Raw genomic sequence first — 54,240 nt, forward strand, 5'->3', positions numbered from 1 at the left:
GGAGGGAGCCGGCGGAAAATCCGAGCGGCCGAGGCTGAAGCGGACGCTTTCGATCGGCAGGCCAAGCGTCTCGGCAGCGACCTGCGTCATCGACGTATAGGTCCCCGGCCCCATGTCGCTCGCCGCCACCTCGATTTCTGCAGTGCCGTCGGGAAGCAGGCGTGCGAGCGCGCTCGAGGGAGCGTGAAACGCCGGGTAACTCGCGGACGCGACACCCATGCCGATCAAGAGCCGCCCATCGCGCATCGAGCGCGGTTTCGGATCCCGCTTCGACCAGCCGAAGCGCTCGGCACCGGCATCGTAGCACTTCATCAGCGACCGGCTGGAAAACGGCTTGCCTGCGGCCTCGTCGATCTCGGGCTCGTTTAGGCGGCGCAGTTCGATCGGGTCGAGCCCGAGCTTGTAGGACAGCTCGTCCATGGCGCATTCGAGCGCGAAGACGCCACTCGCCTCGCCCGGGCCACGCATATAGGTCGGCGTGCCGGTGTCCAGCTTCACAAGGCGATAGCTGGTGCGCACATCGGCGCATGAATAGAGGAAACCGGAGACCGAGGTCAGCGCCTCGATGAACTCCTCGTAGCGGCTCGTCTCTCCGAAGCCCTCATGGATCAGGCTCTTGAGCTTGCCGTCTTTCGCAGCCCCGAGCGCGATGCGCTGGAGCGTGCGCGGACGGTGGCCGGTGATGTAGAACATCTGCTTGCGGGTCAGGACCAGCTTGACCGGCCGACCCACCTCACGCGCCGCGACGGCCGCGAGCGTGACATGCGGCCAGGTCCTGAGGCTCGTGCCGAAGGCGCCGCCGACGAAAGGACAGATCACCTGCACATTCTCCACCGGCAGGCCGAAGATCGCCGCGATCTCGGCCTGTTCGTTGATGACATACTGGCTCTTGCTCCAGAGCGTCAGCCGGTCGCCGTCCCAGGCCGCGATGGTCGCGTGCGGCTCCATCGGATTGTGGTTTTCCCGCGCGATGTCGTAGCTCTCGTCGACTTTCACCTCCGCGCTCTCAAGCGCGGCGTCCGCATCGCCCCGCGCAGCGTCGGCGAGCGTCCGCGCGCCCTCTCTGGTGGCCGCCTCCGGGACAACGGCAGCCGCGATCAGGCCCGTCGGATCGACCGTCGGCCGCTCGGCCGCGTAAGCAACATCAAGTGCCGCGGCGGCGCGTTCGGCATGGTCGAGCGAGTCCGCGACGACGATCGCCACCGGCTGGCCCCAGAAGCGCACCTGATCGTCCTGCAACACATGCAGTCGTTCGCCGATGGCGGGATCGATCACCCCCTTGTGCTCGCCATAGGCAAGGCGCGGCGCATTGAGATGGCTGATGACCGCGATTACGCCCGGCATGCCGGAGACGGCGTCCGCGCCGATCTCCGTGATGCGGCCAAGACCGGCCGTGGCGCTGACGATCACCGCATAGGCCTGGCCCTTCTGGTTGAAATCGGCCGCGTAGCGCGCGCCGCCGGTTACCTTGGCGCGGCCGTCGATGCGGGGAAGCGGTTGTCCGATGACGTTCGTCATGCCATTTCTCCGACCATTTCGAGCGTACGGACGATCGTCCGCTGCAGGAGTTCGACCTTGTAGTGATTGCCGGTAGCCGGCCGTGCGCCGTCGGCCGCCAGCCGCGCAGCCGCCTCGAAGACTGGGCGGGAGGGCTCCTTGCCGATCAGTTCCGCCTCCGAGGCGCGCATCCGCCACGGGCGGGTCCCGACCCCGCCGCAGGCGATCCGGGCCGAGCGGATCACGCCGCCCTCCGTCTCCATGGCAACGGCCGCCGAGACCAGGGCGAACTCGTAGGACTCGCGGTCACGCACCTTGAGGTATCGTGCGCGACGGCTGTGGGGACCGCTGGGGACGCGCACATCGAGGATCAGTTCGCCCGGCTCGAGCGTGTGTTCGAGATGCGGCGTATCGCCCGGCAGCCGGAAAAGCTCCTCGACGGGAAAGGTGCGCTCGCCTTCCGGTCCGCGCACGCGCATCGTCGCATCGAGCGCAATCAGCGCGACCGCAACATCCGACGGGTGGGTGGCGATGCAATGATCGCTGACGCCGAGGATGGCGTGACCTCCGTTGAGCCCATCGATCGCGGAGCAGCCCGAGCCCGGCTCGCGCTTGTTGCATGGTGCATCGAGCATGCGGAAGTAAGGACAGCGCACGCGCTGCAGGAGGTTTCCGCCGATCGAGGCGACGTTGCGCAACTGCGGCGATGCGCCTTCGATCAGGGATTCGGCGACGAGCGGCTGCAGACGCAAGGTGTCGGGATGGGCGGCGATCTCCGTCATCCGGGCAAGCGCCCCGATGACGAGATCGGAGCCTTCGACGCGAATGCCTCCGAGCGGAAGCGCGTTGATGTCGACGAGCCGTTCGGGACGCTCCACCTCCTCCCGCATGAGGTCGATGAGCGTTGTCCCGCCGGCGATATAGCGTGCGCCCGCGGCCGCGGCGGCGATCGCCTCCTGCTCGCTGCGGGCCTTTTCGTAACCGAATGGGAGCATGGTCAGGTCCTCCCGGCGGCATCAGCGACAGCGGCGACGATGCCCGGATATGCCCCGCACCGACAGATGTTGCCGCTCATCCAGAATCGGATCTCCTCCGGCAAATGGGCGTGGCCCTCGGCGATGCAGCCGACGCCGGACATGATCTGCCCGGAGGTGCAGAAGCCGCACTGGAGTCCGTCGTGCTCGATGAAGGCGGCCTGCAGCGGATGGAGCTCGTCGCCCTTCGACAGCCCCTCGATCGTCGTGATCGCGGCGCCGTCATGCATCACCGCGAGCGTCAGACAGGAATTGATCCGCTTGCCATCGACCAGGATGGTGCATGCTCCGCAGGCGCCCTGGTTGCAGCCCTTCTTCGTGCCAGTAAGGTCGAGCGTTTCGCGAAGGACGTCGAGCAGCGACTGGCGTCGATCGAGCTCCAGTTCGCGCAAATGTCCGTTGACTGTCAGTCTAATGCGCGCTGGCGTCACGCTCGTGCCCTCCTGGTTTGTGGGTGCGGTGGTCGACGACGCGGCCTCTGCCGTGCCGGGTGGAATGGCCGCTAGCGTCGCGGCCCCTGCGGCCATCTGCAGAACGTCGCGTCGGGAAAATTCGTAATGGACGGTCTCTGCGCCGCCCGATAATCGCGCTTCCCCGCTTTCGGGTGTGTCATCTTCGGACATGGTAACGCAGACTCCTTGCTGGGGAACGGCGTGTTCGCTTTCGGCCGATTAATCGATTTACGGGAGTGCGCGCACAAGCTTATGCAGGCGCGCCGAGCGCGCCAGCGCCTCTGTTGCTGCATTTTGTACGAAAGTGCTATGTTCTTGTGGGGCGTCTCAAGAACAAAACAACACCGAACCTCGACCAGAAATTTCTCTTATTGGGAGTTCGCGTATGGCCGGCGGAGCTTATGGCGAGCGGTTGGGCGAGGCTGTCGGGGCCGAAGCGCCGCCGAGCATTCTTGTGCAGCGACTGCAAAGGACAGACTTCGCCGCCACCCGCGTCAGTTGGGGGAAGAGGGAAAGCGGGCGCCTGGGCCGGATCGAACGGGAGGACGGCTATCTTGTCTGTCTGCAACTGCTCGATCTTGAGCCCCACCCCTACTGGGTGGAGGGTCGCCCGGTCACGATTGCGCCGATCAGAGGCGGGCAATTCACGCTGCTGGACCTGAATTGCGAGCACTCTTCCGTCCTCACCGACCCTATCGATTGCCTGGCGATCTATATATCGCGCCAGTCGCTCGACAGGATCGCCGAGGAACGCGGCGTTTCGCGGACGAGCACGATCGGCATTGCCCCGGGCGTTCCCCTCGACGACGTCGTCGTCCGGAGTCTCGGAACCAGCCTGCTGCCGTCACTTGAGGCACCCGAGCAGGCCAGTCAGCTTTTCCTCGATCATGTCGGCATGGCCCTGCTCGGCCATCTGGGCAGCGCCTACGGCGATATGCCGGGCGGGCGCAGGCCAAAGCGCGGTGGTCTCGCGCCCTGGCAGGAGCGGCGCGCCAAGGAGATCCTCATGGCGCATCTCGACGGCGACATCGCGCTCGAGGAACTCGCCCATGAATGCGGTCTCTCACGCAGCCATTTTGCCCGCGCCTTCAAGGAAACGACCGGCGCCCCGCCGCATCGATGGCTGCTGGCCCGTCGTATCGAGCGCGCCCAGGACCTGCTCTTGAACACGAGCCTGTCGATCACGGAGATCGCCAACAGCTGCGGCTTCGCCGACCAGAGCCACTTCACCCGGGTGTTCGCCAAAATGGTCGAGACGGGCCCCGGCGAATGGCGGCGATGCAGGCGGTGGTAGCAGGCGGTGGTAGCAGGCAGGGCCGGCTACCGCGCAGCCTTCGCGGGCGACCGTATCACGGCGCAGTCGACATGCACCCTGCCTCAGTTCGCGGCGAAGCAGTAGAAAAGGCCGTCGCCGCCGGTGCTCTTGAACGCCTCCACCGTGCAGCCGCCGCGCGTCTTGTGCGAGGAATTCCAGGACTTTGCCGGCGCGGACTCATCGAGACCTGCGCGGTCGCTGTGGCCGACCATTGCCGCCCCTTCGGCTGCGCCCATAGTCCAGTTGCCGCAGGTGTCAGCCGCAGCCGTACCGTCCGGGTTGGAGCCGGTCAGCATGTCGTGGCGATTCGGCGTGTCGCCGCGGCCGTTGATGACCTCGCCCTTCTCGTTGAGGGCCGTCTGCTTGGTCAGGTTGTTCTTGTCGCTGTGGAGCGACGCGACATCATCGGCGATCTTCTCGCCTTTGGCGTTGTACCATGGGCCGCTTCCGATGCGGTCCTTGGCGTTTTCCGCATCGGTGGAAAGATAGGCTTTCCAGGTCTTGCCGGTCGAACCGGTAGCCGTCGCGAGCTGGGCGCAATAGGCATCCGCCCCGGCAAGGCCGCCGAGATCGCCGCCCTTGCCGGGATTGGCGCTGGTGACGAAGAAGCTCATGCTTGTGTCCTGAGCGTGGGCGGACACGACCGAACAGGCCAAGGCGGCCGCGACAAGTGCAACTGCGCGTTTCATGGTCTCCTCCCTGATGTGGGCTTCAAACCCGCGACCAAGAGCGTATGGTGGCAAAGATAGGAGTAAAATCAAAACCTTGTGATGCGCGCTAAAGAAGCGTGCTGTCCATGACGAAGGAGCGGCCCCGATGGCGATGGCCACCAACGGTTCAAATTTCTTTCATGCGGTTGTGTGACAGTCGCAAGACACCGCGGTCCACGGTGAGACGCCGGAGAGATACCATGAAAAACTCAGAAGACGCCGCAGGCCCGGATTGGCTGGAAGCAGAACTGGCGGACACGCTCGACGAGGACTACGAGCTCGAGCTTTCCGAGCCAGCCCTTTCCGAAGAGATCCGCAAGGTCTACCGCAAGGCACACCCACCGTCGATCCCGCGCATCGAATACTTCCGCGCGCTGCTCAAGCTGCAGGCAGAGCTGATCAAGCTGCAGGATTGGGTCGCCTATCACAAGGAGAAGGTCGTCGTGATCTTCGAGGGGCGTGACTCCGCCGGCAAGGGCGGCGTGATCAAGCGCATCACCCAGCGTCTCAACCCGCGCATCGTGAAGGTCGTGGCGCTGCCGGCCCCTTCTGATCGAGAAAAGACGCAATGGTATTTCCAGCGTTACGTGCCGCATCTGCCGGCCGGCGGCGAGATCGTGCTCTTCGACCGGTCCTGGTACAACCGTTCCGGGGTCGAGCGCGTCATGGGTTTCGCCACCGAAGACCAAGTCGAACAATTCTTCCACGATGTGCCGGAGTTCGAGCGCATGCTTGTGCGCTCCGGCGTCCGGCTGGTCAAATACTGGTTCTCGATTACCGACGAGGAACAGCAGATGCGGTTCCTCGTGCGCATCCACGACCCGCTGAAGCAGTGGAAGCTGTCGCCCATGGACCTGCAGTCGCGGGTGCGATGGGAAGCCTACACCAAGGCCAAGGAAGAGACCTTCGCCCGCACCAACATCCCGGAAGCGCCGTGGTACATCGTCGAGGGCAACGACAAGAAACGCGCCCGGCTCAACTGCATCGACCACCTGCTCCACCAGATCCCCTACGAGGACGTGCCCCACGAGGACATCACCCTGCCCGAGCGTGTCTTCAATCCCGACTACGAGCGCAAAGTATTGCCGCCGGAGCTCTACGTTCCGTCAAAATACTAACAAGCAGCGACGCCCGCGCGTCTATGGACGCGCGGGGTGCTGTAGGCGGGCACGGCTGTCGGGGTGCCGCCGTGTCTTCTTATTGCTGCGCCGGTGCAGAATTCGGCTGCGCCGGGGCCGAGGTCTGGATCTTTTCCTGAACCTTCTTGGCCAAGGCCGGGTCGTTCTGGGCGGCAGTCAGAATGGACGTGTATTCCTCGACCGAGATTCCCTGAGAAGCTTCGACGGCCTGGACCATCTGCTGGCTGGCTTCGTTCTTCAGCTTCTCCTTGGCGGCCTGATCCGGGGTCGCTTCGATCTTGGCCGAATATTCCTGCCGGACCTTGTCGACTTGCAGATAAGCAACGGCAAAGGCCTCGATTTTCTGATCGCTTACGGCCGCGCCGCCGCTATCGGGCTGGCCTTGCATCGGCTGCGTCTGTTGCGGCTGCGTCTGTTGCGCTTGAGCCACTTCCAACGCGAACGCCGGGCTGTAGGTCATCATGCCGAAGACCGCAGCGGTCAACGTTGCAACGGCTTTATAACGAGTGATCATGTTCATTCCTCTGTAACGTGCATGACTTGATCGGCAGCAGTACCGCCTGACAGCGCCGCGCGTCTTCCCAGACGCATAAAGGTCGCTGCAACACTTGAATCGCTGCATGGTCTCGTCCTTGAAGCCGAATACGACTTCAGGACCCATGCAGCCGTCGCTCGTTCCTCGCGTAAAAACGCGATGACGAGCTGGTTACGATGGACCGCTTAAGAGTGCTCGATGGGGCGGTACCGGGGCGATTTGCTGACAATTGAGCGGCAGCTTTGTGGTGATCGACGCATGCGACACACAAGCACAGCGTGCACCTGCGCAATACACACCTCAAGCTACGGGGCTGAGGATCTATTGATGGCCCTGCCCCGGCAATTCAACTGAGAAGTGGGTGGGACCGCCGTGCGCGCAGTTCCACTGGCCCGCAACCGTCGGCCGCTCCTCACCCACCGCGCGATCCGCGCTTGGCGATGCTGCGCGGCTCGGTTTCCGACGCCTCTTCTACTTCGGCGGGAGGCTCGGGCTCTGCCCCGAGCGAGGGCTCGGCCTCGGTCGGCACCTCTTCCTCCGGCGTCGTATCCTCGATCTTCAGCGGGAATGGCGAGCCGATGCCCTCATCGCGGAAGCGCTCGTAGATCGTGACGCGGATATCGTTGCGCACGTTACCCGCAGTCAGCACGTCGGCGACATAGATGCGCAGTTCGAAGGTCATGCGCTCGTCCCCGAAGGCGGTGAAGCCGACAGACGGTGCCGGGTTCTTCAGCACCGTCGGATGGGCGGCGGCGATCTCCTGCAGGAGCTCGATCACCCGGCGCGGATCGCTGGCATAGGTGACGGTGACGGTTATTTCCGAACGGCCGAGCTTGTTGCGGTGCGTCCAGTTGCCGACCGACGCATTGATGAGCAGCGAATTCGGCATCATGATCGACTGATGCTGGAAAGTCTCGATCTCTGTCGCGCGGACCGAGATGCGACGGACAAAACCTTCGGTCGTGCCGCTGACGATCCAGTCGCCCACCTTGAAGGGCCGCTCGACGAGCAGGATCAGGCCCGAGACGAAGTTCGAGACGATGTTCTGCAAGCCGAAGCCGACGCCGAGGGAGAGAGCACCGGCGACGAGCGCGAGGCTCGAGAGGTCGATGCCGGCCGCCGACAGGCCGATGAGCCCGGCAAGTCCGACGCCAACATAGCCGATGCCGGTGCGGATCGAGTTGCGCACGCCCGCGTCGACGCGGCTGCGCGCCATGACGTTGCCGTCGATCCAGCGCTGCACCCAGCGTGTGACGACGAAGCCGAGCGCGAAGAACAGGAGGCCGGCAAGCAGGCCGACGAGCGAAATGGTGATCGTGCCGATCCTGATCTCGGTCAGCACGCGATAGGTCCACGACTCGATGTCGGCGATCTTGAAGCCCCACTGCATGAGGATCAGCGGAACGAAGAACAACAGCACCAGTGCATAGATGCCGAGGCCGGCCACAAGCCCGATCTGGTCGAGCCCCACCTGCTCCAGCTGGAAGCGCCGTTCGAGATAGCGCCCTACCCTGGTTTCCGCGAAGGCGCCCTGCTTGGAGACCGACCTGCCGGTGAGAATGCCGATATACATGGTCACCAGGATCGCGCCGGTGACGATGATCTGCGTGGCGATGAAGCGGGCAAGGCCGACGTAGCCGCCGAGCGCGATGGCGACAAGGAGCGCCCCCATGAGGAGAAGCGAAATCCAGACGATGCGCGGCCAGGACCGGCCCGGCGCATCGAAGGGCTCATCGGGCCGCAACATCGGCCGGATCCAGGCCATCGACATCAGGATCAGGCCGATGATGATCGAGGCCACGAAGCTCTTGGCGACGGTCAGGATGACCGGCGAACCGAGAGACTCGCTGATGCTTCCCGCGAGGTAATCGAGGACGTTGACCACCGCCATGGCGCAGATCGAAATGAACAGCATCCGGGCGCCGCGATCCGAAACGCGCACCAGACGCCAATTCGATTGCCGCGGAGACAGCACAGCCTGCGCCAGGCTGGTGATGAAGAGCAGCACCACGACGACCGCCAGCGTGATCGCCAGTATCGGCGCAATATCCGGCCGCAACACATTGAAGTTATTGAGGAAAAAGTAGCTCGACATTGCGAAGGCGGTTGCCGACACTGTCGGGATCACCGTGGACCAGAAGGCCACCGAAAGCTTCCTGAAATAGTTCGGCTCCTCCTCGTCGCCATCGTGGCGGAGGAAGGGCGCGAAGAGACGGCGGCTGCCGGCCAGAAAGATCAGCGCCGCACAGAGCGAGAGGAAAATCGCGATGAGAAGCGGCACACGCTTGTAGTTCCAGGCAAAGGTCAGCCAACTGCCAACGCTGCGCGACAACGCCTGGGTCTCCCCGATCGTCGTCGTTACCGCCACGGCGAGTGTCGTTGCCGAGATTTCCGTGTGCTTCAGCAGCGTGTTGGAGAAGAGCGCTCGCCTAGTCGCCGTAATGCCGTTGGCGAGTTTCTTCGCCTCGACCGAGAGGTTCTCCGCCGTTCCGGTGAATGCATTTATCGCCCCGCGCTCCGCGAGCAGGCGCTGCCTCTCCTCGGTGACGATCGGTTGCTCCGGTGGCGCCCCCGCGCCGGGCGGATCGCCAAGCTCGGTGAGCCTCGCCTTGATCTCATCGAGCCGCGGGCGGGTGGCGACCGACGCGGCGATGATCTGCTGCGAAAGCTCGTCCACCTGCACCTTGAGTTCGGCAAGCAGCGCATCGTCGTCCTTGGCGCTCTCGACACGTCCGGCGAGCCGCCTGAGATCGCCTTCAGCCTTGGCAAGCTGCTGGGTCGCCTGGTCCAGGACCGGTGACTCAACGGCCGCCTGCGACGGCGGGGCCGGCTGCGCTGGCTGGCCAGGCTGGGCCTGTTGCGGCTGCTGCGCCGGCGCCGGGGCCGGCTGCGTGGCTTGTGGCGCCTGCTGGCCCGGTTGCGCCGCCTGGGGGGCTTGCTGGGCCGGCTGCGCCTGCTGGGCGCTCGCGGGCCCGCCGCCGGTGAGCGCCATGGCTCCGGTCAGGATGGCAAGGGTAACGGCGGTCAATTTTCCAACGAAATGCAAATTCGATACCCTTCGAAGCCCGGGAATGAGGACACGGAATCACGTCGAGCACTAGATCACGATGATTTCGACTTGAATCAACCGAAAACCCGATAACGTGCCCTGCCCGTAGCGGTTCCCTCTCCATCACGCCGCGTGAAGATCCGCTTTGCATGCGCAACACGGCAAAAAGATGCGTTGCCGGAAGGTATCTAAGTGTTTTTTTGCTGAATCAAGCCGCGCGCTCGCTCGCGAAGGCACACCGGCAACGATCGGCGGAAGCGGCAGAACCATGAAACACTCCTGGGCGGACGGGCGCAAAGGCGCGGCTGGTCAGTTTTCGAGGGCATAAACGCAACTCGCTGCAAGGATGGCATTTCAGGTTTCGGGAACTGGTTTTGGCTTGACTCAAACAGGTTGCAGCGTCAATTATTTGTACAATCATAGGGAGCAACGACAGCCTCTCTACGCGCGCGCCCTCCCGTAGCGTAAGGCATCAGCGAGGTCGGGCCGCTCTTTTCTTGGGCCGCCACGGAATCCATCCGCATTAAAGCTATGAAATCCAAGTCTAATGCGTATGATGGGGGCCGTTGGGGTGTTCTGTATTTCGAGGGAAATGAAATGGCAGAAACGTTGCATCCGGCGGCAGTGGATCATCTGCCTGTCTTCATCACCGCGCCGGGGCAGACGGACGTCCTGTTCAATGTGATGATCGTCTTCGTGCTGGTCCTGGTCTTCCTAGTCGGGATATTCTACCTGCGTTTGCACGCGCTTCCCGAACACATGGCACACGGTGCCAGCAAGGCGCAGCTGCAGATCATCGGCGTTTTAGCGCTGATCGCGCTCTTCACCCACAATCACCTGTTCTGGATCGCAGCGCTGATCCTTGCCATGATCGAGTTTCCGGACTTTGCCTCGCCCATCAGGTCGATGGCCCGATCGCTCGCCAGGATTGCCCGCCGCGAAGATCGGGCGGACGAACGCGCGCCACTGCCGAGCGGAGAAACGATATCCGAGCCCCCGCCAGCAGTGCCTCCACCGGAAGCGCCAAGAGGGGAAGGCCCGGAATGGGTGCCGCTCGAAGTCGCCCAGGGCGACGACAAGATCGAGCGCAGGAGGTGAGCCATGCTGGAATTTCTGATTTGCTCGATGCTCACCATCTTTCCCGACTTTCTCTTCCGTCGCTTCGTCCAGGGCAAGCGCATCGGCCGCGAGATCAATCTCTATTCGATGTGGTTCGAGCTGCGCTACGGCATCACCGCCTGCGTGATCCTCACCGTGTCGCTGATCACGATGATCTTCTACTTCCACCCCTCGACGACGAATGTCACCGCGGTGTTCCGCACCGTCACGATCCTGCCGGAGTCGAACGGTCGCGTCGCCGAAGTCTTCGTCGGCACCAACGAGAAGGTCGCGGCCGGTGCGCCGCTTTTCCGTCTCGACAATACGGAGCAGCAGGCCGCACTTGAAACCGCACGTCGGCGCGTCGCGGAAATCGAAGCCGAGACAACTGTGGCGCAGAGCGAGCTCGCCTCCGCCGACGGCCTGATCGCGCAAGCCGAGGGCGCCTATCTCCAGGCGCAGAACGAACTGCAGACGCAGGTCGAATTGAACCAGCGGAACCCCAACATCGTCGCAAGACGCGAAATCGAGCGGCTGCAGGTCGCAGCCGACGGTCGCAAGGGCGCGCTCGCCGCCGCCGTTTCGAACAAGCAGACGCCTCGCTGCTGCCGGCGCAGAAGGCAAGCGCCGAGGCAGCGCTCGCCCAGGCACAGGTGGATCTGGACAAGACGACCGTGCGCGCCGGCGTGGCCGGGACCGTGCAGCAATTCTCGCTTCGACCCGGCGACGTCGTCAATCCGATGATCCGCTCGGCCGGCATCCTCGTGCCGGAAGAACGGCGCATCGGCCTGATTGCCGGCTTCGGCCAGATCGAGTCGCAGGTGATGAAGACGGGAATGATCGCCGAGGCCACCTGCATCGGCAAACCCTTTACCATCATTCCGATGGTGGTCACCGAGGTCCAGGACGTCATCGCCGCCGGCCAGTACCGGCCGACGGACCAGCTCATCGACGTCCAGCAACTGGCACGTCCCGGCACGCTGACGACCTATCTGGAGCCGCTCTTCCAGGGCCAGTTGTTCGACATCCCGCCCGGCAGCAGCTGCATCGCCAACGCCTACACCAGCAACCACGACGCGCTGCATGAGCCCGGTATCAGCACGTGGCGTTGGGCGTACCTGCATATCATCGACACGGTCGGTCTGGTGCATGCGGCGATCCTCCGGCTCCAGGCGCTGCTCCTGCCCGTCCAGACCCTGGTGCTCACGGGCCATTGATCCGGAGGTGATGGGGATGCAACTCACCCTCCCCCGTCTACCGCTGATTGCCAACCTTGCCGGCTACCAGGCGAGCTGGCTGCGCAACGACGTTTCCGCCGGGCTCGCCATCGCGGCGGTCGGCCTTCCGAGCGCCATCGCCTATCCGGCCATCGCCGGCCTGCCGCCGGAGACCGGGCTTTATGCCAGCATCACGCCGCTTATCGCCTATGCGCTCTTCGGCCCGTCGCAGCGCCTGATCGTCGGGCCGGACGCCGCGACCATGACGGTGCTGGCCGCGGTGCTGACCACGGTCTATGCAGCGCCTGGCGTCACCGAGGACCGGGTCACCGTGGCCGCGTTGCTGGCGCTCGCCGTTGGCGCCTTGTGCCTGATCGCCCGCGCCGTGCGGCTCGGCGTGCTCGCGACTTTTCTGTCGCGTCCCATCCTGATCGGCTTTTTTGCCGGCATCTCGCTTTCGATCCTGATCGGCCAGATCGACCGGGTCACCGGCATCGACATCGAGGCCGACGGCCTGATCGCCCCCGTCCTCGAGCTTGCCAGAAAGGCCGGGTCGATCCATTGGCCGTCGCTGCTGCTTGCCGCGGCGTCTTTTGCGCTCCTGCAGGCGGCGCGTGTCATGCAGTCGCGCATTCCCGGGCCGGTGCTGGTGGTCGCGCTCGCCGTGTTGCTGTCGGCGCTGTTCGATTTCGAAAGCTATGGCATCAAGGTCGTCGGCGACATCCCCAGCGGCCTGCCATCGCTGACGTTGCCGCCGGTCTCTGGCCTCCCCTTCCAGTCACTCCTACTCGGCGCCGGCGCCATCTTTCTGGTGAGCTTCGGCTCCGGCATCATCGGCGCCCGCAGTTTCGGAGCCAAGGGCGGCTACCTCGTCGATCCTAACCGCGAACTCGAGGGCTTCGGTGCGGCGAACATCGCTGCCGGGCTCTTCGGCACCTTTCCCATCACGGCTTCGGACTCGCGCACGGCGGTGAACTTCAGCGTCGGCGGCCGGTCGCAAATCGCAAGCATCGTGGCGGCCGCGGCGCTGATGGCGGTTCTCCTGTACTTCGGCGACGTCCTGCGCATCCTGCCGATTCCGACGCTTGGTGCGGTGCTGGTGGCAACTGCGCTCAGCCTGATCGATATTTCCGCCCTCAGAGAGATCTGGCGCATCAGCCGCATCGAATTCGTCTTCGCGCTGATCGCGATGTCCGGGCCGATCAGCTTCGGCGTTCTCGAGGGCGTGGTCACGGCAATCGCCGCGACACTGGTCTACGTATTGCACAAGACCATGTTTCCGCGCGACGCCCTGCTCGGCAGGCTTGCCGGTCACGAGGGCTTCTACAAGCTCCACCGCAACCCGGCGGCACGGCCGGTGCCCGGCTTCGCCGTATTCATCGTCCAGGGCAGCCTTCTCTTCTTCAACACCGACTATGTCCGGGAGCGCCTGCGCGCCGTGATCCATGAACTGCCCGCGGACACCCGCTGGTTTGTGATGGATGCGAGCGCCATCGCCCAGATCGACAGTTCGGCAGCGGCCATGCTCGACGAGGTCCATGACGACCTGGGAAAACGCGGCATCGCGCTCGCGATCGCCGAGCTGCATTTCGAAGCACGCGAGATCCTCGACCGAGCCGGCGTGATCGCAAAGATCGGCCCAAACATGATCTTCGAGGATCTCGATGACGCGCTGGACGCATTCGAGAAAAGCAATGCGGAGAAAGCCGCGCAGTAGAGCCGTCCTCCGCTGCGCCGACGTCACAACCGTTGAAAACAAGCATGCAACCGCCAGATGGGAGAGCAGCATGGCCAAGAACGGGAAGAACGGCAAAAAGGACAAGAATAAAAACAAGGACAAGGCAACGGACAGGAAAGTCGCCGAACTCCACGAGACGGCGACGAAGTCGAGCGGCGACTATGCCAGGGAACTCTCCCGGCTTCACGTCGAACTCGCCCATCTCCAGGCCTGGGTGAAGAAGACGGGAGCCCGCGTCGTCATCGTGTTCGAGGGGCGTGACGCGGCTGGCAAGGGCGGTGTGATCAAGCGGCTTACCGAGTGCGTCAGCCCGCGCGTCTTCCGGGTCGTCGCCCTGCCCGCTCCGACCGATCGGGAGAAGACGCAGATCTACATGCAGCGCTATATCCAGCACCTGCCGGCGGCAGGCGAGGTCGTGATCTTCGACCGCTCCTGGTACAACCGCCCCGGCGTCGAGCGCGTCATGGGCTTCTGCACCGAAGAGAAGGCGCGGCGCTTCCTCGAACTTGCGCCGCGCTTCGAGGCGGCAATGATCGAGAGCGGCATCGTGCTGCTCAAATATTTCCTCGATGTCAGCGAAGAGGAACAGGAACGGCGTTTCCGCCAGCGCGTCGACGACCCGACTCGCCAGTGGAAATTAAGCCCGATGGACGTCGAATCCTATCGCCGCTGGTGGGACTATACCCGCGCCTACGACGAGATGATCCGCATGACCGATACCGACTTTGCCCCCTGGTGGATCGTGCCCTCCAACGACAAGAAGCGGGCGCGCATCAACTGCATCTCGCACATCCTCGCCTCGATCCCCTATGAGCGGGTGAAGTTCCCGGAACCCGAGTTCGGCAAGCGGCAGAAGCGCCCGAACGACTACGTCGACGACACGCATATCCGCCGGACCGTGCCGGACGTTTTCTGAACGGAAGCGCCTGCTCGCCGCATCTGCGTGCAGGCGCGCCGCCTGCGGCGCCTCAGGCCTTGTCGGGCGACCAGTCCAGGAAGAAGCCGACATCGCCCGGCATGCCGCCGGGGAAATTGATGATCATCGCCTTCAGCTTGTAGCCCTGCGGCTTGCCGAATTCCTGATAGCGCTCGTAGAACTCCTTGGCCTTGCCCTGCAGCGTTTGTGGCCAGTCGCGATCAGCGCTGTTGATCGCCCGACCGCTGTCGGTGCAGAGCGAGGACGGGAAGCTATAGACCATCGCCTCGAACTTGCCGTCCTTGACCGCATTGGCGACCAGGCGGCGAACAACGGCGATTTCCTGCTCGGTGACATGCTTCTCAAGGAAATCGGCGGCGAAATCGGCAAGCTTCTGTTCCTGCAGCGAGCGGAGCTTTCGCTCCTTCTCCATTTCCGCCATCTCCCGCTCCAGCATTTGCATGCGAAGCTGCTCGGCGCTGATCGGTGCTTCGTTCGAAGCGGCTTCTTTGTTTTCCGGCATCCTGTTGATCCTCCTCAAGTCTATGGCGAACGCTGTCGAGGGTGAATTGCGGAACATCGGGCTACAGCGAATATGCTTTCCTACTCCTGGAAGTATATCCCTCATTTAAAGAGAGATATCTCGGTCACCTTCGGTGAGAACCCGCCAAAGAAGATTGATTGTTAAAAAAGTAAATCTGTCAATCGATAAGCTATTACAATCGAGCCGCTCCCACATCACCTTGGAGATAGTGAAGGATTTTGCCGACAACGCCTATGCGTTTTCTCTCGTCTTGTTAAGGCAGCAAAGCTCACAGAAAGAATTTGCACGAATACTAGCGCCACGCAGGCATCATGACAAGCATAGCGTCGACATTGGTTCCGCATCCTTGACATCGAGCGTTGTCAGGAATACCTTGACTGTCAGGGTATTCCTGACAGGAGGATGCAGCGATGAGTGTCAATCCGGAAGTGTCGGAACCGCGTGCCTCGATGGCGGATCTGCCGCAAACAGAACCCTACTATTGCTCGTTCTGCCTGCGGCCGAGTGAGGAGGTCGAAAAGCTGGTCGCGGGCCACGGCCGCATCTTCATCTGCGACGAGTGTGTCGCGACCTGCAACGACTACATCTTGACCGGAAAATCCGATCGACCGCCCCGCGCGTCCCTGGAGAAAGCGCCGACGGAGAGGCTGCTCGCCCTTCTGAAGCCGATCGAGGAAACGGTCGAGGGCAAGAGCAACCAGCTCCAATCCGTTGTGGAAACACTGCGGTCGCGGCGCGTCAGCTGGGCCCATATCGGCCAGGCGCTGGGCATATCTCGGCAAGCGGCGTGGGAGCGGTTTTCCTAAAGCGTTCCGCTTGCAGTCATTGCTTCCAACAAAACGCTTCCAACAAAACGGTAAACGCCCCAATGCCCCGCCCGTCCGCTTATGCCGCCGGGCTTCCGGCCTGCTTGCGATATTCTTCCAGCAACCCCTCATAGGCCTCCAGAGGCGGCAGCGCCGCGTAGCTGTGAACGGCGGGCGTCGTGGCCCAGGGGAGCTTCTCGCTCGTCCAGGTTTCGATGAACGGCGTGAACCAGCCCGTATCGTCGAGCATCGTTGCGCGGACGTTGACGAACCAGTCCATGCCCTCCGGCCGCGTGAACATCCAGCTCATGCAATGCGGGCAGAAATAATGCCGGGTCGCGCCGTGCAGGCCGCCAATCACAGGCTCGCCCTTCGTCGGGGTAAATCCTTCACTCGGGATCGCAACACTCAGCGAGAAGGCGCTGCCGGTCATCCGCTGGCAGCCGGTGCAATGGCAGGCCATGGTCAGCAGCGGCGGAGCACTGACCTTGAACCGCACGCCGCCGCAGCGGCATCCCCCCTCCCAGGGCAAACTGTTCTTGTTCATGGTTTCCTCCTTGATGTGGTTCGGCAGCAGGCGCTTAAAACCCCGCGCCCGGCTGCGCAAGGTAGGCTTCCTCGGCCGGTGTCGAGACCCGGCCGAGAATGGCGTTGCGGTGCGGAAAGCGGCCGAATTGCTCGATCACCTGGCGGTGGCGGATGGCATAATCGAGATAGTCGGCGTCGCCGAGCTCGGTGAAGAGTTTTACCGCCATCGTCTGGTCGGTCAGGTTTTCCGAATGCTCGAAAGGCAAGTAGAAGAAGGCGCGCCATTCCTTCGGCACGGCGAGATCCGCGCTAGCGCCGACGGCGAGCTTCGCCTCGCGCAGCGCCAGGCAATCGGTGGCGAAAGCGAGCGGCGAGGCGCGATACATGTTGCGCGGCAACTGGTCGAAGAGGAGAACAGCCGCCAGCCAGTGTTCGGGTGTTGCCCGCCAGGCGTCGTCGAGCTTTCTCGAAAGTGCCAGATGCGAGGTCTGGAAGCATTGCATGCATTGCCGGTCGAGCTCTGCATTCGGCGTAAACCACAGGTCGTAGGAAAGCTCCGTGAACCAAAACTTCAGGACCTCTTCCGGCGTGCAGATCGCGATCTCGTCAGTCATTCACTTCCTCTCGTCAATTCCGACCATCAGATAGGGGGCGATCATGCGGTTTCCACCGCCGATCGGCAATGCTCGCACCGATGGAACGCGAAGAATTGCGGGCGGCACGGCGCGGGCGGAGCCGGCTGTGTCAACGGACGCCGGAGACTCCAGGCCGCCGACGCAGCGTGAATGACTCTTGGAGGTGGATTAAAGCGCAGGCAAATCGCTACCTGCCATCGGCGGACATGCCACGCTCACCGCCGCTGCAGCAGCGCCCGGCCGATGGGCTTCGGCGGCTCGGCGCGCAGCACCAGCGAGGTCGTCACCGCCCCGAACCTTGCGATCGAGTCAACGATCGTTTCAAGCTCTCCGGGCGACGGCACAAGCACCTTCAGCAGGAAACAATCCTCCCCGGTCAGCCGCAGCACCTCGATGATATGCGGCATCTCGGCAAACTGCTTGAGACAGGGCCGGATGTTTTCGTGCGTGGTGCGCAGCCGGATGACCGCCATCATGCCCAGTCCGAGCGCACCGGCGTCGACGCGCGCTCCATAGCCGCTGATGAAACCACGCTCCTCCAGCCGCTTGACCCGTTCGGACGTTGCCGGCTGCGAGAGCCCCACCCGTCGCCCCAGTTCCGAGATCGCAATGCGCCCATCCTCCTGCAGTGTTTCCAGGATGGCGATGTCGGTTGGATCGAGCGCGCGATGATTTTCTACCAACGTCATACGGGGCCTTCAATTCATCGGAAACCGGAGCTGTTTTCCGATAGTTCTGCATTCCGAGTGAAAAGAAAAGCCGTCATCCTCGCCCTGCACAACCGTAGGAGAAACCATGACGAACATCATCATCTTGCCGGGCATCAGCGGCTCAGGCGAGGCCCATTGGCAGACGCTCTGGGAGAAAGAAGATCCGCGAATGCAGCGGTTCCGGCCGACGAACTGGAACGAGCCCCAGCTTCCCGACTGGATTTCCGCGCTGGAGCGTTCAGTCACCGCGGCGCCCGCGCCGCCAATCCTCGTGGCGCACAGCCTCGCCTGCCTTCTCGTTGCGCACTGGCAGCAGGTTTCCACGCTGCCAATCGCCGGCGCATTCCTCGTTGCGGTGCCGGATCCACAAGGAGCCGCCTTTCCGAACGAGGCGAAGAGCTTCGCGAACCCGCCAACGGGGGCGCTTCGCTTCCCCTCCCTTATCGTGGCCAGCGCCGACGACCCTTACGGCACGCTCGACTATGCCCGCGCCCGTGCCGGCCAATGGCAAAGCCGCCTCGTCGAAATCGGCGCGTGCGGTCATATCAATGGCGAAAGCGGGTTGCGTGACTGGCCGGCAGGGCTGGATCTGCTGAGGTCGTTTGCTGCGGAATGCACGGAGATGGCGGGACGAAGGACATGACAAACCAACCGTTCGAAACTCATTGCGACGAGGCGCAGGATCCTCCTCACCGTCTCCTCATCCCTGGCCCCTTCTGCCGTCATTTCCAGCGCCATCTCCCGAGAAGGCACACGACGCCAGAAGCGAAGCTCACCCCCGCCGCTTGAGGATGGCGATAAACGCGATCCCGCCGGCAAGGCCGGTGACGACGCCGATCGGCATGTCCTCGGGCGCCATGACGATGCGGGCGACAAGGTCGGCAGCGATCAGCGCGAGCGCGCCGGCAAAGGCGGAAAGCGGGATGACGCGGACATTGTCGCTACCGGCGAAGAGGCGGACGAAATGCGGGATCATCAGCCCGACGAAGCCGATCGCGCCGGAGAATGCCACCATAACGCCGGTGAGAAGCGCGGTGATGACGAAGAGCATCAGGCGGAAGCCGCGCACCGGAATGCCGAGCGTCATCGCCGTCTCGTCGCCCATGGCGAGCGCATTGATCTCGCGCGCCCGCACGATCAGCCAGCCGAGTGAGACGGTGAGCGCCAGCGCCGGATAGATAAGATGCGGCCATTGCGCGAGGCCGAGGCCGCCGAGCATCCAGAAGATCACCGTGTGTACGGCGCGCGGATCGCCGAGGAAGATCAGGAGATTGCCGACCGCCGTCAGCGTGAAGGCGACGGCGACGCCGGAAAGCACGAGCCGATCGGCCCCGGTGCCGAGCACACGGGTGACGAGCGCCACCAGTGCGGTGGCGCCAAGCGCACCGGCGAAGGCGAAGAGCGGCACCGTCGCAAGGCCGAGGATAAGACCGGTATGGAGCAGCGCGACGATGGCACCGAGCGCCCCGCCGGCCGAGACGCCGAGCAGATGCGGATCGGCAAGCGGGTTACGCGTCACCGATTGCAACACCGCGCCGGTGACCGCAAGCCCGGCACCGACGAGCCCGGCAAGCGCCACGCGCGGCAGGCGCACGTCCCAGACGATGCTTTCGCGCCCGGCCGACCACAGGACCTCGACGCTGCCCGGCACGATCTTCGCGGCAATGATCGCCCAGACGGTCGCGACCGGAATCGGCGCCGAACCGAGCGAGACGCCGACGGTGACGGTGAGGCAAAGCACAAGCAGCGCCGCGAGGATGAAGAGTGTGGTTTTCACGAGGGGCTGGAGCTTCCGGGTTTCTCGGACTTGAAGGGACAATGCCACCTTGGCTGCAGCATCATCGTTGGAAATCATAGGGTTGCATAGCCTTCTTCATGCGGCCAAAGACGTAACGGGAGACGTCGCAGTCCGCCGCTCCCTGCCGCGACAACGTTCGGGAGCGTCGTGGTGCCGGCAGCAGGTGTGCCTCCTTTCTCCCGTCCAGCGGTTCCCGCGCACCTCATTCCTGTGCTTGTCACAGGAACGAGGTCAGTGTGGCCGCCCCTACGCAACTGACCTGGTAGGAGACCTCGACGCCACAGGCTCTCACATCGCCTCGGCATGAAAACTCTTGGCCAGCCGCCGGATCGCCTCGATATTGCGCGGGCCTGGGGTCGCCTCGACATAGTCGAGCACGACGAAGCGGTCGTTTTTCACCGCGTCCACGTTCTTGAAGGCCGGATTACTCTTCATGAAGGCGATCTTCTGCTCGGCGGTCACCTGCCCGTAATTGACGATCACCACAACTTCCGGATTGCGATCGATCACCGGCTCCCAGGAGATCTCCGTCCAGCTCTTCTCGACGTCGTCCATGATGTTGACGCCGCCGGCCGCTTCGATCATCGCGGTCGGGATGCCGTAGCGCCCGGAGGTGAAGGGCTTCTCCTCGCCGGAATCATAGACGAAGACACGCGCTGGCCGCCGCTGGGCGCCCTTGATCTCGGCAGTGATCTCGGCAAGCTCACCGCGATAGCCCGCGACCAGCGCTTCGGCGCTCTCCTCGACGCCGAAGATCCGGCCGAGGTTCAGGAGGTCGACGAACATGTCCTCCATCGTCGGCTTGCCCTTCGCCATGATGTGGATGCAGCTTTCGGTCAGCTCATAAACCTTGATGCCGAACGGCATGAGCGTTTCCGGGGTCACCTCGCCGCCGACCTTCATGCCGTAGTTCCAGCCAGCGAAGTAGAAATCGGCGTCGGCATTCAGCAGCACTTCCTTCGTCGGATATTTTTCCGCAAGCTCCGGCAGTTCCCTGACGCCCTCGCGCAAGCGCTCGTCCAGCGTCTTCCACCCCGAAACGCCGGTATAGCCGACCATCCGGTTCTGCAGCTTCAACGCCAGCATCATCTCGGTGAGATTGACGTCGTTGGAAACCGCCCGCTGCGGTGCCGCATCGAATGTGATCTCGCGGTCGCAGCTCTTGACAGTGACGGGATAAGCAAGCGCCGGGACGGCGGCGAGCACAAGCGCGCCGGCGGCAAAAAGAAGTCTCTTCATCGGGTGGCTCCTGTGGAACGGGAGGATCGCGCGGCGGGCATTGCGTCGGGCCGCGAGAGCGCGAAGGAAAAGCGGGAAACGTGGCCCGCGGCATCGGCATGCGCGGTGGCATGGACGCCGAAGGCGGCCGAAAGCGCCGCGGGCCTCAGCACGGTCTCCGGCGGGCCGAAAGCTGCAAGCCGCCCCTCCGTCAGGATCGCCACATCGGTCGCGAACTCGGCCGCGAGATTGATGTCGTGCAGCGTCGTGACGATCGTCAGCTTCAGCGTCTGCAACAGATCGAGGATTTCGAGCTGGTGGCGGATGTCGAGGTGGTTGGTCGGCTCGTCGAGGATGATGATCTTCGGTTCCTGGGCAAGCGCCCGGGCAATCAGCACGCGCTGCTTCTCGCCGCCCGAAAGCGTGGCGAACTGGCGGCGCGCAAGATGGGCAAGGTCGAGATGCTCGAGCGCATGCGCCACCCGCTCGCGGTCGCGATCGCTCCAGCCGCTGATCCCCTCGCGGCGCGGGATTCGCCCCATCATCACGACGTCGCGGACGCTGAAGGGAAAATCGCCCGGCATTTCCTGCAAGACGACGGCGATCGTCCTTGCCGCCTCACGCGCACTCATCCCCCAGAGGTTCACGCCGTCGACCTCGATACGACCGGCGACCGGCTCGACCGCCCGATAGAGGCAGCGCAGTAGTGAGGTCTTGCCGGCGCCGTTCGGGCCGATGATCGCGAGCCGGTTGCCCGGCGCGATGGAAAAGCCGATGTTGCGGACCAGCCGAAGGCCGGCGCGCGGTCCCCACTCCAGGCCTTCGACGCGCAGGCTGGCGCCTGCGCCCCGCTGCAAGCAACTGAATTCGTCGCTCATGAAAACGCCCTCCCCGTGCTCACTGCAGCCGCCCCGCGGTCTCCTCGGAAACGAGGAGCGCCGCCGGAATGCGCGCAAGGCCTTTGCCCGCCGGGCCCAAGGCGGGACGCGGAAAGGCATCAAACGCCTGACCTTCGGCACAGGCAGCGGCGAAGCTGACGAGATCGTCTATGTCTTCATCCGGCGAGATGTCGCCGAAGAGATAGGTCGCCCTGCCGGTCGCTTGGAAGGCGATCGTGCACGGCCGCGTGCAGGCCGTCATTGCCACCGTGCCGGCGATGGAGAAATCCTGGTCGAGAGGTCGGCCGAGCGCGGAAACGCTGCGGTTCAACTGCGCGAGCAGCTCGGCGCCGGGTCGGCACGGGCCTCCCGTGAAGCGGCAATCGGTGCAGAGGGTTATCTTGTGCTGTCGCAAGTCTGAATTCGCCATGGCTTGTCTCCGCCGGGCTGGGCCGGAGAGAAAATGGCGAAGATGCAAGGAGACGGTTGCCCGCCAAGCAGTAGCCAGTTCTTTTCCATCGGAACACCCCGTCCGTTGTGGTTGATCGGTTCGATGGCAGGTCTCCTGGCTCGCGGGTCGCCGCGCATCCACGTCTTCCCGGCTGTTCGCCAGTGACATGGTGTGAATGCGCTTTCCGCTCACAGTTGCGGGGGCAGCCACGGTTTCGGCCCCTCCTGGGTCGTCCTCACCGTGTTCCCTTTTCAGCCGCTTCCGGATCACGAAAGCAGCACCATCGCGCTCTTGGTGGCATGAATCGCGCCCCGAGGCAACCGGTGGACGAAGGGCGAAAGGAGATATCAACATGGGTGGGTAGCTCGTTGAGTGGCTGCGTTTCGTTACTAAATAACATTACATCACGCAAGACAGAAACGACGTCGCGAGCGCTTTGTCACAGAAATCCCGCGGCCGACGTCCTTGGGTGCCGGAGACGCTTGACAACGTGGGCCAAGCGCCCGCCTCACACCGAAAACAGGTTCTCCGCCATGAAATCCACGAAGACCCGAAGTTTGGGTGAAAGGTAGCGGCTCGAAGGCCAGAGGATCCGGAACGGTCCGGAATGTTCGACATGGTCGTCGAGCACGCTGACGAGCGTGCCGTCGCGAAGCTGGCGGCGGATGCCGACGTCCGGCAGGCAGGCGATGCCGAGCCCCTGCTCGGCCATGTAGATCAGCGGCTCGATGGTGTTGACGACCGCCGTCGTCGGCAACTCGATATCCCTCTCTCCGCGCCGGAGCGGCCAACGCTCGAACTTGCCGCTGGTCGCGTAGCGGTGCTGCAGGCACGCGTGGGATGTGAGGTCTTCCGGAGTTCGCGGCACGCCTCTTGCCGCAAAATAACCGGGCGAGCCGACGAGCATGAGCCGGAAGGTCCCAAGCGAGCGGATCATCAGCCGCGAGTCGCTGACCTCGCCGGCGCGCACGACCGCGTCGAAGCCTTCATCGATGACATCGACGAGCCGGTCGCTGAAATCGAGGTCGAGCTCGATCTCCGGATAGGCGCGCATGAAGGCCGTAAGCGCGGGCATCATCAGCATGCCGATGAGCGGCATGCTGACGCGCAGCTTGCCGCGTGGCGCGCCCTGCGTCTGGGCGATCTCCTGTTCGGCCGCCTCGACTTCCAGGAAGATGCGTCGGCAGCGTTCGAGGAAGAGCGCGCCTTCAGGCGTCAGCGTGATCGAGCGGGTGGAGCGATGGAAGAGCCGCACGCCGAGCCGTTCTTCCAACCGCGCCACCGCCTTGCCGATCGCCGATGACGATACGCCCAGTTGCCGCCCGGCGAGCGTGAAGCTGCGGGCGTCCGCCGCCTGGACGAAAGCGTTGAGAGATCCGAGACTGTCCATCCGCCAAACTCCATTTCGGACATTTTCGTCCGATGTGCTCGGAATTGTAGCGCATTTTTCCACGACTTCGAGTGGCTTACCTTCAACCAGCGCGGCAGATCGCCCTCTTCGGAAGGCCGCCTGCCGCCCATGATTTCACTGAAGGAGAAAGCCATGTCAGAGGTTTCAACGGCACCACAGCACCACGACCGTTTTGATTATTCCGCCATCATCGATCGTCCGCCGCTGCGCTGGCCGGGCGGTGCAAGGGTTGCGGTCTGGATCGTGCCCAATGTCGAGCACTTCCTGTTCGACCGTCCGTCCAGTTCGATCACGCAGTTGACCGCCGGCTTCGTGCCCGACGTGCTGAACTATTCGTGGCGCGATTTCGGCGCCCGCGTCGGCATCTGGCGGCTGATGGAGGTGATGGAGAAATACGGGATCAAGGGCACGGTGGCGCTCAATTCCGACGTCTGCGAGCAGTATCCGCGCATCATCGAGGCCGGCAAGGCGCTCGGTTGGGAATGGATGGGCCACGGCACCAACAACTCGACGATGATCAATGGCCAGCCGGAGGAAGAGGAGCGCCAGATCATAGGAACCGTGATCGAGACGATCGAGCGAAGCACCGGAAAGAAGCCGCGCGGCTGGCTGAGCCCGGGCCTCACGGAATCGCACCGCTCGCTCGACCTGCTTGCCGAAGCCGGCATCGAATATGTCGCCAACTGGGTCAACGACGAGCAGCCGTATCCGATGCGGGTGAAGAGCGGCTCGATCCTGTCGCTGCCCTATTCGGTCGAAATCAACGACTTTGCCGCCTTTCTCGAACAGGGTCAGAGCGGCGAGGCCTTTGCGCAGACGATCCGCGACCAGTTCGACGTGCTCTACGAGGACGGCGCGCAAACGGGGCGCGTGATGGCGATCTGCCTGCACCCGTTCCTGATCGGCCATCCTCACCGCAGCAAGCATTTCGCGAGCGCTCTGGCCCATATCACCTCGCGCCGCGAGGTGTGGCTGGCGACCGGCGGCGAGATCGCCGACTGGTACAGGAGGAACTATCTGAAGAACTGAGCCTGTTCCCGGACGGAACCCGCGACATACTTTCCCGGAATTAGTGCAGCGGCCAGACCAACATCAGCATCGGCACGGCGACGAGCACGATGACGATCGAAAGCGGCAGGCCGAGCCGCGGGTAGTCGCTGAAACGATAGCCGCCCGGCCCCATGACCAGCGTGTTGCACTGGTGGCCGATCGGGGTGAGGAAATCCGAGCCCGCGCCGATCGCCACCGCCATCAGGAACGCATCCGGCTTGTAGCCGAGGGCCGTCGCGAAGCTTGCGGCGATCGGCGCCATGACGAGCACGGTGGCGGCATTGTTGAGGAAGGGGGTGACCGCCATGGCGGCGATGAGGATGAGCGCAAGCGCGCCTGCGGGCGGCAGACTGGCGGCAATGCCGCTCAGCCAGCCGGCGATGAGATCCGAACCGCCAGTGGTGCGCAGCGTATCACTGACCGGGATCAGCGCGGCCAGCATGACCAGGATCGGCCCGTCGACAGCGCGGTAGACGTCGCGCAGCGGGATGACACGGAAGACGACCATGGCGAGAGCCGCCGCGAAGAAGGCGACCGGCACCGGCACGACGCCGACCGCCGTCGCCCCCATGGCGGCTGCGAGCACGAGCAGCGGCACGGTTGCGCGGCGAATGGTGCCGAGCAGGATTTCCCGCTGGGCGAGCGGCAGGCAGCCGAAATCCTGCAGGAAGGCCGGCAGGTCGCGCCGCGTCCCCTGCAGCACGACGATGTCGCCGGCCTGCAGCCGGATGCTGCCGAGGCGCTGCTTCAGCCGCTCGCCCTGGCGGCTGACGGCAAGCAGGTTGATGTTGTGATTGTTGAAGAGCGCGAGCCGCTGCGCCGACATGCCGATGAGCGGCGAGCCGCTGGCGATCACTGCCTCGATCGCTTCTATATCGGCCGGCGCCTTGCCGTTGGCGGATGCGGGCGAACGGTCGCCGGAAATCCTGAGCTTCGCCTGGGAGACGATACGGTCGAGCGCCGCCGGTCCACCTTCGAGCAGCAGGATATCGTCGGCCTCGATGATGGCGTCCGGCAGCGGTGCCAAATGCGTGCCGCGGCGGAAGATGGCGATGACGACCGCGCCGCCGTCGCCGAGCTTGACCAGGTTGACGAGCGGCTTGCCTATCATCGGCGAACCGGCCGCGACGACCGCCTCCGACGTATAGTCGGTGATCTCGATCGCCTGGTTGACGGAAACCTGCTGGCTCTTGCGCTCCGGCACCAGCCGATAGGCAAAAAGCAGAAACACCGCGCCGACGAGCGCCAACGACGCACCGACCGGGGTAAAGTCGAACATGGTGAAGCTCTCGCCGGTCAGGTCCTGCCGCATCCTCGACACGACGACATTGGGTGACGTGCCGACCTGGGTCATCAGCCCGCCGATCAGCGAGCCGAAAGCCATCGGCATCAGGAAAACCGAGGGCTGGACGCCTGACCGCCGGGCGAACTGGAAGGCGACCGGAATCATGATCGCCAGCGCTCCGATGTTCTTGATGAAGGCGGAAAGCACCGTGACGGTGACGACGAGAAGCGCGAGCTGCGACCTTACCGAGGTCAGGTCCGGCAGGAAGCGCTGGATCGCCGCATCGACAACGCCGGAGCGGGCGACGCCCGCGCTGACGATCAGGGCGCTACCGACGATGATGACGATATCGTCGCTGAAACCGGCAAAGGCGCGGTTGAATGGCACGATGCCGACCGCCACCGCAAGCATCAGCGCCGAACAGGCGATGATGTCGTAGCGGAAGCGGTCCCAGATGAAAAAAACCATCATGGCGCCGATGACGAGAAACGAAAGCGACTGTTCGGCGGTCATGAGCAATACCTGAAGCAACGCGGATCGTGCGAGAGCCTCTACTGCATTTTTCCTCCAATCGAAACCGATTGACGGAATAAAAACACGCAGCGGCGGGTCCGATCCACTACATCCTCCAAAGCGTCTATCGAACGCAATAGAGATCCCGACAAATTCGTGTCGCAGCGCCGTCCATCACCAGAAACTCAACCGAAACTCGTTGGTTCCTTTGACCGTTGTTGAAGAAAGAATAAGATGACGCAGCCAGTTTAACGTGTATCAACGGGCCTTCGCGCAACGGAGAGGGCGCAATCGCCGGAGCCAAGGAAAACGCAGCCATGCAGACCGCTCTGCACGCCATTTGCGCGGGTCTCCTGCTCGCCGCCTGCACCTCCACTGCCCCGCCGTCGGTCGGCTACTCTCGCAATCTCGAGCCCATTCCGGGCAGCATCACCTATGGCGGCCAGCCGCGTACGAAACTCACCAAGTCGCCGATCGGCAGCATCGTGCCGCACCGGTTCCGCGACAGTTTCGGCCGTCAGGTCTCCGAAACCTACGTCATCGAGCCTGACCGCTCCCTGCGTCTGATAAGCCGCCGCATCGACTATGACCTTTTGACCGACCGGTAAGAGGCTTGAGGAAATTGGGACGCAGTCCTCGCGCCGCGCCTCAAAGCATTGAGAGGATCGCCATGAAACATGCCTTGCCCGCCCTCTTTGCCGCCCTTCTGCTCGGCGCCTGCACGACCGCAACCACCCGACCGCCGTCTGTCGGCTACGGGCGCTATCTCGAGCCCATTCCCGGCAGCATCACCTATGGCGGCCAGCCGCGCACGAGGCTCACCAAGGCGCCGGTCGGCAGCATCGTGCCGCACCAGTTCTTCGACGATTTCGGCCACAAGGTCTACGAGACCTATGTGATCGAACCGGACCGCTCATTGCGGTTGGTCGGCCGCCGCATCGACTACGATATCTTCGGCGATATGGATCGTTGATTTCTCGGCACGGACAAGAGGACCGCATGATGAAAACAGCGTCTATCGCCTGCGCCGCCGCGCTCCTGCTTGCAGCCTGTACCACCACGGCACCCGAGGTGGAGCCGATTCCCGGCAGCATTACCTATGGTGGCCAGCCGCGCACGAAGCTCACCAAGGCGCCGGTCGGCAGCATCGTGCCGCACCAGTTCTTCACTGACGGCGGGCTGGCCCGGGAAACCTACGTGATCCAGCCGGACCGCTCGCTGAAGCTGATCCGCCGCCACATAGATTACGACTTCATCACGAGGCACTCCCGCTAGAGCGGGACGAGGAAAGGGGTATGCGGTCCTCCGGATCCCGCGTCTCCACTGCGCCTTAGAACGCGTTGTTTCGCGGCAGGCCGATGTTTAAGGCCTTCGGCGCTTCAACCGGGCCACATCGAGTAACGAGAAAAGACCATGAAGATCCCCCTGCCCGCGATGTCGCTTGCCATCCTGTCCACCATCCTGCTCGCTTCGAGCTTGAGCGGCTGCACCGCCACCGCCGTGACGGTCGGCTATTCGCCCTATCTCGAGCCGATACCCGGCAGCATCACCTACGGCGGCCAGCCGCGAACAAGGCTCAGGAGGGCGCCGGTCGGGAGCATCGTGCCGCATCAGTTCAACGATCGCGCGGGGCGCAGCGTCTACGAGACCTACGTGGTTGAGCCCGACGGCTCGCTGCGCCTCGTCGGCCGGCGTTACCGCTACGATTTCTTCGACTTCGACTGATTTCGCACGCCCGGCACCCCTCTCTGGAACCGCTGCCCGACGATGTGATTGCGCCCAAACGCGTCGCCGAACGCCAGGGCCACGCCGCATCCCAGAGGAAGCTCCGCCCCCGATCTTTCGGCGAAAGCCGTCTTCGCCGCCTCTTCGATGAAAGCGGGTCCGCGCCTGGCCAGGGAATGTCTGCCTCTGCTTACGAAAAGCCGGCCCGGCGGAACCAGTCCTTCACGCCCGCCAGCACGTTCGCCTGGGCCGCATCGAGCGTCGTGGCATGACGGAAATCGTCACTGCCGGTCCCGTTGCAATGCCAGATCGTCCAGGCCCAGTCTCCGCGCGCCTGGCGCTTCAGGACAAAGCCCATTTCATGGTCACCAAGTTTGGCGCAATAGGCATCCGCCCGTTTCTGCACCCATGTCAGATTGATGTCGGCGACAGTCACCATCCCCCTGGCCCTCCCCCCGGTGGAAAAGGTAACTGCAATCGCCTTGACCGCACCCATGAAATTTTAGGGAAACGGCATGTAGCCGGGGCGATATCCACAGCCATCGCGAGGCCAGCTAAGCCGCTGTTCGCGGCTTACGCTGGTTTCCAGGAAGACACAACCTGGACTATTGTTTTTCCGCGTTTTGCCGCAACCGCAGCACACGGCGCACCGGTCGCCGACGCGGCGGTATTCCTCCGAGTCGGCGACCCGGCACGCAACCGGATAACCAAGCCACCGGCATCACGATCTACCCGCCCCTGAGCAGCACAAGCATCCGCTTCGCCGCGTCCGCAAAGGTCACCCCGAGCGCAGCGCCACCGATGCCGATGACGCCGAGTGCGCCCATCCCCATCAGCTTCCATTTCCGCACATCCTCGGTCACCGGTTTCATGTCGGCGATGTCTTCCTTGGTCAGCGACATCGCGCCTTCGAGCGTGCCCACCCGCTCGAAGAGTTCGTCCATGCGGCGGATCGTCGAGGCGAGGCTTGCGTCCGCCCGGTCCTCAGCGCGCCGGAAATCCTCGCGCAGGTTCTTCACTTCGGCGATCAGCGTTCCGAGCTGCTGGTGAACGCCCGCATCAATCATCCCTGCCCCGCTCCATGTCTCTCGCATCATGTCTCTCGCATTCGGCCTTCGTCCACACGGCCGCGGCGCAAAGGCCGACCACGGTGCGGTCTATTCGGCTTTGGTCAGCAGGCGTTGCGCCGCGGGCGCCGGCAAGATCAGTGCCGACGACGCGTCTCAGGCCCGTCACATCGCCCGGCCCCGAAATCCCACACCCCGCCAGAACCAAGGCAGGCATCATAAGCGCGACGCTTCGCGTCAGCGCGGTCTGCTGCTTCATTGTTTTGCCTTTCGATTGCATGTCTCACTGTTTGCGCCCCCTCCTCGCGGATGGCGAGCACGGCCCAAAAGACGGCAGCAAGCACGAGACCGCCGCCAAGCATCTTTCCCCAGACCATCATCACTTGAGACCCAGCGCCTCACGCACGACCGGCATCGAGGAGATTGCGTAGACGGCGAAGCCTACGATCACCGTGAGGATCGCGAGTTGCACCCGCCAGTCGAGCGTCACGAGATTCAATTCCTTCAAGGCGGTGGCGACGCTGCCGCCGGCCGTCAGCAGCCAGGTCCAGAAGCGCCCCGATCTCGCGACGGCCTTGCGCGTCGAAGCTGGGCGCGATGCCGCCACCGGCACGGCTTCCTGCGTGACTGGCGCGGTCGAGGCTTCAGGCTTCGAGGGCCGTCGCGCCACGGCCAACACCTCCCGCAGCACGGCTTCGACCTTCTCTGGCCTGACCAGTGCCTCGTTGAGCCCATCACCGGCGTAATAGGATTGCCCGCGCTTCACTTCATGCTCATTGCCCCTGGTGTCGGCCAGCACCGGAAGCGACGCCCACTCCTGCGCCAGCCGTTTGCCGTAACCGGTGTCCCGGCTCCACGTTGTGGTCTTGGCCCTGATCTGTGATCGCCTATCCATGGACGCGCAACGGGAGTTTCTCCATGGAGACTACATGGGAGGTTCTCACGACCAGAAAGTCTGGACGTGAGGTGCATCGGCATTGGCCCGATGAAGTCAAGGCACAGATCGTTTCGGAGAGCCTTCGACCAGGCGCGATGGTGAATGAGGTCGCAGAGCGCCACGGCTTGAAGCCGAACCATCTCTCCACCTGGCGGACCATGGCGCGGCAGGGCAAGCTCGTTCTACCTGCACCCGAGGATGCGGTCGAATTCGCGGCCGTGATCGTTGATCCAACAGTTTCGGAGCCGCCGATCAAGAAGGCCAGCCGTCCCGAGATCATCGTCGGCTCTGTCACCATCCGTCTGGAAGAAGGCGCGTCCGTCGCCCGGATCGCCGCTGTAGCGCGTGCCTGCGCAGGTCCCGCATGATCTTTCCATCGAACCGCGTGCGGATCATGGTGGCGACCAAGCCTGTCGACTTCCGCAAAGGCCATGATGGATTGGCAGCGCTGGTAAAGAACGAGCTGCACAAGGACCCATTTACAGGGACAGTCTTCGTATTCCGGTCGCGGAAGGCAGACCGGCTGAAGCTGATCTACTGGGATGGCAGCGGTCTGGTGATGGCCTACAAGCGGCTGGAGGACCACACGTTCACTTGGCCAAGTATCCGGGACGGCCTGATAACCTTGGGACATGCCCAATTCGAGGCACTGTTTGCGGGGCTCGACTGGCGTCGGGTTCGTGCTGTTCAGGCAAGAGCGCCGACCGCAATCGAATAGGTGCGACACGATGACTCGGCTGGCAAATTCCGACGGTTAACCGAGACGGAATTTGATAACCTCCCACCATGTTGGAAGCGGTCGATCTGCCGGACGATATTGCTGCCCTGAAGGCGATGCTGATTGCGGCGCAGGCGCGTGAAGTCCGCAAGGATGAGCGGATCGAACGGCTGGAGAAGCTGGTCGCCGCCTTCAAGCAGACAGCCTTTGGCCGCAAATCCGAGAAGGCTGATCCCGAGCAATTCGATCTTGCGCTGGAAGACCTGGAAACGGCCATTGCGGCCGTCCATGCCGAAGACGATGCCGATGGCCCTTTGGGTAAACCGCACCCCAAACCACGCGCCGCCAATCGCGGCTCTCTTCCCGCCCACCTTCCTCGTATCGAGGAGATCATTGAGCCGGGAAGCTTAATCTGCCCCTGTGGTGGCGGCCTGCATTGCATCGGCGAGGACGTGTCCGAGCGGCTGGATGTCATCCCGACGCAGTTCCGTGTTATCGTCACCCGTCGTCCCAAATATGCCTGCCGTGCCTGCACCGACGGCGTAATTCAGGCTCCAGCACCTGCCCGACTGATTCACGCCGGGTTGCCGACCGAAGCGACTATCGCGCATGTGCTTGTGTCGAAGTACGCCGATCACCTGCCGCTCTACCGCCAAGCCCAGATAATGAGCCGACAGGGTATCGATCTTGACCGTTCCACGCTCGCCGATTGGGTCGGTCGGGCAGCGTTCGAACTACGTCCGATCTTCGCCGCTCTGATTGCCGATCTAAAACGGTCTTCGAAGCTGTTCATGGACGAGACCCGCGCACCGGTCCTCGATCCCGCCTCCCGCAAAACCAAAAACGGATACTTCTGGGCGCTGGCCCGCGATGACCGACCTTGGTGCGGTGGTGCTCCACCAGGTGTCGCCTTCACCTATGCTCCCGGCCGCAGCGGACTAAATGCTGAGCGGATATTACAAGGATTCACGGGCATCCTTCAGGTGGATGGCTACGCCGGATATAATCGCCTGATTGCTCCGGATCGCGTTGGACCGGACATCCGGCTCACCTATTGTTGGGCACACGCGCGGCGCAAGCTGGTCGAGATCACCCGCACTGGGTCTGCGCCGATTGCCGAGGAAGGCGTGAGGCGGATCGGCGAACTCTATCGGATCGAGGCGGAGCTGCGCTGCCTTCCCGCCGAAGCTCGGCTTGTAGGAAGGCAGGAGCGATCCGCGCCGTTGATCGCAGACATGCGAACCTGGCTCACTCAGCATCGTGCCCGCGTCGCTGTTAAGTCGCCGCTTGGCGAAGCGCTCGCCTATATCGTCAAATACTGGGACGGCCTTTGCAGCTTCCTGACCGACGGCCGTATCGAGATCGACAACAACGCGGTCGAGCGAACCATCCGTCCAATCGCGCTGAACCGCAAGAATGCTCTCTTCGCGGGACACGATGCCGGAGCAGAGAACTGGGCGACCATCGCCTCGCTGATTGAGACCTGCAAACTCAATGCCGTCGAACCGCTCGCTTATCTGGCCAGCACGCTTACTGCCATCGTTAGAGGCCACAAGCAGAACCAGATTGAGGAGCTATTACCGTGGAATCATGTGGTGGCATGACGTGCGCCCAACGACCCTGATCGGCCGATATGTTCTCCGGAGGTGGATCATTTGCCCCATTTAAACCGCCCGGCGGGGCGCGATAAGCGCCCACGCCAAACGTATTTCTTAGAGGTTCGCTTTGTAGAACGGTATCAGCTTGCCAAGCGCGATGGCGACGGGTTCGGGCTTGTCGTAGAGGTCATAGTGTGACCAGCCTTCCGCCACGATCAGTTCCTTCTTCTTCGAGGCGGCACGCTCGATGATCTCGCAGCCGTCGCGGTATGCCCCAAATGCCCCCACCTGATCGCCGACGACAATGCAGAGCGGTTGTGTCAAGAGCACTTCGGCGAGGTGGAAGGCATCCCAGCCAACAGCGGCGGCCTGATGCGATAGCACGGAACGGTTCAACCCGTTTGGTTTCTGTCCGCGCGAGGTGCGATAGTAATCGGTCGCTTCCAATGGGTCGCGGTCTGTAACCCCGGCGGCGCGGGCCTCGTCAACTGAACCTGCAAGCAAATCATCGACATGTACCGCTCCACCACGCGCTTCGGCTGTGCGCTGCTTCGCCATCTTTTCCAGAGCGCCAATCGGGTCGAGATTGGTGAAGTTGCCGCGCATCAATCGTCCGTAGTTAGCGCCCGTAACCGTACCAACAGCCTTAATACGTCGTTCAGTCATGGCTGCATTAATGGAGTAGCCTCCGCCGCCACAAATTCCGAGGACACCTATCCGGTCTTCGTCGATGTAAGGCAGGGTCACGAGGAAGTCGGTGACATGCCGGAAGTCCTCGACGCGCTGTACCGGGTCCTCGATGGAGCGCGGCTCGCCACCACTTGCTCCTTGGAAGCTGGCGTCGAAAGCAATGACGACGAAGCCTTCCTTTGCCAATGCGGGAGCATACACGTTGCCGGAAGTCTGCTCCTTGCAACTGCCAATGGGGTGGGCGCTGATGATTGCCGGGTACTTGCTCGATTTGTCAAAGTTCGGCGGGAAGTGAATATCTGCTGCGATATCCCAGTACATGTCGTAATTGCGGATTTTCACGCTTTCCATGACTCTCTCCTGTTCTGTGGGATTTTGTGGGAGCTTTCATCTCGCTTCATATGAATGAGGGCTTCTTGCCGTCGGTTCCGGGCTTGCTGACGCCGAGGTTGCGGTTGCCGAGGGGAGTGCCATCCGCAATCAACTTTGCCACCAGCGCCGCCACGCTCTTGCGTGAGACCTCGGTGCCTTTGAATGGTTCCCGGCGCTCGGTGGTTTCGTAGCTCACCTCATCCGTGTCCATCAGCCAGGCAGGCCGCAAGATTGCATAGTCGAGACCGGACGCTTCAATCGCATCGGCTGCCCGACGATATGGCGGCAAGTAGCTTCCGATTTCGCGACGATTCCATGCGCCGAATTCGCCCGGAACCTCGTCATAGATGCCGAGCGAGGTTACGAAGATCAGGTGGTTCACACCTGCGGATCGCATTGCTGAGATGATCGCTTCAGCCTGTTTGTCCACGTCCCCGGCGAGGTTGGCGTAGATTACGTCCTGACCGGTCATGATGTCCTCCAACAATCTTTTGTCGAGGACATCACCTTGGACAACGCGAGCGTTGGCGGGCGCGTCAACCTTACTCGCGTCTCTTACCAATAGGGTCTGATTGACCGACGTATCTTGGCCGAACATCTTGACGACCCAGCGAGCAATCTGCCCACTCGCGCCTAGAATGAGAATATTCGTCATCGTCGCCTCCGATCATTCAATAAAACGAAGATATACCTGTGTCTGGCGATGACAAATCGGGGTATCCTTCAATCAGTTTGAAGTTGGACTTCATAGTGTGATGGATCGAAACCTGCTTCCCGCCATTTCCGCCTTCGCAGAAGTTGTCCGCGAGGGCAGCTTTTCTCGCGCGGCTATACGACTTGGGATATCGCCCTCGGCCCTGTCCCAGTCGATCCGGGCGCTTGAGGACAAGTTGTCGGTAAGACTGCTCAATCGCTCCACCCGCTCACTGTCCGTTACCGAGGAAGGCCGCAATCTGCTCCGCAATGTCGAACCTGCGCTGGCAGTCATTGCCGATGCCGTCACGAAGCTTGCAGCGCCCCAGGACCAGCCCGCCGGAGAAGTCCGGATCGACAGCTCACACTTTGCAGCGCATCAATTCCTTGCGCCGCATGTAGGGGAGTTCAGTCGCCGATATCCGCAGATTCGACTTGAGATGGTACTGTCGGACACGTTTAGCGATATCATTAGCGAGGGGTGCGACGCAGGAATTCGGCTTCGTGAAGCCGTGCGTGACACAATGGTGGCCATACCGATCAGCCCACCTCTCTCCATGGCGGTCGTGGCAACTCCAGACTATTTTGCTACCAATCCGCCTCCGGAAAACCCGTTTGATCTCGAACGTCACAATTGTATTCGCTTTCGACCCGGTCTTGGAGGCATTGCACCGTGGGAGTTCACCGATCCTGTGAATGGTGACGACTTCGCCGTCGATCCGGCAGGCTCGCTCGTTTCGAACAGCGATTCAATAATGCTCAGTGCAGCATTACAGGGTGTAGGGATGATTATGCACTTCGATTTAGCGGTGCAAAAATACCTCGCCACCGGCGGTCTGATACGCGTGCTGGAAGCCTGGTGTCCGCCATTCGATGGTTTCGACCTCTACTTGCCGACACGTTTGCAGATGGCTCCAAAGCTGCGTGCCCTCATTGATTTCTTCGGCGAGAAACGCAGTGCCGTGCCGGGCACATGGCAACCGCGTCCGGCTCGAAACCGATCATAGAAATTCAGTCGAGGGTGTGAGTGCCACACCGCTTACCGTTTGCCGAATTCGATCAGCGACAATTCGCCAGCCACGAACGCCGGATAGCCGCGGCGTTTCAGGAGGTGAAACCCCAGCCGGTCCTGCAAATCCGGCGTGAAGATATCGCTTTCCTCGATCGAGGGGATTTCCTTCGCGAGACCGATCAGCGTGGCCCGCATGAACTGGTAGGCACCGGCGGCGCTGGAGCCATGGCTCTTCGACCAGGACTTTTGCGCCCCGACGATATCGCCGAAGCTCATCGTCGTCAGCGGCTGCTTCAGCCTGTTCTGCCTGTTGGCATAGATCACGTCATAAGAAGCGCGGTCCTTCCGCCCGACCTCGGTCTCCCGAATGAAGTCGAGCAGAACCGCCGCGCCGGCAGGCACGGTTTTGTTCATTTTGGTTTTTTCCTTCATTGGTAACAGGACCGGCCGTATTAGGCCGATTGTGTGCGTGGCCGTCGCTTGTGTCCCATCTCAGCCGTCGCGGCAGGGGAGGACGGTTAGAGCCTGGCGCCGTGCATCCACCGAGCGACAGGCCTCGCTGTCCCGCCAAAGGTTCGCAGCCTCCGACCACATAGCTCCAATCTGCTCGTCAGACCGGCGGGGTCCTTAAATTCACGAAAGACAAGCCTGACGTATCACCACGGATTAGCTGCCGAACGACACCAGTTCTTCGTTGAGCATCACAAGGCGATTTCGACTCTCTTGAGCCTCGATCCGCAGCGCATCGATAATCGTTGGAAAACGTCGGTGACGGCCGTCGCATTCCATTTGTGATGGCCTCCCGCTTAACGAGAAAATTTCGGTTAACTCAATGAATACGGTTAGCTGACAAGCATGTCCTGCTGCACTATCTGTGGTCGAAAGTTTCTGGGGCGATTGAAATGCACGATAGAGTGAAAAGACCTCTCTTTACAGTCGTAATCCCTACTCGCAACCGGCCCGAATACCTCCTAGACGCGGTCGCGAGTACCTGCAAGCAGACGTTCGACGACTGGGAAATTGTTCTGTCGGACAACTCTGATCCAGAGATCGCGGCGGAGAACCAGATTGCGATCGAGGCTATCAAAGACGCTCGCATCAGATACGTCCGCCCGCCATCGTTCCTCCCAATGGCTGATCATTGGGAATGGGCATTCGGGCAAACGCGCGGTCAATACGTTGGAGTGCTCACGGATCGAATGGCGCTGAGACTGTACGCGCTTGAGCGGCTGGCAAGCACCATACGCCGCCGGAGGCCGACAGCGATATGTTACCAGGGACAAAATGCGCAAGACCTGCCCCGCTATCGGTCCATAAGGACAAACCGCCACTCGGGAACCGAGCGTGAGATATCGAGCACTTCGAAGCTCCAAGAATTTTCGAGAGGCGAGATGAAGAAAGACTCGCCGCGGGGACTAAATTCCTTCATTCGCGCTGATGTTATCGATGGCATCCGCCAAAAACGCGGCAAGCTCTTCGGGGGCCTCGCGCCTGATTACTTCCTGACCTTCGTGCTGATGGATCACGTCGAAACGTATGTCTCTCTCGAGCTCCCTCTCCTCGTTGTCCAGGGCGAGCACCTGAGCAACGGCAAAGCCATCTCCACGGGGAACTCGAACGCAGCGACCACAGAATTTCTCTCCCTTGTGCAACGTGAGCAATCCGAATTTCTCAAATTTGGCCCCATCCCAGGCGATACCTCCCTGTTGCCAAACTGGATATTGCGCGAATACGTCGCGGTAGCATCTGAAAGTACGACGGGAAAGTTTGCGCCTATCTTGCCGGAAAGCTTCTACAAGGAGACGGTGAAGTATGCCGTCAACCTCGCCAACTCTGGCAACCTGTCCAGTGCAGCACGAAAAACACTCGACGCTTATGCTCGCGAGCATGGACTGTCGACGCTTGATATTCCGTCGAACAGTGAACGAAGGGTGAGTGAAGACGCCATCTCGGGCGGCGCGGCCATACTTACGGTCCGTCGCTGGTACGAAGCACTAATGCTGCGGCTACGGCTGAAGCGGACCGTCTCAGGCAAAGACCTACCGAGTGTCCTCGCCCGTGATTGCGACGTCTCTCGCCACCAAGTGATCAGAATGAAAAAGAGTGATCCCCGCGTAACTGCCGGCGCAACAACCTGAGAACGCTTTTTTCAGGCCAGGCCTGTACGCACCGATCCGTGAAAACGTCGCGTAACCTTTCCGGAGTAGAACACGGGGCGGGATTGCGGGGCACCGCAGTTCCGCAACTACCATTCAATCACGACTTGGGCCACCGAGGCGCCCAAAACCAAGCCAAAAAGGATTTTCACAACAAGCAAATCCGTCTGTAACCGTTCCTGCTTCTTGTGCATTCGTCGCAAAAGCTCGGCAAAAAGGTCGTCCTCCATTCCGGTTCCTCCTTCGGGGCGGTGCGGTTGGTCGCATCAGCGGCCTGCAACGCAAATCATTTTAGCGCAATGAGATCTCGCTGTTTGCCGTCAGCCACTTCTCTGACCAGGTCAAAGCCATTCAACGGCTCTCCTTCGGAGGTGTAGAAACGGGAGAAGTGTCGCTAAGATGTCTCCGATCTGCTTGACATCATACTTGCCTATGATCTGCGGTGTGATCTCGATACATAGCCCCTCGGCGTGGTTGGAGAGGTAGTCTGTCGCGCCGCGAAGAACGCTCAATTCAAATCCTTCTGTGTCGATCCACAAAAAGCCAGGTCTTTGTGGAAGGACGTCATCGAGTTTGACGACATCGACCTCTTCGACCCCATCGCCAAAGTTCTTCACGAAAGAGTGCCGGCCGATGCTCGAAAGGTTCAGGTTGATGGTGGCCTTCCCTGGAACCTCGCCTACCGCCTGCTTCCGTAAATCGATCGCCAGGCCCGAAAGGTTTTTCTCTAGGAGATCGAAGTTTCCCTTCACGGGCTCAAATGCGATGATGTCGCGAAAACCACAGGCATGCGCGTTAAGACAGCTTGTTCCGATGTTGGCGCCTACGTTAACAAAACAGACGTCTCGCCTGGAATAGAGTCTTTGAAGAACCTCAAACAACCCGAACTGGAAGCTGCCTTCTTCAAGAACGGCTTCCGATATGCTACGGCCTCTGACGTCCAGTAGGATGGGATATTTACCGAGATAGTCGAGCCGCAGCGCTGTAACGCCAGCAGATTTACACGCTGAAAGAAGAATGTCCGGCCGGCGACTTGAAAGCTCGACCCAAAGGCGGCCGATATACATGTCCCTCTTATGGGGAAACAGCAACGCCTTAAGTAGATCGGTTATCACGTCATGCCTCAGTTCGTTGACCTCATTTGCGGCGTGCTATCATCGCGGCCCCGCCGCCCCCCACAAGTCGGGTCAAAGCCGCGAAGCGGAATTATTCCCATTGTTGGAACGAAGACGCGGATGGTACCCCGGGTATTATGTGAATGAAAACGGATGATCGCCGCGCAACCGCTTGCGCAACAACCTGACAACGTTCTTCAGAGCTGGCCTGAATTCCTTTCGTCGATCGTAGCTCATCAGGGGGCTTTTCGTGAGCAGATCATGCTGGAACCGAGTTATCCATTCTTCAGTAATCGCATCACGCTGGATCTGATAAGACGAAGAATATTCCGGCAATTCGACCTCAAGTTGACGAGCAACTGCGCTCATGAACGGAGAGGCATCGCCAACAACTTCTTCATATATGAATGTCTGATGCTGCAGATCAGGGCTTAGTTCCAAATAGCTCCGCCAGAACGAATTGCTTTCTTTGATGTAGAAGAAGCAACGCGCCAGCTCATCGAAATCATATTCTGCTTTGCCTTCACTGGGGCGGCCGGAATGCCATTGCTTTGTCTGCCTGCCGCGCAAAAGCGAGACTGCTTGCCGCATGCTGTCGCGGCGCTCGAGGTGGAATACAGACACGTCGTGTTCAACTCGACAAACATTGACGAAATCGTCCCCGTAGCGCTCAGCGAAAGCAAACAGATGGCGGGGAAAGATCTTGATGGCAAAACGCCCGTTCTCGGTCGATGCTGCCTTGATCACAGCGTCCGCATATTCGATCTTTGACTTGGCCTTCATGCTCGACCCGAGGATGCGGGGGGAAAGCCACTCATTGGAACGGCCCATGACGCCCGTGCTATCGGTCAGCGAGCCCAGCCAACTCGATCCACTCCGGCCTTCTGTAAGTAAAAGATACCCACGCAATTCTTCACCTCTCACGACCACAACTCGCCTGCTTCGGCGAGTTTGTGGTTCTTGTCAAAAGCTACTACCAATCAGACCCGGGGAAACGAGGCAACAAAAAAGGCCCCACGGCCGAACCCGCGGGGCACGTCGCATTGACTTTTGGTCCCGACATGCGGGATATCGACAACCCACTCGCGAGATGAGCGATGACGTCCATGGCACGATGCCATTGGATTCCTGTCATCGAGAACTCGCCCGAATCAAGCGGGTCTTCGATCGCCCCGGCCATGTAGGCAAGCCCGATCAAGCCGGTGTGGCAGCCCCGGGGTATGGGCGGCATAATCGTCGTCAGCTTGTAGGTCACAGCGATGCCTCGTGAGGGCCGGAGGCTCAGAGGCCGAGAGCCGCCGTCCACATGGAGTCGATCCGTTCCTCGGTCAGGCCGAGAGCGGCGCCGACAGACGCGATCAGTGGGTGCATACGATTGAATATGGAGGCGAACTCCCATTCAATCCGGGCGGATTCTTTCTCCGCGCCGTCGGGCATTGCCTCGATGATGGCGCCAACTTGGCCCAAGGTGAACCTCGTTGTTGATCAGTCCGAAACGGAGCTGCCGCGCGGGGAGCGGCGGCATCCCGGCGCGGATCTCTTGCGGGGTCGGCGGAACGTAGTCCTGAATGGGAAAGTCAGGATTGTCGGCCATCCATTGCCGGAGAACAGGGTTTAGGCCGTGCGGATCGCGGGGCCCGACAAAGGAAACGGCATCGTAAGTGTCGCCTTCCAAGTCGGTCAGGTTGCAGAAGACGGCAAAATGTTCGGATCTTTCGTTTTCCTGATCGCAGAAACGGTGTGCACCTGCGGCTGTGCTGTCGTGATCATGGTTAGGCCACCCGTTGGAGGATTGATCGGTCGGCCGTGACGATGCCCCCGCGACCGCCAAGTTCCGGTCAGAGCAGTGCCAGCGCTGGCGAACCCGTCGTAGACGTATTGCGTGACGTCAGCGGTGTTCAGGCATGGAACGATTAACCCGTTCCGAGTTGGAAGAGCCGGTGTGTAGCAGCCGATGATATGGCCGAGCGGGAAGCTCGTCGTGTTCGCGCTCGTCGTCGTGGACACTTCGGCCGCGATGAACCCGAGCGAATGCGTGTGGCTCGCCGCGGTGACGGTATCCGTCGTGGAGTTTGTGATCGGAGAAGGCGTCCCGAGCGTGAGCGTCCGGTTTGCGGATAGATCGCCACCGCCGGTTAGGCCGTTACCAGCCGTGAGGGTCAGCGTGGTGGCTGGCGCCCCGATCGAGGCGCGGGCAGTTGCGCCGCTCTCCGCTACCCAAGTTGTGCCATTGCCGACGATGAAATTGCTGTTGGTCACCGCCAGGTTTGAAATGGCGGCAAGACCGGCATCATAGGCCTGGACGTTTGTACCGATCGCGAGGCCAAGCGTCGCTCGCGCCGTCGCCGCGTCGGCATCGTCGAGGAGCGTGCGGGAGAAAGCCGTGAGAGGGGTGACCGTATAGCTGTCTGCCGCCGTCGTATAGATCATGCGGTCGGCGGCCGTCGTCAGCGCGGCAATCGACTGAAGCCCGGCGTCGAACGCCTGGACGGCGGTGCCGATGGCGACGCCGAGGGTGGCCCGCGCGGTCGCCGCATCGGCGTCATCGATCAGCGATCGGCCGAACGGCGTCAGCGCCGTGGTCGCATAGGCGTCCGCCGCCGTCGTATAGATCGTCTTGTCGGCACCGGTCGCAAGCCCGGCGATAGAGCTCAGCGCCGCGCTTGCGGCCTGCGCGCCGAGTGCCGTGCGGGCGGCGCTGGCGCTTGTGGCGCCGGTGCCGCCCGCGGTGATCGGTCGCGCGGCATTGGCATCGGCCGTGAGGTCGTCGATCAGCGCATTATAAGGCACGCTTTGGATCGTCGTGTTCGGCACCCCCTTCGTGCCGGCCGGTGGGGAATAGACTCCGCCTGTTCTTGGCAAGATAGCCTCCATAAAAAAGCCTCCCGATGGGAGGCCGCAGAAAATGGAAATGGTTCGATTTCGGGCGGGATCGCCTTGAGGATATCGCGCCCGTCGTTGCGCGCGCAAAAGCGTCGGGTCAGGTGACGAACCCGAAAAGAACGTATGCAACGATACCGCAGATTACCGGATACAATTTCCCCGATATTCTTATGTTAAATTTGGCGAGCAGCCAGTCGATGAGCGTCAGCACGACGTAAATACCGATAGCTGCGTAAATCTTCTGCATATCGTCTCCGAAGAAATTTGAACGCTGATCCCCAAGAGAGATCATCGCAAGCCGCTGAGATCACCCTTGAAGCCGTTCCGAGCCCCAATCATGCCACCACCATAAGCTCCAGTATAGTAGCCCGCCAAACCACCTGCCGCGCCGCCAATTCGACTCGCGTGCGGGCCGTAGTGGCTGCCAATCGTCGCGCCGATAAGTCCACCGATCGCGCCCCCAATCCGCCCGAGATGTGGGCTCTCGCGCAGGCCGCCGCCTTGCGTTGTTTGCTCGCCTGGTTGTTGCTGCCGAGAAACTTCACGTCGTGGCTGGAAGTGTTCCCAGGCATTTGGCTGAAAGGCGCGAGTATCGTACAGCTCCGTGCCGGACTGAGGTTCCCCTCCAAAAGTCGGATCGAAATAAAAGCGGTTCCCCATCGAAGACCCGACGTTGGCAGGCGGCAACCTCTGGCTAGGCCACGGTTCTTCGTGGGAGACAGAAACGCTGCGCGGCATCACTGATTGGCGGAGCGCTGCAGCGCCTGTCTTGTCTTGAGCGCCAAGCCCCTCCCTTGCCGTGTTATCCCGGCGCCGCGGCGCATCCGCAAAGGCCGCACCGGCGACCGCATCGCTCAGCGAATGCATCGCGGTCGCCTGCGGCTTCCCCTCCATCAATCCTGCTCGGACAAAGTCCGCTTGCTGCCGCCTGCGCGGCAAATTGCCTTTCCTGTTTCCAAGTCTCGCCGGATCCACCGATATGCTCCTTGCTTGCGGCCGCAGGCTTAATTGCGGGCCGCCTGATTTTGATAAAGGCACGCGTGTTGCTGGCGTGAGTGGTCTTCCGAAATCCCGCGCCTGAGTTTGGGGAAACATCCTTACCGCTGCTTCCGATCCCTCTTCCCCGCCGAAAAAAGCCGGCCGTAGTCCACTCGGCGCATGCCGTCCGGCCCGCGGATCACCGCGTCGGGGCGGCTCTTCTCCACCTCCTGCGCCATCACGCCGATATGCTTCGGCCCGGATGTCGGTTCGCCCTTGTAGCGGAACTCGTAGAGGTTGTGCCCCTTGAGCTTGCCGACCTTCTCGATGTTCTTCTTGGCGCGACGGTCGGACTTCGGAAGAAAGCCGAGCAGGGAATCGATGAGATTGCCGCCCGCCTGCTGCCGGGCGTTATAGGTCGCCATCTGATTCTGATAGTTCTGCTGCACCAGCCCGGCATAGTCGACCGGCTGGATCGACTGGCCCTGTGTCGGCACGAAGTTCGGGCTCGTCACCTGCCCGCCTGCAAGCAGCGCCGAAATCTCGTTGATCGGCTGGTTGCGGCTCGCATACTGCTCGTTCAAATAGTTGGCGCGGGCCGTGTTCTGGGCGTTGATCCGCGCCTGCTCGGCATTGAAGCTCTGATCCTTCAGCGCATTGTTCGCGGCCGTCGCCGACTGGCTGTTCTGGTGCATCTGCTGCTTGGCGTTGTTGCCGAAATCGGCGTTTTGCAGTGCCTGACCATAGGCCTGCGCCTGCGCCGCATTCTCGAAGCTCGCCTTCTGGTTGGCGAGGTTGGCAAGCCGCGTCTGCTCCTGGCCGGCATTCAGCGCCGCGGCGATGCGGGCGTCATTGGACGTCCGGTTCGCCTCGTCGACCGCTCGGTTATAGGCCTCTGAGCCCGGCTGCAGGCCCTGGTTGGCAAGCCGCGTTTCCAGCGCCGCGCGGTCGCGATCGAGCTGCGGGTTGAGCCGCGCCATCAGGGCGTCTTCGTATTTCGAGGTGTCGAAATCCGTCTCGTAGCTGCGGGTAATGTTGCCGGCATTGCCGACGGAGGTTGCAAGCTCCGGTCCGCCGGAAAACTGCTGGTATTGCGGGAGCTGCAGCTTCGAAGAGTCACCGGCGGCCGGCGCCTTGGAAATATCCATCGGCTTGCCGAGCAGATCGTTGAGCCGGCTCGATTGCGAAGTGGCGAGCGTCGCAAGATTGAGGCTCGCCGCATCGTTCTGATCCTTGATCGCCTTCTGTGTCTTCGAGAGCGTCTGCGTCGCCGTCGCCACGGGCACGTCGTAGACATTCCCGCTCAAGGGATCGGTCCATTTCTGCTTCGTGTAGCTGTAGGTGAGGCTGCCATCCGGCGTCACCTGGTTGACATTGCCCATGTATCCGTTGGCAACCGCCGTGCCGATATTGGTCGCGGTCTGTGCCGCCGCCGTCGCCTTCGGATCGGGGGGCGTGGGAGCTTTTGATTTTCCGATAGCACACCTACCTTCGATTGACGGGATGCGCCCGCCAGTCGTTGTCTGTCAGAGTGAAGATGATTTCCGCCTCCTTCCGCCCGCGAAGCCGGGGGATGCGGTGGCTCGTGAATCCGAAGCGCCGGGCGATTGCGACCATACCGGTGTTCTCCTCCGAGACGCGCAGCACCGCCATTTGGCAGCCGATCTCGTCAAAGGGATAGCCGAACATGGCTTTCAGCACCGGCCGCGTCAGCCAGCGTTTGCTGGTAGCTGCAGCCGAAAGCTCGATGACACCCGCTTCGGGAGAATAATTGTGGTAGACGACGCCGGCGACGAGCCTGCCCTCCTCCGTCACGCCGAGCGTGGTGAAGTCGGCAAAGCCTCTTTCGCAGCCGTTGACATGGGCGGCGACGAAGCCGGCGATCGTTTCGTTCTTCGCAGGGTCGCCAGCCCCGCCCCAGATGATGTTCAAGCGCTCGCCTCCCCGGCCGCGACCTGCAGCGTGGCAAGATCCACTTCAATGTCGAGTTTCACCGCGCCGCCGGATGTAATGACACAGCCGACGGCCAGCATGTCGCCGCTGGCGCGGACGTTCTGGCGAAAATCGTAGCGCAGTGCCTCCGACACGCCATCCCAGCGCGCCACGTCCCAGAGGCCGACGTCCCATTCCGGTGAGGCCGTGTCGCCCTCCGTCACCCGGTCGAAGGGCGGTACCTTCCGGTCGAAGTCGGCGCGGGCGAAAAGCTGCACCTTCGGCTTCGTCTTGGCGCGAAAATGCATATGCGCCATCGTCGCCGCCATCCGCTGGCCGAATTGTCCGGCCGGCGTGAACTGCGAGAGATAGGTGGCGGCAAAGGTCAGCCCGTCGTCGGTGCCGCCGGTGTCGCCCTGCCAGCAATACCCCTCGCGCGAGCCGAAGAAGAGCCCGCCCTGCAGCGTCTCGAAGCAATTGGCCCGCCAGTTGCTGATCGTCGCCCACCGCCCGCTCAAGACATTCAGCACGAAGGTCCTGTCGCTAACGACGCTGTTGTCGGGAAAGGCGACGAAGACCAGGTTCTGCTCGGTCCAGGGTTTCAGCGTCCATCCGGATCCGGTGGCGTTTGCCGCCCGCCGCCAGTCGTCCTCGATCGGCCGAGATACCGAGACCTGGGTCAGCGCCTGCCGGTCGCGCTGGAACACCTCGGAGATCGGCGTCAGCCCGTCCGAGGTCGCGATCAGCACGTCGCCGCCGACGCGGATCCAGGCGTTCTTTCCGAGCGGCTTGCCGATCTGGTAGACGCCCTTCAGCGCGAAATCGCTGGCGCTCGAAGGGTCGGAGCCGGCATAGACCGCGACCTCGCCTTCCGTCGAAACGAAAACGCAGAGATCGGAAAGCCCGTCGCCGCTTTCGAGCGACCAGGAAAAGCCTGTGATGAGCGACCCGCCCTTCTTCATCACCCCGCCAAGCGGGAACACGGCCGCCGCGCCGCCGATCGCGTTCACCGGCAGGTAGTAGGCGTCGAGCGTCGCATTCTTCAGGAAGAACTCGCGGCTCTTGAACAGCCAGCCGTAGTTCAGCTGCGCCATCGTCGTCGTATCGGAAAAGGTGATCGTCGGTGTCGTCGTCCAGGCGGTGCCGTCATAGATGCGGCGCGTGTCGGCGCCATTCAGGCAGACGAGAAACGAGCCGCCGGCGGTCGTGTGCTGGAAGGCGCACCAGTCGCCGCCGGTAAGCCCGCTCACCGCCGCGACCGTCGTTGCCGGCGGGGCCGCGGGCGCGGTCATGTTGTAGATCGCGCTCGCCGTCGCCATGAACAGCTTTTCGTTGCTGCCGAACTTGTATTTGAAGGCGCTGCGGATGGCACCGCCGTCGGCCGCAAGCCCCACCTTGCGCGAGCCGCCACGGATCTTGCAGCCGGCAAGCGTCGGCAGGAAATTGGTAAGCACGGTCGCCGAGCCCGGCGTCTGCGACGCCATGTCGGCGGTCGTCACAAGACCTTGTTTCGGCGCCGGGAAGGTCATCGATTGCGAGGTCTGCGGCCGGCCGATACTCGCCTCGCCGCGGTTGGTCCGCGGCAGGCGGCCAAGGCGAACTGTGTTCGTGCGAACTGTAATCATGATGTGCCCCTGTCCGCATTGATCTCCTGCAGGAGATCCGCCTCGAACTCGGCGAGGTTGTCTTCGAAGGAGAGGCCCTTCTGGCGCTTCCAGCGCCAGATCAGCCCCTTCTTCAAAAGCCGTTCGGGAAAGAGCGTCGTGTCGTCGTCGGCCCGGAACGTATCGCGCTCCTCGTAAGGATCGCCGAGTACCCAGTTCTTCGAGACGTAGTCGATCGTCGCACCGGCGGCGGAAGCGGCCGGTAAGAAGAGCATCTCCCTGCCGCGGAGGTGGCAATAGCGTTCGACAGAGGCGACGCCGACGATCACGGCCCATTGCCCGCCGTTCGCCACCGACCGGAAGAAACGGCCGTCCGCCGCCCGCACCGCCCCTCCGGGCGCCAGCCGCTGGTAGTCGGCCGGCAGGATCTCCGGCGAAGCGGAGACGGCATGCGCCTTCAGCATCCGCCTCCAGTCGGCGCGCCGCGCGATCTCCGCGCCCGCCTCCTCGGCGAGCGCCACCATCGTCTGCGCATTTGGATCGTTCGTGCCGTAGACGCTGTCGAAACGGTCGAGCGAGACGATGTCGGCGACTTCGTTGATCACGGTCAGAAGCGTCATGGCGTCAGCCCTCCGATGACGATTTCGGCATTGCCCCAGCGCAGGCGCTCGTCGGCAAGTCCAATCCCCGCCATCGCCTGGCGCTTCAAAGCTTCGGCCGCGCCCGCCTTGGAAACGTCGCGCTCCCAGACGGCGATCTCCTCGACGAGTGCGTAGAGATAGATGTCCGGCGCCTTTTCGATCAGCCAGTTGCTTGGTGCTTCGGCCGTCAGCGGCGGGATTTTCGCGTAATAGGTCAGGTGGATGTTGTCGCCACCCTTCGGCCGCACCTCAATGGCGCTGCCGATGATCGCGTAGCCGATCGGCGCATCGGCAGATGTCCCGTGACTGCTGAGTTCCTGCAGCGGCAACGCCCGGAGCGCCCGGCCATCGGCGGCGAGCACCTGCCGCGCTTCCAGAAAATCCGGCGGCAGGCTGCCTTCGCCTTCGGCGAGCGGCACCGCCGTGGTCTTTTCCATGTCGGCAATGCGCATGACGCGGTTGAGCTTGAGCTCGGCCAGAGCAAGGAAGCGCGGGAAGAGATGAGCGACGTCATCGCGGCCGGCATAGTCGCCGGCGTCGATGAGCAGCGACGTATAGTCGGTTGTGGTCATAGATGTCCCTCGAAGCTGCGCCAGGCGCGGTTGTCGCCGTCGTTGAGCCAGCGCTTCACATAGCGGTCGTCACCTTCGGAATGGGCCCGCACCAGGTTTTCGGAATGGGCGAGGTTGAGCGGGATCGAGGCGACCTTGGTCCATTCGCCGAAAGCGTTGCCGGTGGTCGCATGGCGGGTGAATTCGTTCTGGCGAACGAGGTTTTCGACCGGATAGTCCGTCCGCCAATGGGTCCTGTTGCCGTCCTCCATCACCCATACGGAGCGGCCGGTCTGAAAATCATAATCGAAGAGCTTCCAGTCGCCGTCGCGGATCACCATGGTCACTCTCCCGGCAGCGGATCGGCTCGCTCGGCCTTGCCGTTGGCGATCAGCGCCTTGGCGTCAGCGAGGCTCAAGGATACGATCGTTCCGGCCGGCGTCCGCTCACCGTCGTTGAGCCAGACGTCATAGATCAGCCGGACCGGCACCGGCTTCTTTGTTTCGGACATTGCTTCCTCCAATGAAAAAGGCGGCTCCGAAGAACCGCCTTGCTAACAAGGTAGCGACACGCGCGGTCAGTACCGCCAGGGCTTGCCTTCGACGATATCCGGCCGAGGTGCCGGAACCGGCGTGCGCCACGGCGGAAAGTCGTAGGGAATGTCGTTCTGGTAGTCCGGGAGCTTCATCGCGTTTTTCGCTCCCGCCTGCCGTTTGCGCAGTTGAAGCTTCTCTGGATTGGGACGCAAATACCCTCGAGCTAACACTTCAGTCGCGTCGTCAACATTCGGGGTCGCGTAGAAGTCCGTGAGAGACAGACGTTCTTCACCTTTGTCGAATTCCTTACCTTCCTTGAATTCGTGCTCCATGAAGCCATAGTTCGCTTCATAAGAGTTCCGATCCAATCCGTTCTCGTCAGCCCATTCGAAGAAATCTCTCTTTCGCGAACCGTCCCACTGCATATGGCCGAACGCATCCTTATTTACACGCCCGTTCTGCCACAGATTGCCAAAAGTCCTGCCGAAACCGCCACTCTCGTGGTCGGCGTTTCCGACGATGGCAGCGGCCTGCTCCTCCCTCATCTTCAGTCTTTGCTGAAGATCGCGCTTCAGACGGGCGGCGAGATTGTCCGACAAGATGTCGGTCGCCTTCAACTTCTGAAAATGATCGACAGGCAGCTGCACCGCCGGATCGACGAACCTCGTCATTCCCGTCAGGGCCCCCCGGTAGTCCATCGGCGCCCTCGCAACGGGCTCGACGAGCGGGGCATGCTCCGGCGCGAAGGGTCGCGGGCGACCGTTGTCAGGATGGCGAATTTCCGTCATACGCCTTGGGTCAATGGTCGGGCGATCATCAAAATCGTCCATCGCGTCGCGCATGGAATAGCTCTCCATCGGAAATCCCATCCAATTGAGACTCGTGGATCTTTGGGCATTCTTCGACTTTCGTTTCGTCATCGGTTTCACCTTAAAAACTGGATTCAAACGACGGATCCCGGGCGCGTTCGGGCGGCCGGTCCAGACTTCTCAAGAGCAGAGACGTCACCTTTGCGAGTGCAACTCTCGAAAGGACCCGCCGGCTGATCGAAGACGATCCGTTTCAGAAATGCTCTTGGCGCCAATTGCTGCTTCGCCTATCCAATGCATGTCGCCTGAAAACGTGGCGCGGTTTCGGGACAACGACACGCATGTAAACAAAGACTTAATGCGTGTCGCATGACTCACAATGAATGCGACGCGCTAGGATTCACTGATTTACCGCGGCGCCGTCAGGAACAAGTCGGAGGGATCAGGCAGCGCCGCCGCGGTAAAATCATCCGAGTTGAATGAGCAGACCAAGCGTCCCCCCTCGCGGGAACCAGCATCGCGGATAGAGAAGTTCTGCGACGGCGTGTAGCCCGTTTCCTCCGTCTGCAGATCCACAATCCATCCCTGTCCTTCCACATATCCGCTTCCAGTGCGCTGCCTGATGGCGTACCAGAGTGGGTCCTCCCACTCTGCCGTTTCAAACCCCCACGAGATCCTTTCCCTGCCCGCCGATCGATCCACCCTTTGGAAATAGGCGGTGAGATCGAGCCCCCACGCGTGCACAATCGACGAAAACTCTACCCGCGTTTCAATCGGCTCATTCCTCTTGCCCCATAGAGATATGCGGCTGATTTTCACTGCTCCGAAGGCCTCTTGTTCGGCTTTCAACAGATCGAAGAATTCCGGCGTGCAGGCAAGCAACCCGTTCATCAGTCGGTCGGCGTCACCAAGCGGCAGCGGCTTCAGTTCCGGCGCCCCGAACAATGCCGTGATGTGGGGGGGCCGGAAGCCGGGCGTGTCCGCGTGACTGACCTGACATCGCAAGCTGGACTGTCCCTCAGGGGCATCTTCTCCTGTAATGCCAAAATCCGATGACACCCGCCCGTCTTCTACCGCCTCTTTGTTACTCCAGCCGAAGGACCTAAGCTCATCGAACTTGACCCCCAGCCGCGTTTCGAGCGCTTGGCCAACTCTTTCCGCAGGCCAAGCAACTTGAAGTTCAAAAATGTACCAGGACGGCGCCTCGCCTTCGCGAACTACGTAACGCTGGGAATAGCCGATGATCGGAAGTCCGCCGATCGCAATCGGCTTTGCGAAGATCGCCATTTGCACGTAGTAGTTTTCCCGTGGCGGACCATGTGGCGAGTTGCCCTCGTCTTCATCGAAATCGATCCTAACCGGCCCGAGCGCCGCCCTTTCCTCCTTCAGCACCGAAAAGAACTCCGGTTTGCAGGAAAGCAGCGCATCGAGCAGCCGGTCCGGCGCAGCAAGTGCCGGTGCGGCGAAATTGAGTGCGACGAAAGCGACCAGAGCCGCGATGAAACTCCTGAACAAGATTGCTCCTCTCGACGCAAAAGAATTCAACTGCTTGTTTCCGCGCTCGCTATCGCCCTTTGCCCTGACCGGCAGGAAACGCGTAAGATATCATTTCCGTTTGCGCGGTGGGTATCGCCAGTGTGCCGACGCCGTCTTCCAGATCGGAGGGCCCCGAGAACGCGCATCCGCCCGCCCCCTTCGTGCCACCAGCGGTTTAACAGTCCATGGCGCAACCCGTTTTGCTTAGAACAGATAGAGAACACACGCAAGAGTCGCGCGGAAATATTCGTAGCCAGACAAGGAGCGAGGCGCCGGAAGCGCACTCATGGCTCCCATCATGTCGGCGGTGGCGCCGCATTGCGCATTTGTGATCTTAGGCGTTCCAACGTCTCAATCGAGGAGGCCGCTTCGCCCGATGCCATCGTCAGGTCTAACGCCAATGATTACCCGCGGATTATCGGGCGAAGTCGGAAATCGTCTTCTCGAGCGAAGCAATGAACGCGTCGGATCTTTGGGCGAAACTGGTTAGAATCGACTTCCACAGGAACAACTCGTCGCTCCAGGCGGAACGTCCTTCGCTTTCAATATTTCCAGAGCAGGTCTTCCACGCTTGGCAAACCTTGCATAGGCTTCAGCGCCGCCGTCTCGGCAAAGCACCATATGCTGCTACCCATTCCATGCCTGTCCTGGTACCGGCGAACAAGAAGCAGGCTCCACGGGTCCGGTCGCTCCCAGTTTTCCGGGCTCATCATCCAACCGTCTGCAAGCGGCTCGAATTTCGCGCCCGGCACATTCGCTTCGAGCGATTTGATGACTTCTTGCGGCTCGCCCGGAACCAGAACCCCCCAAATATGCGTCCTCATATCGCCGGAGCCGGCGCTGGCACCAGAGATAACGGTCTGCAGGTAGACCTGGACGCGAAGCCCGCGAGCCACAATCGCTTGTTGGAAAGTTGCGACACTTGCCATGGACTCAACAAACTCGGAAACAGGAATGAGACGCTGCCTGAGCAGGGCAGGCATGAATGCCGATTTCTCAGTCTTTAGAACCTCGAAGAAATCCGGCTTGCATGTAAGGAGTGCATCGATAATTTTGTCGGGATCGGCCGCTGCCGGTGCAGCAAAAAGCGTCCCGACCAGCACCATCAAGGTGCCGAGTCTACTCAGAAACATTATCCCCTCGCGTTCTACGCGGCATTCGTCAAGTGTTGCCACCAACGGTTATGGACAATCGCCACAACACCTTTTCATTGTAGAACATAACACGAACATATGCAAGAGGAGTGCTGCTAGTATTCATGGCCCAGAACGGCTCAATCCAGCCAGTTCTTCAGGATGTCCTTCAATGATCCGCGGTTGCGAAACAGTCGATCCCAGAGTCGCTCCGCCTTTCAGGCTCACGTTTTTCTTCGTGACCATCGATCTGATCCTTTTGAAATAGGCAGCAAGAAGAACCACTGGGCTCTTCGACCTTGACCGAAGAGGCCCGGGCGGCCTCGGCCTGCTCGAATTACAAAGGGCGAGCCGAAGCCCGCCCCTCCCGTGTTCCCGCCAAGCTCAGCTTGCGTCGCTAAGCCCGAACAGATCGGCCGCAACCCCGAGCCCCTTTTCGTTGTGCACCTTCAGCGTGCCCTCGCCGATGATCACGCCCTTGTCGGCGTCGCCGGTCTTGGCAACGTCGCGGTCTTCCTGGATCTGGCGCAGCCACCGGAAGGAGAGCATGTCCGTGTCGATGAAGAAGGCGTTGCGGGCAAGCCCGGCGTTCACCGCCTGCACCCGGTTCGGGTGGATCATCACCGTGCCGAACGGGCCTTCGTAATAATCTGCGGTCGCGACGATGGTGTTGCGCTCGCCGCCCTGCGAGACCGCATAGCGGAAGGGCGCGACGTTGCTGTCGGACATGAAGGTGACGAAGACGGATTTGACGTAGGGCGAGACCGAGACATGGCGGAAGTTCGCGCCGTTCTGGTAGCCCTGCTGCATCACCGTGTCGAGGATCGCCTTGGTGAAGGGCCGCTGCGTGCCGTCGGTCGGCGCCACGGTCAGGCCTGTGGCGGCGTTGAAGCCGCCATTGGCGCCGCCGGCCCCGCGCGAGACGTTAGAGGTAAGCCAGGTGCTGAGGGAGCCGAACTCGCGGGTGGCGCCGCTGACGGAGGCATTGGTGTCGGCGATTGCGAATTCCACGTCCTTGCGGATCTCGACGCCCTTCTTCAGCTTCTGGTACTTGCGCTTCTGGACGTTGCCGGCCTCGGCTGTCACTTCCTGGGTGGCGGAGATGATCCAGTCCTTGCGCATGATCTGGGTGTAGTTGCCGAGCCGCGTCGGCGGGGTGATCGCGCCGAAGGCGTATTCCTCGCCTTCCTCGCGGATATTGGCGCCGGGCGCGGCCAGTTCGTCCGTCTCCCATTCCGGGTGATAGGTGGTGCACTTGCCCTTCTCGATCAGCGAATAGATCGGCGTGTCTTCCGGCGTGATGCGCGACACGACGTCGGAAAGCTCCTCGCGATTGCCGACGGCCTGGGTGGTCTGGAACGTATTGGTGAGAACTGCCATTTTCTGGTCCTTCTGTGAAAATGAGATCGGCCGCCCGCGCGTGGAGTTCACGCGAAAAAGCCTCTGTTGAAATGATCGGAGCCGCCCCGCACGCGGACGGAGGTGGCCGGCCGGGCGTCCGAAACCACCGGCGAGCAGCGCTACTCGAAATCGACAGCCATAGCGTCGCGGATCGAGCCGGTGCGCGTCAGCCGCTGCATCGCCTCGCGGCTTTCGCGCTGGTGGCGCCGTGTCTCGCTCCGCGCCTTCATGCGCGGTGCGGAAGCGGGTGCTGCCGCCACCTTCTGCAAGGCTCTCGCCCGCGAGCGTTCGGCGATGAGCCCGAGCCGGGCGTAGTGCGCCAGCTTGAAGAGCCGGTGGTCGACGACCTCGCGCACCTCCTCGTCGGAAAAGCCGAGCTCCCGCGCCGTCTCGAAGGCGTCGGCGAAGAAGGCCTGCCGCCCCTCATCCTGCCCCGTCTCGGGGAAGGCTTCGAGAAGCCTGGCATTTTCCGTCTCCAGCCTCTCCTCGCTCGCCGCTGCCTGAAGTTCCGCCGTCACCGCCGCCGGTTCGTCGCCGAGCGCCATCACCCGCGCGAGCTGTTCCAGCCCCGCCTGGTGCAGTGCCCATTGCCGCTGATAGGCTTGCGGATCGTAGAGCCTCAGTTCCTCCGGCGGCTCGTCGGGGATCTCCCCGGCGATGAGTTCGGCAACTGCGTTGGCGGTGGCCGCGATCCGACTGCTCATGCTTTCGAGCGTCCGCCGCCCATTGGCGAGGTCCTGGGTCTTGTGGCGGTAATCGCGGTCCCGCATGTAGCCGAGCTTCAGTTCCTCAAGCGGAACTTCTTCGCCGCCCTTGAGCGTGACGACCAGATCCTCGGCTTCATTGGCCGGCCCCTCGTCGGATAAGCCCGGCTCGTCGCCTTGGGTATCATGGTCGTCATACTCGCCGGGGTATTCGGTGGGCGTTGCATCCAACGCCTCTTCATCCTCGTCGCCTGCTTCATGCAACTCCCGAAAGTCGAGGTCGTCGAAGCCTGCGGGCTCGAGCGAGCCGTCAACGGTTTTGCTCCCGCCGAAGGGCAGGTTGGCACTATCGTTCATCATGGAATGACCTTTTCAGAGCATTTCGGCGAAGTGGGAATCGCCAAAAGATGCGGCAAACAGAGACACTTTCGGCGAAACGGAGAATGCCCCCTTCGCCAAAACTTTGCGAAATTCAAATGGTTGCATTGGCTTCCTGAATCAAATCATCAAGGAAACCGGCTAACGGAGGAGCGCTTGCGGCGCCCTCCTCATTGCGCACGCCCGCGTCACGCCGGCGCGCTCGTTCCCTCGGTCCTGGCTTGTTCCGTCAGGAACTTGAGCTTGCCGCGGAAATTGCGGATCGCCCGCGCCTCGGCGGCAAAGGCCGCGCGGCTCTCGTGGTCTGTAATCTTCGCATTGACGCAGCCGTTGATCGCCGCCGCTTCCAGTTCGTCCATCAGCCGGTCGAACAGCGGATTGTCGATGAGCGCCCGCGCCGCGGCCGTCCTTTCCTCTGGTTTCATGCCACGTTTTCTCCCGTGATAATTCGGACGGGCCGACCATCCCATGTCGGCGAAAAATCGTTACACGGAAGGATTGATTCCCGTTTTGTTCTGGACTACCCATTTGCATGCGCAGTATC

56 protein-coding genes, 4 pseudogenes and 1 riboswitch are annotated in these 54,240 nt (G+C 62.1%); of the genes and pseudogenes, 18 read left to right on the plus strand and 42 right to left on the minus strand.

Features of this window, described 5'->3' with window-relative positions; translation table 11 throughout:
* The 3 genes from QN222_RS02275 to QN222_RS02285 all read right to left on the minus strand — a co-directional run.
* Positions 1 to 1,518 (minus strand): xanthine dehydrogenase family protein molybdopterin-binding subunit (locus tag QN222_RS02275; RefSeq protein WP_284005206.1); only part of this gene is annotated, 1,518 nt, incomplete at its 3' end.
* Complete coding sequence (locus QN222_RS02280) at positions 1,515 to 2,492, minus strand: xanthine dehydrogenase family protein subunit M (RefSeq protein ID WP_284005207.1); 978 nt, start codon at positions 2,490 to 2,492, stop codon at positions 1,515 to 1,517. The genes QN222_RS02275 and QN222_RS02280, both read right to left, overlap by 4 nt.
* A 2-nt stretch (positions 2,493 to 2,494) precedes the next feature.
* Positions 2,495 to 3,058, minus strand: coding sequence for a (2Fe-2S)-binding protein (locus tag QN222_RS02285; protein ID WP_284005242.1), 564 nt, complete (start codon positions 3,056 to 3,058; stop codon positions 2,495 to 2,497).
* Positions 3,059 to 3,368: 310 nt separating this feature from the next.
* Between QN222_RS02285 and QN222_RS02290 the strand changes: the two genes are divergently transcribed.
* Positions 3,369 to 4,277 (plus strand): AraC family transcriptional regulator, encoded by a 909-nt coding sequence (locus QN222_RS02290; protein WP_283964788.1) that lies wholly within the window; start codon positions 3,369 to 3,371, stop codon positions 4,275 to 4,277.
* 83 nt (positions 4,278 to 4,360) lie between these two features.
* On the opposite strand, the gene QN222_RS02295 is transcribed toward QN222_RS02290, so the two are convergent.
* A complete protein-coding gene (locus QN222_RS02295; RefSeq protein WP_283964789.1) occupies positions 4,361 to 4,987 on the minus strand; it encodes a hypothetical protein in 627 nt (208 codons plus the stop codon).
* A gap of 221 nt (positions 4,988 to 5,208) precedes the next feature.
* Here QN222_RS02295 and ppk2 (QN222_RS02300) point away from each other — a divergent pair, with 221 nt between their 5' ends.
* Positions 5,209 to 6,126 carry a polyphosphate kinase 2 gene (gene ppk2 / locus QN222_RS02300; RefSeq protein ID WP_283964790.1) on the plus strand — a complete coding sequence of 306 codons (918 nt, stop codon included), beginning with the start codon at positions 5,209 to 5,211 and terminating at the stop codon, positions 6,124 to 6,126.
* A 79-nt stretch (positions 6,127 to 6,205) separates the two neighbouring features.
* Here the strand turns inward: ppk2 (QN222_RS02300) and QN222_RS02305 are convergent, their stop codons facing one another.
* Positions 6,206 to 6,661, minus strand: coding sequence for a DUF4168 domain-containing protein (locus QN222_RS02305; RefSeq protein ID WP_283964794.1), 456 nt, complete (start codon positions 6,659 to 6,661; stop codon positions 6,206 to 6,208).
* 433 nt (positions 6,662 to 7,094) lie between these two features.
* Positions 7,095 to 9,674 (minus strand): mechanosensitive ion channel family protein, encoded by a 2,580-nt coding sequence (locus QN222_RS02310; RefSeq protein ID WP_283964795.1) that lies wholly within the window; start codon positions 9,672 to 9,674, stop codon positions 7,095 to 7,097.
* A gap of 654 nt (positions 9,675 to 10,328) precedes the next feature.
* On the opposite strand from QN222_RS02310, the gene QN222_RS02315 reads away from it, so the two are divergent.
* The 4 genes and pseudogenes from QN222_RS02315 to ppk2 (QN222_RS02330) all read left to right on the plus strand — a co-directional run bounded on the left by QN222_RS02315 (position 10,329) and on the right by ppk2 (QN222_RS02330) (position 14,700).
* Positions 10,329 to 10,829: a hypothetical protein gene (locus tag QN222_RS02315; RefSeq protein WP_283964791.1), complete on the plus strand. Its 501-nt coding sequence runs from the start codon at positions 10,329 to 10,331 to the stop codon at positions 10,827 to 10,829.
* A 3-nt stretch (positions 10,830 to 10,832) separates the two neighbouring features.
* A pseudogene (locus QN222_RS02320) lies at positions 10,833 to 12,046 on the plus strand (HlyD family secretion protein).
* Between the two features lie 16 nt (positions 12,047 to 12,062).
* Complete coding sequence (locus QN222_RS02325; protein WP_283965591.1) at positions 12,063 to 13,763, plus strand: SulP family inorganic anion transporter; 1,701 nt, start codon at positions 12,063 to 12,065, stop codon at positions 13,761 to 13,763.
* Between the two features lie 70 nt (positions 13,764 to 13,833).
* Positions 13,834 to 14,700: a polyphosphate kinase 2 gene (gene ppk2, locus QN222_RS02330; protein WP_283965592.1), complete on the plus strand. Its 867-nt coding sequence runs from the start codon at positions 13,834 to 13,836 to the stop codon at positions 14,698 to 14,700.
* A 52-nt stretch (positions 14,701 to 14,752) separates the two neighbouring features.
* Here the strand turns inward: ppk2 (QN222_RS02330) and QN222_RS02335 are convergent, their stop codons facing one another.
* Complete coding sequence (locus QN222_RS02335; protein ID WP_283965593.1) at positions 14,753 to 15,223, minus strand: histidine kinase; 471 nt, start codon at positions 15,221 to 15,223, stop codon at positions 14,753 to 14,755.
* Between the two features lie 470 nt (positions 15,224 to 15,693).
* Between QN222_RS02335 and QN222_RS30345 the strand changes: the two are divergent.
* Positions 15,694 to 15,831: pseudogene (locus tag QN222_RS30345) on the plus strand (ClpX C4-type zinc finger protein); the annotation flags it as partial.
* Between the two features lie 298 nt (positions 15,832 to 16,129).
* On the opposite strand, the gene QN222_RS02345 reads toward QN222_RS30345, so the two are convergent.
* The 3 genes from QN222_RS02345 to QN222_RS02355 all read right to left on the minus strand — a co-directional run bounded on the left by QN222_RS02345 (position 16,130) and on the right by QN222_RS02355 (position 17,902).
* Positions 16,130 to 16,597: a GFA family protein gene (locus QN222_RS02345; RefSeq protein ID WP_283965595.1), complete on the minus strand. Its 468-nt coding sequence runs from the start codon at positions 16,595 to 16,597 to the stop codon at positions 16,130 to 16,132.
* 34 nt (positions 16,598 to 16,631) lie between these two features.
* The gene (locus QN222_RS02350; protein WP_283965596.1) at positions 16,632 to 17,192 is read right to left on the minus strand and encodes a DUF924 family protein; all 561 of its coding nucleotides are present in this window, start codon (positions 17,190 to 17,192) and stop codon (positions 16,632 to 16,634) included.
* A gap of 236 nt (positions 17,193 to 17,428) precedes the next feature.
* Positions 17,429 to 17,902, minus strand: coding sequence for an Lrp/AsnC family transcriptional regulator (locus tag QN222_RS02355; protein WP_283965597.1), 474 nt, complete (start codon positions 17,900 to 17,902; stop codon positions 17,429 to 17,431).
* Between the two features lie 106 nt (positions 17,903 to 18,008).
* On the opposite strand from QN222_RS02355, the gene QN222_RS02360 reads away from it, so the two are divergent.
* Positions 18,009 to 18,566, plus strand: coding sequence for an alpha/beta hydrolase (locus QN222_RS02360; RefSeq protein ID WP_283965598.1), 558 nt, complete (start codon positions 18,009 to 18,011; stop codon positions 18,564 to 18,566).
* Positions 18,567 to 18,695: 129 nt separating this feature from the next.
* On the opposite strand, the gene QN222_RS02365 is transcribed toward QN222_RS02360, so the two are convergent.
* The 5 genes from QN222_RS02365 to QN222_RS02385 all read right to left on the minus strand — a co-directional run bounded on the left by QN222_RS02365 (position 18,696) and on the right by QN222_RS02385 (position 23,658).
* Positions 18,696 to 19,700, minus strand: coding sequence for an iron ABC transporter permease (locus tag QN222_RS02365; RefSeq protein WP_284005208.1), 1,005 nt, complete (start codon positions 19,698 to 19,700; stop codon positions 18,696 to 18,698).
* 309 nt (positions 19,701 to 20,009) lie between these two features.
* Positions 20,010 to 20,960, minus strand: a complete 951-nt coding sequence (locus QN222_RS02370) for an ABC transporter substrate-binding protein (RefSeq protein ID WP_283965899.1) — start codon at positions 20,958 to 20,960, stop codon at positions 20,010 to 20,012.
* Entirely contained in the window at positions 20,957 to 21,817 is an 861-nt protein-coding gene (locus QN222_RS02375) for an ABC transporter ATP-binding protein (protein ID WP_283965900.1), read from the minus strand. Before QN222_RS02375 ends, QN222_RS02370 begins: the two co-directional genes overlap by 4 nt.
* A gap of 19 nt (positions 21,818 to 21,836) precedes the next feature.
* The gene (locus QN222_RS02380; RefSeq protein WP_283965901.1) at positions 21,837 to 22,247 is read right to left on the minus strand and encodes a DUF1636 family protein; all 411 of its coding nucleotides are present in this window, start codon (positions 22,245 to 22,247) and stop codon (positions 21,837 to 21,839) included.
* 107 nt (positions 22,248 to 22,354) lie between these two features.
* Positions 22,355 to 22,568, minus strand: a riboswitch (cobalamin riboswitch).
* A gap of 208 nt (positions 22,569 to 22,776) precedes the next feature.
* Positions 22,777 to 23,658, minus strand: coding sequence for a LysR family transcriptional regulator (locus QN222_RS02385; RefSeq protein ID WP_283965902.1), 882 nt, complete (start codon positions 23,656 to 23,658; stop codon positions 22,777 to 22,779).
* 153 nt (positions 23,659 to 23,811) lie between these two features.
* Between QN222_RS02385 and QN222_RS02390 the strand changes: the two genes are divergently transcribed.
* Positions 23,812 to 24,708 (plus strand): polysaccharide deacetylase family protein, encoded by an 897-nt coding sequence (locus QN222_RS02390; protein WP_283965903.1) that lies wholly within the window; start codon positions 23,812 to 23,814, stop codon positions 24,706 to 24,708.
* Positions 24,709 to 24,748: 40 nt separating this feature from the next.
* Here the strand turns inward: QN222_RS02390 and QN222_RS02395 are convergent, their stop codons facing one another.
* Positions 24,749 to 26,527: an SLC13 family permease gene (locus QN222_RS02395; protein WP_284005209.1), complete on the minus strand. Its 1,779-nt coding sequence runs from the start codon at positions 26,525 to 26,527 to the stop codon at positions 24,749 to 24,751.
* A gap of 317 nt (positions 26,528 to 26,844) precedes the next feature.
* Between QN222_RS02395 and QN222_RS02400 the strand changes: the two genes are divergently transcribed.
* From QN222_RS02400 to QN222_RS02415, 4 genes are all read left to right on the plus strand, one after another.
* Positions 26,845 to 27,135 (plus strand): hypothetical protein, encoded by a 291-nt coding sequence (locus QN222_RS02400; protein ID WP_283965176.1) that lies wholly within the window; start codon positions 26,845 to 26,847, stop codon positions 27,133 to 27,135.
* A gap of 62 nt (positions 27,136 to 27,197) precedes the next feature.
* The gene (locus QN222_RS02405; RefSeq protein ID WP_180937989.1) at positions 27,198 to 27,500 is read left to right on the plus strand and encodes a hypothetical protein; all 303 of its coding nucleotides are present in this window, start codon (positions 27,198 to 27,200) and stop codon (positions 27,498 to 27,500) included.
* 26 nt (positions 27,501 to 27,526) lie between these two features.
* The gene (locus QN222_RS02410; protein WP_336621000.1) at positions 27,527 to 27,802 is read left to right on the plus strand and encodes a hypothetical protein; all 276 of its coding nucleotides are present in this window, start codon (positions 27,527 to 27,529) and stop codon (positions 27,800 to 27,802) included.
* A gap of 159 nt (positions 27,803 to 27,961) precedes the next feature.
* Positions 27,962 to 28,252, plus strand: a complete 291-nt coding sequence (locus QN222_RS02415; protein ID WP_283965190.1) for a hypothetical protein — start codon at positions 27,962 to 27,964, stop codon at positions 28,250 to 28,252.
* Positions 28,253 to 28,442: 190 nt separating this feature from the next.
* Here the strand turns inward: QN222_RS02415 and QN222_RS02420 are convergent, their stop codons facing one another.
* The 4 genes and pseudogenes from QN222_RS02420 to QN222_RS02435 all read right to left on the minus strand — a co-directional run.
* A complete protein-coding gene (locus tag QN222_RS02420; RefSeq protein WP_180937990.1) occupies positions 28,443 to 28,691 on the minus strand; it encodes a hypothetical protein in 249 nt (82 codons plus the stop codon).
* Positions 28,692 to 28,980: 289 nt separating this feature from the next.
* On the minus strand, positions 28,981 to 29,319 hold the full coding sequence (locus QN222_RS02425) for a DUF1515 family protein (RefSeq protein WP_283965178.1): 339 nt from the start codon (positions 29,317 to 29,319) through the stop codon (positions 28,981 to 28,983).
* Positions 29,312 to 29,578: a hypothetical protein gene (locus QN222_RS02430; RefSeq protein ID WP_283965179.1), complete on the minus strand. Its 267-nt coding sequence runs from the start codon at positions 29,576 to 29,578 to the stop codon at positions 29,312 to 29,314. Before QN222_RS02430 ends, QN222_RS02425 begins: the two co-directional genes overlap by 8 nt.
* 120 nt (positions 29,579 to 29,698) lie before the next feature.
* Positions 29,699 to 30,157, minus strand: a pseudogene (locus tag QN222_RS02435) (hypothetical protein); the annotation flags it as partial.
* An 80-nt stretch (positions 30,158 to 30,237) separates the two neighbouring features.
* Here QN222_RS02435 and QN222_RS02440 point away from each other — a divergent pair.
* From QN222_RS02440 to QN222_RS02450, 3 genes are all read left to right on the plus strand, one after another.
* A complete protein-coding gene (locus QN222_RS02440; RefSeq protein WP_283965180.1) occupies positions 30,238 to 30,624 on the plus strand; it encodes a transposase in 387 nt (128 codons plus the stop codon).
* Positions 30,621 to 30,974, plus strand: a complete 354-nt coding sequence (tnpB, locus tag QN222_RS02445) for an IS66 family insertion sequence element accessory protein TnpB (protein WP_283965181.1) — start codon at positions 30,621 to 30,623, stop codon at positions 30,972 to 30,974. Before QN222_RS02440 ends, tnpB begins: the two co-directional genes overlap by 4 nt.
* A 68-nt stretch (positions 30,975 to 31,042) precedes the next feature.
* A complete protein-coding gene (locus tag QN222_RS02450; protein ID WP_283965182.1) occupies positions 31,043 to 32,578 on the plus strand; it encodes an IS66 family transposase in 1,536 nt (511 codons plus the stop codon).
* A gap of 108 nt (positions 32,579 to 32,686) precedes the next feature.
* On the opposite strand, the gene QN222_RS02455 is transcribed toward QN222_RS02450, so the two are convergent.
* Positions 32,687 to 33,613 (minus strand): alpha/beta hydrolase, encoded by a 927-nt coding sequence (locus tag QN222_RS02455; RefSeq protein ID WP_283965183.1) that lies wholly within the window; start codon positions 33,611 to 33,613, stop codon positions 32,687 to 32,689.
* Positions 33,614 to 33,659: 46 nt separating this feature from the next.
* A complete protein-coding gene (locus QN222_RS02460; protein ID WP_283965184.1) occupies positions 33,660 to 34,289 on the minus strand; it encodes an SDR family oxidoreductase in 630 nt (209 codons plus the stop codon).
* Between the two features lie 100 nt (positions 34,290 to 34,389).
* Between QN222_RS02460 and QN222_RS02465 the strand changes: the two genes are divergently transcribed.
* Complete coding sequence (locus tag QN222_RS02465; protein ID WP_283965185.1) at positions 34,390 to 35,334, plus strand: LysR family transcriptional regulator; 945 nt, start codon at positions 34,390 to 34,392, stop codon at positions 35,332 to 35,334.
* Between the two features lie 35 nt (positions 35,335 to 35,369).
* Here the strand turns inward: QN222_RS02465 and QN222_RS02470 are convergent.
* Positions 35,370 to 35,753, minus strand: a pseudogene (locus QN222_RS02470) (hypothetical protein); the annotation flags it as partial.
* A gap of 488 nt (positions 35,754 to 36,241) precedes the next feature.
* On the opposite strand from QN222_RS02470, the gene QN222_RS30295 reads away from it, so the two are divergent.
* Positions 36,242 to 37,477 (plus strand): glycosyltransferase family A protein, encoded by a 1,236-nt coding sequence (locus QN222_RS30295; protein ID WP_336621001.1) that lies wholly within the window; start codon positions 36,242 to 36,244, stop codon positions 37,475 to 37,477.
* Positions 37,478 to 37,584: 107 nt separating this feature from the next.
* Here QN222_RS30295 and QN222_RS02480 read toward each other — a convergent pair whose 3' ends face one another.
* The 19 genes from QN222_RS02480 to QN222_RS02570 form a co-directional block, all read right to left on the minus strand.
* The gene (locus QN222_RS02480; RefSeq protein ID WP_283965187.1) at positions 37,585 to 37,725 is read right to left on the minus strand and encodes a hypothetical protein; all 141 of its coding nucleotides are present in this window, start codon (positions 37,723 to 37,725) and stop codon (positions 37,585 to 37,587) included.
* Between the two features lie 111 nt (positions 37,726 to 37,836).
* Entirely contained in the window at positions 37,837 to 38,562 is a 726-nt protein-coding gene (locus QN222_RS02485; protein ID WP_283965188.1) for an FkbM family methyltransferase, read from the minus strand.
* A 183-nt stretch (positions 38,563 to 38,745) separates the two neighbouring features.
* Positions 38,746 to 39,534 carry a Stf0 family sulfotransferase gene (locus QN222_RS02490; RefSeq protein WP_283965189.1) on the minus strand — a complete coding sequence of 263 codons (789 nt, stop codon included), beginning with the start codon at positions 39,532 to 39,534 and terminating at the stop codon, positions 38,746 to 38,748.
* A gap of 357 nt (positions 39,535 to 39,891) precedes the next feature.
* Positions 39,892 to 40,077 (minus strand): hypothetical protein, encoded by a 186-nt coding sequence (locus QN222_RS30300; protein ID WP_336621002.1) that lies wholly within the window; start codon positions 40,075 to 40,077, stop codon positions 39,892 to 39,894.
* Positions 40,078 to 40,290: 213 nt separating this feature from the next.
* A complete protein-coding gene (locus QN222_RS02500; protein ID WP_284005210.1) occupies positions 40,291 to 41,472 on the minus strand; it encodes a hypothetical protein in 1,182 nt (393 codons plus the stop codon).
* A 309-nt stretch (positions 41,473 to 41,781) separates the two neighbouring features.
* A complete protein-coding gene (locus tag QN222_RS02505; RefSeq protein ID WP_283964220.1) occupies positions 41,782 to 42,468 on the minus strand; it encodes a hypothetical protein in 687 nt (228 codons plus the stop codon).
* A gap of 122 nt (positions 42,469 to 42,590) precedes the next feature.
* Complete coding sequence (locus QN222_RS02510) at positions 42,591 to 43,949, minus strand: tail fiber domain-containing protein (protein ID WP_283964221.1); 1,359 nt, start codon at positions 43,947 to 43,949, stop codon at positions 42,591 to 42,593.
* 7 nt (positions 43,950 to 43,956) lie between these two features.
* Entirely contained in the window at positions 43,957 to 44,403 is a 447-nt protein-coding gene (locus QN222_RS02515; protein ID WP_283964219.1) for a GNAT family protein, read from the minus strand.
* Positions 44,400 to 46,028, minus strand: a complete 1,629-nt coding sequence (locus QN222_RS02520) for a hypothetical protein (protein ID WP_283964218.1) — start codon at positions 46,026 to 46,028, stop codon at positions 44,400 to 44,402. Before QN222_RS02520 ends, QN222_RS02515 begins: the two co-directional genes overlap by 4 nt.
* The gene (locus QN222_RS02525) at positions 46,025 to 46,627 is read right to left on the minus strand and encodes a hypothetical protein (RefSeq protein ID WP_283964217.1); all 603 of its coding nucleotides are present in this window, start codon (positions 46,625 to 46,627) and stop codon (positions 46,025 to 46,027) included. Before QN222_RS02525 ends, QN222_RS02520 begins: the two co-directional genes overlap by 4 nt.
* Positions 46,624 to 47,220, minus strand: coding sequence for a hypothetical protein (locus QN222_RS02530; RefSeq protein ID WP_283964216.1), 597 nt, complete (start codon positions 47,218 to 47,220; stop codon positions 46,624 to 46,626). The genes QN222_RS02525 and QN222_RS02530 overlap by 4 nt, the downstream gene beginning before the upstream one ends.
* The gene (locus QN222_RS02535; protein ID WP_283964215.1) at positions 47,217 to 47,540 is read right to left on the minus strand and encodes a hypothetical protein; all 324 of its coding nucleotides are present in this window, start codon (positions 47,538 to 47,540) and stop codon (positions 47,217 to 47,219) included. The genes QN222_RS02530 and QN222_RS02535 overlap by 4 nt, the downstream gene beginning before the upstream one ends.
* 2 nt (positions 47,541 to 47,542) lie before the next feature.
* Positions 47,543 to 47,710 (minus strand): hypothetical protein, encoded by a 168-nt coding sequence (locus QN222_RS02540; RefSeq protein WP_180938003.1) that lies wholly within the window; start codon positions 47,708 to 47,710, stop codon positions 47,543 to 47,545.
* Positions 47,711 to 47,776: 66 nt separating this feature from the next.
* Positions 47,777 to 48,577 carry a phage tail tip lysozyme gene (locus tag QN222_RS02545; protein WP_283964214.1) on the minus strand — a complete coding sequence of 267 codons (801 nt, stop codon included), beginning with the start codon at positions 48,575 to 48,577 and terminating at the stop codon, positions 47,777 to 47,779.
* 375 nt (positions 48,578 to 48,952) lie between these two features.
* Entirely contained in the window at positions 48,953 to 49,936 is a 984-nt protein-coding gene (locus tag QN222_RS02550; RefSeq protein WP_283964213.1) for a hypothetical protein, read from the minus strand.
* A 686-nt stretch (positions 49,937 to 50,622) separates the two neighbouring features.
* Positions 50,623 to 51,213 carry a hypothetical protein gene (locus QN222_RS02555; RefSeq protein ID WP_283964212.1) on the minus strand — a complete coding sequence of 197 codons (591 nt, stop codon included), beginning with the start codon at positions 51,211 to 51,213 and terminating at the stop codon, positions 50,623 to 50,625.
* Between the two features lie 384 nt (positions 51,214 to 51,597).
* Positions 51,598 to 52,593 carry a DUF5309 domain-containing protein gene (locus tag QN222_RS02560; protein ID WP_283964211.1) on the minus strand — a complete coding sequence of 332 codons (996 nt, stop codon included), beginning with the start codon at positions 52,591 to 52,593 and terminating at the stop codon, positions 51,598 to 51,600.
* A 140-nt stretch (positions 52,594 to 52,733) separates the two neighbouring features.
* Complete coding sequence (locus QN222_RS02565) at positions 52,734 to 53,678, minus strand: hypothetical protein (RefSeq protein ID WP_283964210.1); 945 nt, start codon at positions 53,676 to 53,678, stop codon at positions 52,734 to 52,736.
* Positions 53,679 to 53,884: 206 nt separating this feature from the next.
* Positions 53,885 to 54,121 carry a hypothetical protein gene (locus QN222_RS02570; RefSeq protein WP_283964209.1) on the minus strand — a complete coding sequence of 79 codons (237 nt, stop codon included), beginning with the start codon at positions 54,119 to 54,121 and terminating at the stop codon, positions 53,885 to 53,887.
* Positions 54,122 to 54,240 lie beyond the last annotated feature (119 nt).

It is taken from the genome of Sinorhizobium sp. 6-70 (genome assembly GCF_030124375.1).
Taxonomy (GTDB): domain Bacteria; phylum Pseudomonadota; class Alphaproteobacteria; order Rhizobiales; family Rhizobiaceae; genus Sinorhizobium.

What these genes read in the sequence shown, in the direction of transcription:
- QN222_RS02280 (WP_284005207.1), bottom strand. Translation starts at nt 2,492, where the DNA reads ATGCTCCCATTCGGTTACGAAAAGGCCCGCAGCGAGCAGGAGGCGATC.
- QN222_RS02285 (WP_284005242.1), bottom strand. Translation starts at nt 3,058, where the DNA reads ATGGCCGCAGGGGCCGCGACGCTAGCGGCCATTCCACCCGGCACGGCA.
- QN222_RS02290 (WP_283964788.1), top strand. Translation starts at nt 3,369, where the DNA reads ATGGCCGGCGGAGCTTATGGCGAGCGGTTGGGCGAGGCTGTCGGGGCC.
- QN222_RS02295 (WP_283964789.1), bottom strand. Translation starts at nt 4,987, where the DNA reads ATGAAACGCGCAGTTGCACTTGTCGCGGCCGCCTTGGCCTGTTCGGTC.
- ppk2 (WP_283964790.1), top strand. Translation starts at nt 5,209, where the DNA reads ATGAAAAACTCAGAAGACGCCGCAGGCCCGGATTGGCTGGAAGCAGAA.
- QN222_RS02305 (WP_283964794.1), bottom strand. Translation starts at nt 6,661, where the DNA reads ATGATCACTCGTTATAAAGCCGTTGCAACGTTGACCGCTGCGGTCTTC.
- QN222_RS02310 (WP_283964795.1), bottom strand. Translation starts at nt 9,674, where the DNA reads ATGGCGCTCACCGGCGGCGGGCCCGCGAGCGCCCAGCAGGCGCAGCCG.
- QN222_RS02315 (WP_283964791.1), top strand. Translation starts at nt 10,329, where the DNA reads ATGGCAGAAACGTTGCATCCGGCGGCAGTGGATCATCTGCCTGTCTTC.
- QN222_RS02325 (WP_283965591.1), top strand. Translation starts at nt 12,063, where the DNA reads ATGCAACTCACCCTCCCCCGTCTACCGCTGATTGCCAACCTTGCCGGC.
- ppk2 (WP_283965592.1), top strand. Translation starts at nt 13,834, where the DNA reads ATGGCCAAGAACGGGAAGAACGGCAAAAAGGACAAGAATAAAAACAAG.
- QN222_RS02335 (WP_283965593.1), bottom strand. Translation starts at nt 15,223, where the DNA reads ATGCCGGAAAACAAAGAAGCCGCTTCGAACGAAGCACCGATCAGCGCC.
- QN222_RS02345 (WP_283965595.1), bottom strand. Translation starts at nt 16,597, where the DNA reads ATGAACAAGAACAGTTTGCCCTGGGAGGGGGGATGCCGCTGCGGCGGC.
- QN222_RS02350 (WP_283965596.1), bottom strand. Translation starts at nt 17,192, where the DNA reads ATGACTGACGAGATCGCGATCTGCACGCCGGAAGAGGTCCTGAAGTTT.
- QN222_RS02355 (WP_283965597.1), bottom strand. Translation starts at nt 17,902, where the DNA reads ATGACGTTGGTAGAAAATCATCGCGCGCTCGATCCAACCGACATCGCC.
- QN222_RS02360 (WP_283965598.1), top strand. Translation starts at nt 18,009, where the DNA reads ATGACGAACATCATCATCTTGCCGGGCATCAGCGGCTCAGGCGAGGCC.
- QN222_RS02370 (WP_283965899.1), bottom strand. Translation starts at nt 20,960, where the DNA reads ATGAAGAGACTTCTTTTTGCCGCCGGCGCGCTTGTGCTCGCCGCCGTC.
- QN222_RS02375 (WP_283965900.1), bottom strand. Translation starts at nt 21,817, where the DNA reads ATGAGCGACGAATTCAGTTGCTTGCAGCGGGGCGCAGGCGCCAGCCTG.
- QN222_RS02380 (WP_283965901.1), bottom strand. Translation starts at nt 22,247, where the DNA reads ATGGCGAATTCAGACTTGCGACAGCACAAGATAACCCTCTGCACCGAT.
- QN222_RS02385 (WP_283965902.1), bottom strand. Translation starts at nt 23,658, where the DNA reads ATGGACAGTCTCGGATCTCTCAACGCTTTCGTCCAGGCGGCGGACGCC.
- QN222_RS02390 (WP_283965903.1), top strand. Translation starts at nt 23,812, where the DNA reads ATGTCAGAGGTTTCAACGGCACCACAGCACCACGACCGTTTTGATTAT.
- QN222_RS02395 (WP_284005209.1), bottom strand. Translation starts at nt 26,527, where the DNA reads ATGACCGCCGAACAGTCGCTTTCGTTTCTCGTCATCGGCGCCATGATG.
- QN222_RS02400 (WP_283965176.1), top strand. Translation starts at nt 26,845, where the DNA reads ATGCAGACCGCTCTGCACGCCATTTGCGCGGGTCTCCTGCTCGCCGCC.
- QN222_RS02405 (WP_180937989.1), top strand. Translation starts at nt 27,198, where the DNA reads ATGAAACATGCCTTGCCCGCCCTCTTTGCCGCCCTTCTGCTCGGCGCC.
- QN222_RS02410 (WP_336621000.1), top strand. Translation starts at nt 27,527, where the DNA reads ATGATGAAAACAGCGTCTATCGCCTGCGCCGCCGCGCTCCTGCTTGCA.
- QN222_RS02415 (WP_283965190.1), top strand. Translation starts at nt 27,962, where the DNA reads ATGTCGCTTGCCATCCTGTCCACCATCCTGCTCGCTTCGAGCTTGAGC.
- QN222_RS02420 (WP_180937990.1), bottom strand. Translation starts at nt 28,691, where the DNA reads ATGGTGACTGTCGCCGACATCAATCTGACATGGGTGCAGAAACGGGCG.
- QN222_RS02425 (WP_283965178.1), bottom strand. Translation starts at nt 29,319, where the DNA reads ATGATTGATGCGGGCGTTCACCAGCAGCTCGGAACGCTGATCGCCGAA.
- QN222_RS02430 (WP_283965179.1), bottom strand. Translation starts at nt 29,578, where the DNA reads ATGAAGCAGCAGACCGCGCTGACGCGAAGCGTCGCGCTTATGATGCCT.
- QN222_RS02440 (WP_283965180.1), top strand. Translation starts at nt 30,238, where the DNA reads ATGGAGACTACATGGGAGGTTCTCACGACCAGAAAGTCTGGACGTGAG.
- tnpB (WP_283965181.1), top strand. Translation starts at nt 30,621, where the DNA reads ATGATCTTTCCATCGAACCGCGTGCGGATCATGGTGGCGACCAAGCCT.
- QN222_RS02450 (WP_283965182.1), top strand. Translation starts at nt 31,043, where the DNA reads ATGTTGGAAGCGGTCGATCTGCCGGACGATATTGCTGCCCTGAAGGCG.
- QN222_RS02455 (WP_283965183.1), bottom strand. Translation starts at nt 33,613, where the DNA reads ATGGAAAGCGTGAAAATCCGCAATTACGACATGTACTGGGATATCGCA.
- QN222_RS02460 (WP_283965184.1), bottom strand. Translation starts at nt 34,289, where the DNA reads ATGACGAATATTCTCATTCTAGGCGCGAGTGGGCAGATTGCTCGCTGG.
- QN222_RS02465 (WP_283965185.1), top strand. Translation starts at nt 34,390, where the DNA reads ATGGATCGAAACCTGCTTCCCGCCATTTCCGCCTTCGCAGAAGTTGTC.
- QN222_RS30295 (WP_336621001.1), top strand. Translation starts at nt 36,242, where the DNA reads ATGCACGATAGAGTGAAAAGACCTCTCTTTACAGTCGTAATCCCTACT.
- QN222_RS02480 (WP_283965187.1), bottom strand. Translation starts at nt 37,725, where the DNA reads ATGGAGGACGACCTTTTTGCCGAGCTTTTGCGACGAATGCACAAGAAG.
- QN222_RS02485 (WP_283965188.1), bottom strand. Translation starts at nt 38,562, where the DNA reads ATGTATATCGGCCGCCTTTGGGTCGAGCTTTCAAGTCGCCGGCCGGAC.
- QN222_RS02520 (WP_283964218.1), bottom strand. Translation starts at nt 46,028, where the DNA reads ATGATTACAGTTCGCACGAACACAGTTCGCCTTGGCCGCCTGCCGCGG.
- QN222_RS02525 (WP_283964217.1), bottom strand. Translation starts at nt 46,627, where the DNA reads ATGACGCTTCTGACCGTGATCAACGAAGTCGCCGACATCGTCTCGCTC.
- QN222_RS02530 (WP_283964216.1), bottom strand. Translation starts at nt 47,220, where the DNA reads ATGACCACAACCGACTATACGTCGCTGCTCATCGACGCCGGCGACTAT.
- QN222_RS02535 (WP_283964215.1), bottom strand. Translation starts at nt 47,540, where the DNA reads ATGGTGATCCGCGACGGCGACTGGAAGCTCTTCGATTATGATTTTCAG.
- QN222_RS02540 (WP_180938003.1), bottom strand. Translation starts at nt 47,710, where the DNA reads ATGTCCGAAACAAAGAAGCCGGTGCCGGTCCGGCTGATCTATGACGTC.
- QN222_RS02545 (WP_283964214.1), bottom strand. Translation starts at nt 48,577, where the DNA reads ATGCGCGACGCGATGGACGATTTTGATGATCGCCCGACCATTGACCCA.
- QN222_RS02555 (WP_283964212.1), bottom strand. Translation starts at nt 51,213, where the DNA reads ATGTTTCTGAGTAGACTCGGCACCTTGATGGTGCTGGTCGGGACGCTT.
- QN222_RS02560 (WP_283964211.1), bottom strand. Translation starts at nt 52,593, where the DNA reads ATGGCAGTTCTCACCAATACGTTCCAGACCACCCAGGCCGTCGGCAAT.
- QN222_RS02565 (WP_283964210.1), bottom strand. Translation starts at nt 53,678, where the DNA reads ATGATGAACGATAGTGCCAACCTGCCCTTCGGCGGGAGCAAAACCGTT.
- QN222_RS02570 (WP_283964209.1), bottom strand. Translation starts at nt 54,121, where the DNA reads ATGAAACCAGAGGAAAGGACGGCCGCGGCGCGGGCGCTCATCGACAAT.